The following is a 57,671-nucleotide window of genomic DNA, read 5'->3' as shown; positions in this document are numbered from 1 at the left end:
ATCGGAAAAAAGACTATACAAACAACAAATGACAGCTATCAATAAATAATAGCTGTCATTTTTATTTTAAATCAACCTATATAAGTAAGGTCTTCGGTGTTGAGTTCGCTTGTACGCATTGCAGGTTTGCAAAGCGGAATTTGTTTGCCTTTCTTAATAAAGAGAGGTACTTCGTTAAGTGCAACTTCAATGAAGTGTACGCCCTTTTCCATAGGCTTGGTTTCTGCATTTTCGCCGCTTAGTTTAACAAAAGTCATATCTTCAGGGAGATATACATATCTGCCGCTTACATTCTGCTCATAAACAGGGCAAATCATACATTCGTTACCGAGCATAACCTGTGTTTCACACTCTCTTGCCATTTTATCGTCGGGATAATCAAAAGCAAGCGGGCGGAAAATCATATCGTTGTTTTCGCTTGCCTTTTTAAATGTATAGTAAAGATAAGGGATAAGTCTGTAGCGAACGGTTACAACATCTCTGAAATCTTCGGAGTTTTCAAAGTTGTAACATTCCTGGTTTACTGTACCGAGAGCCGAATGGTTACGCATAAGAGGGGTAAATACTCCGAGAGCAAGGAAACGGAGAACGAGGTCACGAGTTGCGTTTTCGTTAAAGCCACCGAGGTCGGCGCCGCAATAGAGGAAACCGCACATATTTGCCGATGGGAGCATCTTAAGATTTAAGAGAATGTGTGACCACCATGAATGGTTGTCGCCAAACCAGATACCGCTTGAACGGTGTGCACCGATGTAAGAGGCTCTTGAGAACATAAGAATTTTGCCGTCGCCGAATTTCTTTGCAAAGTGTTCTCCTGCGGCTCTTGTCATATTTGCGCCGTAAATGTTATGAACTCTGTCATGGCAAACAGGCTTGCCGTCAATCATATGATAGATGCTTGAGTAATCCTCGGGGCTGTTGGAAAGTCCGAGGAAAGTATCTTTGAGGTTAAAGAATTTTGAAAGGTCGAGGTTTTCGCCCTCAAGTGATTTTGCTTTATTAAGCGCTTTTTCAAGTCCTTTTGTTGAATAGAAAATAGCCGGCTCGTTCATATCGTTCCAGAAACCGTCAATGCCTGCGTCTGTAAGTCTGTCGTATTTTGCGCCGAACCAGTCACGAACTTCTTTCTGCATAAAGTCAGGGAAACCTACAATACCCGGCCATACGCCGCCTTCAAAAATCTCGCCGTCCTCGGTTTTGCAGAAGTAATCGTTTTCAACGCCTTCTTCGTAAACATCGTAGCCTGCTTCTTTTTTTACACCTGCGTCAATGATAGGGATAAGATGAATACCTTGCTCCTTCTTTTCTTTTACATATTCTGCAAAATTCGGGAATTTGTCTTCGTCAACTGTGAAGTCCTTGTAGTCTTTCATATAGTCAATGTCAAGATATACGCAGTCGAGCGGAATCTTTGCATCATTATAACCTTTGATTACGCCGTCAACGGCAGCTTTGTCGGGATAACTCCAACGGCTCTGCTGATAACCGAATGCCCAGAACGGCGGAATGTAACTCTGACCGATTGCACTGCGGAACTCTTTTACAATGTCAATCGGCTTATTGCTCTCGTTTTCGATAATGTAGATGTCAAAATCTGTACCGTCAACAGTGATTTCTGTGCGGCTTGGTTTTGTGTAACCGATGTCCCAACGGATTTTTGCGGGGAAATCAATAAAAATACCGAAAGTCTTGCTGCCGTTTAACATAAGAAAGTTGTGTGCGGCGTAGAGTGAACTTTTTGTTTCTGTGTGGAATGGGTCATCGCTGCAAAAACTTTCGTAAATCCAGCCACGCTTGTTAATTCCTCTCGGCGCTTCGCCAAGACCGAAAACTATGTCGCTGTCCTGCATATCAAAGCTAAAAATGAATTTGCCGTCAATGATTTTGTAATCAACCGGGAATTTATTTATGTCGATTCCGGCAAAATCTTTTACAACAGCGTCTGTACGGATAGGGGTGCCGCTTGTGTACTTTGTAATCATTTAATATCGCTCCTTTGTAATGAAATTATTACCTCGGTATGACCGTCTGTGCCAAGGATTTGATACATTTTCATTATATAGGGAGAATTGTAAAAAATCAATCTAAATATTAAATATTCACTACAATATTAAAGAAAAAAACAAAAAAGAGCCATACTTAACAGTATGACTCCTAAAATTTCAGTAATTTTTAATTAGCAGAAGAATACATCCATTGAACTTTCTTCGCCGTCGGCAACAAAGTAAGCTTTGTTTTCGTCAGGCTTGAGGTAAATTGAAATTTCCTTTACATCTTTACCGTATGTAGCTTTAACATTATTAATAATGTCTTCTACCGAGTTCTGCTTGTTGTTAAACTCAACAAAAAAGTTTACCTTTGTTTCAGTTTTAACTTCTGCAGGGGCTTCAGCCTTTGTCTTAGCAGCCTTTGCTGCGGCAGCTACGGCAGCAGGTTTCTTTGGAGCAACCTTTTTAGGTGCGGTTTTCTTTACAGGAGCTTCCTTTACGGGAGCAGTTTCTTTTACAGCAGTTGCAGTAGCCTTTGTTTCTACCTTTGCATCCTTGGCAGCTGCCGATTTTGTAGCAGTTCTTCTTGTTGCCATTGTAAAATCCCTCTTTCTTAAAATATAAATAAATACATAAAATCACTGTGAAATAATAAAAACAACTATTTTTATTTATATATATTATACAATTCAAAGTACAAAAAGTCAATAAAAGCAAATAATTTCAGCGGATAATACATATTTGTAAAATTATTTGCTTTTCATTGGTTAGTTTGCACCATATGCTCGACATAATTTTGTACAAAATGATATTTTTCTATGATATTAATTTTTTATATACCTCCAAAATTCAGCTGTATTACTGCGTAAGCATTGAAAAAATGAGTTATTGTGCTATACTTAAATGTGTTTTATTTTTAGGGGGAAAAGGAAATGTTAGAAAACTTTATTGTAGTTGCACAACAGGTACTTGTGCTGTTTATTTTGATTTCGTTGGGCTTTGCTTGCGGTAAGAAAAAAATCATTACCGATGTATCCGCAAAGCATATAAACAACCTTGTTTTGTATTTTGTTACACCGTGCGTTATGGTGTCTGCTTTTCAGCGTGATTTTACACCTGAACTTTTGGGCGGACTCGGAATTATGACGATTTGCGCAACAGCCGTTATGGCTGCAACCATACTTTTGGTAAGCCTTATTTTTAAGGGTAAGGACAGCAAAAAAAGAGTGTTGAGATTTGCAACAGTTTTTTCAAACTGTGCGTTTATGTCGTTCCCGTTGCAGGAGGCTGTGCTCGGTGATGACGGTTTGTTTTACGGCGCAGTGTTTGTAGCTGTGTTCAACATTCTTGTATGGACATACGGACTTGTATGTATGAGCGGAGATATTAAAGAAATTTCTGCCAAAAAGCTGATTACCAACCCGGGTATTATCGGTGTTGTAATTGCGATAATTATTTTTGCGCTTAACATAAGGCTTCCGTATATGATAGGTCAGCCTGTTGAATATATGGCGGCTTTAAATACACCGTTGCCGATGATGATTATAGGATACTACCTCTCCGAGGCAGACCTTAAAAAAGCATTTTCAAATGTATCTGTTTATGTTGCAATGGGATTAAGACTTGTTTTGGTACCTGTTATAACCGCAATTGTGCTTTATCTGTGCAAGGTGGAAACAACTCTTGCGGTTGCCTGTGTAATCGCATCTGCCGCACCGACTGCCGCTACAACTACAATGTTTGCGGTAAAATACAATAAAGATACCGAACTTTCGGTAAGTATTGTGGCGGTTACTACGGTATTTTCAATCATAACTATGCCGCTTGTAATTGCGTTTGCGCAAACACTGACAGCATAAACGGAGGATATTATGCCAAAATCATCGGGACAAAAGCTTAAGCTTTTATATCTGCGTGACATTCTTCTGAAGAGAACCGACGATAACCACGGAATGACTGCGACTGAAATTATTGACGCATTAAGTGAATTTAATATAAAGTCCGAGCGAAAAAGTCTTTACGATGATATCAGCTCTCTCCAAATGTACGGACTTGACATTGAAAAAATCAAATCAAATACCACAAGGTATTATGTCGCTTCAAGAGATTTTGAGCTTGCGGAGCTTAAACTGCTTGTCGATGCAATTCAAAGTTCAAAATTTATTACACGCAAAAAAAGTATGGAGCTTATCGAAAAAATTGAGGGACTTGTAAGTAACTTTCAGGGAAAAGAACTTAAGCGTGATGTCTTTATTACAAACAGGGTAAAAGGTCTTAACGAAAAAATATATTATGTTGTCGATACACTGCAAACTGCGATTTCCAATGACCGAAAGGTCAGCTTTTTGTATATGAAGTGGGACATAGGGCAGGGTGCAAATATTGTAAAAACCGCAAGGCGTGACGGCAAGAGATATGTAATTTCACCGATATGGCTTTGCTGGGACGACGAAAATTATTATATGATAGGTTACGACAGCGAGGCGGATAAGATAAAGAATTACCGAGTAGATAAGATTGAAAGCGTTGAAGTACTTGAAGACAAGCGTGAACCTAATGACGAAATACAGAAATTTGACGGCGCCGAATATACAAGAAAGATTTTCTCGATGTACGGCGGAGAGGAATTTGAAGTTACAATGCTTGTTAATAACGAACTTGTAGGCGTAATTGCAGACAGGTTTGGTGACGATATTTTTATTGTAAAAGAAAACGATAATCAGTTCAGGTTCAGTGCGAAAATTTCAATAAGCAGTCAGTTTTATGCCTGGGTATTCGGACTGGGCGGAGGTGTTAAAATCTTGTCACCGCAAAGGGTGGTGGACGGAGTTAAAGAACATCTTAATTCTGTAAATAATAATTATTCGGAAGATAATAATGACAACTGACAATGTCTGATTTTTAAGCTTTATATATACAAAGTTGTTTTTATGGCAGTGATTTTTGTTTTATTGAAAATCACTGCCGCTTTTTGATATAATAATAATCATACGCACAAAATATAAAATTTTATTATAGTAAAATTTTATTGTAATAAAGATATTGAGTATAATTAATTAAAAATTATGATAATAAAAGATAACAAAAAGTAAAATTTTACATTCGGATGAATAATTTGTATAATTTTGCTTTATTTTGTTCTGTATTGTATTGACAATAAAACATTTTTGTATTATTATATTTGTAAAACAAAATAATATTATTAAAGGGGTAATATCAGTGGCAATAAGATTTTTGAACTCTGTAACATCTACAAGTTCAAGCTTTCGAGTTTCGTGCGGAGAGCTTGTTGTAGATGATTTATGGAGCGTTCATCACGAAGTAGAGATGGGTGTTGTCAGGAGCGGTTCAATTACAATTGAAACCGCAATCGGTGTTGAACAGCTCAACAAAGGCGATATTTTCTTTATCGCACCAAACCAGAAGCACAGATTTGACAACAACAACAATGTGTATATTGAGATTATGCTTTTAAATCTTAATGACGGCGCAAATCTTACACAGCAGTTTATTCCGAATGCAATTATAAAGAGCATAGTAGGCGGAAACTGTACTAAGTTTTTCTCTTTTAAGCCGGGGGAGGATTACTACAATAATGTTTACGAGTGCCTTGAATCTGCTTTTAGGGCAGAGGTTGACAAGCCGAGAGGATTTTATCTTCTGGCAACAGGTAAATTTTATGAACTTTACTATTATTTGTTTGCGTCAGAAAAGTTAGAAATTTACGATATTGAAACACAAGGCAAAAAGGATAGGGCTTTGCGCAGAGTTACAGAGTATATCAACGAGAATTTCTGCAATCTGCTTACTCTCGACATTATTGCAGAGCACACAAACTTGAGCAGATATTACATTTCACATCTGTTTAAAGAGCTTTTGAACACAACTTTCATTAATTATCTTAATGAACTTCGTTTGTCAAGAGCGGCACTTTTGCTTACAACAACCGATACTCCTGTTATTGAAATCGCAGGAAAATCAGGTTTTAATAATATTTCTAACTTTAACAGAGCGTTCAAGATGTACTACGGCATTACACCGTCAAAGTACAGAAAATCAGAGCGCAGTAAAGCTAAGGTTTAAAATTTTAATTTAACAGGCAGTCAGTCTTATGGGGTTATAGAAACTGACTGCCTGATTTTTTATGTTTTTTATTAAAAATTGGGGTAATTTATGGTTTAGCGGAATATTCGTAAAACAATTATAAAAGTTTGGTCAACCTTTAAAAAGGCTTGACCTAAAATTTTTAATTATTTCCCTGTCATTTAGAACATAACTGTTTATTATAAAAACAAAAAGCAAAAGCCCGACCGAAGTCGAGCTGATTGCTTATAAAAAAGAGAGAGGAAAATATCTATGAAAAAAAGAGTTATTAGCTTTGTAATGTAAGTTTTATCAGTAGTTATCTTACACATATATAATACCATACGAACAGTGACAACAGTGTGACAAAATATTGGTAGTTTTCCGAAATTTAAACATTTTTTTAGAAATTAATCAAAAATATCGTTTGTCGGGTTAGATTTGACCTTTTTGTGTACTTTCAGAGTGTTGTTATTGTCGCAAAAAGCAATGAAAACTTCGCTTGTTTTTATATTTTGCTTTTTGAGTTCTTTTTTTAACCACTCAATATTATTTCCCGTGGCTTTAAGATTTCTTTCCAAAACCTTGCCGTCCTGTATCACTACCGCCTCTACACCGGATTGAAGAACCGTAATTTTCATATCATCGGGAGTGAGCGGTCGATTTTTGTCTTTAGGTAAAATTGAAAGCTGACCGTTGCTTTCAAGGATAACGGTTTGTATCTCATCAAAATTAAAATATCCCTTTGAACGGCACATTACCAAAATTTCATTTATATCTATCTTTGCGGTACTTAAGTTTTTGTTGTAAAATTTGCCGTTATCGTAAATTATAATAGATTTGCCCGTAATGAATCTTCTTAGAAGAAGCGACTTTTGCGATAGGAAAGTCAACATAATTGCTATAAGCGAGTAAATAACCATAGCCATTACACCGTCGTAAATATCGGTAAATTCGCCTGTCGCCAGTTCGGCGGCGATTGAACCTATTGTAATACCGTTGATGTAGTCAAACATATTAAGCTCTGACATCTGCTTATTTCCCATCAGCTTTGCAAGCAAAAACAGGACTGTAAGCGAGATCGGTGCGGTTATAAATACTCTGAAAAAATCCATAATAACCTCCTGTGCTATGGTTATTATGGATTTCTTTTTTTATTTTATTCGTTTTTGAATTTTATGTTAGGCGATTTATGATTTAGCTGAGGAATTTCGTTTAAATGATTTAAAAATTCAGGTCAAGGTTGACCAAACTTTTATAAAACCTTACCGATTACCAAGGCTTGATTGTGCCTGTGAGTTCTGTAACGCTCTTCATACCGTTTTTATCAAGGTATTCGTTAATTCCCTCGGCAATTTTAATCGGTGCGTATGGGTCAGAGAAGAATACTGTGCCAATCTGTAATGCGCTTGCACCTGCAATCATCATTTCAACTGCGTCTTGCCATGTGCTGATGCCGCCCATACCGATAATCGGAATTTTAACGGCATTAGAAACCTGCCAAACCATTCTTACTGCAACGGGGAACACTGCAGGGCCGCTCATTCCGCCTGTATTGTTGCGGATAATCGGGCGCTTTGTGTTTATGTCTATTCTCATACCTGTTAGTGTGTTAATCATTGAAATTGCGTCTGCGCCGTTTGCCTCTGCCGACTTAGCAATCTCGGCAATATCTGTAACATTCGGACTTAGCTTTACAATAAGCGGTTTTGTGCAGTGCTTTCTTACCGCACTTGTAATTGAACCTACCGATTCACAGCTTGTACCGAACTGAACGCCGCCGCTCTTTACATTAGGGCAGGAAATATTCATTTCTATCATATCAACATCAGTTGAAGAAAGTTTTTCTGCCATTTCGCAGTATTCTTCCGGTGTGTTGCCTGCAATATTTGCGATAACTCTTGTGTTTTGCTGTTTAAGCCAAGGAAGATCATCGTTTATAAATACATCTACGCCCGGATTTTGAAGTCCGACGGCATTTAAAATACCCGACGGAGTTTCTGCGATTCGTGGCGGTGGGTTGCCGTCACGCCTTTTTAAGGTAATTCCCTTGCACGAAATACCGCCAAGTTTTGAAAGCGGATAAAATTCGCCGTACTCCTTACCAAATCCAAATGTGCCCGAAGCGGCGATAAGCGGATTTGAAAACTCTACTCCGGCAATTTTTACAGATAAATCAGCCATTAAAATACAACCTCCTCTGCGTTGAATACAGGTCCGTTTTTGCAGACATGCTGCATAATTTCTTCACCGTTCTTGCGTACCTTAACGGCGCAGACAAGACAAGCGCCGATTCCGCAAGCCATTCTTTCTTCAAGTGAAATCTGACAAGGCTTGTTAAATTCTTTGCAAACTTGAGCAATTGCCTTAAGCATCGGGGTAGGACCGCAGGCGCAAACCTCGTCAACTTCATTTATCTTTTCTTTAAGTACATCTGTAACAAATCCGTGTACGCCTGCACTGCCGTCGTCTGTTGTAAGTACAAGCTCGGCACCTGCATTTTTAAAATCATCTTGTAATATAATAAGGTCTTTGTTACGGAAACCCGTGATAACAAGCGGATTTTCGGTTTGCTTTGCTGTATAGAGCATAGGAGGAACACCAATGCCGCCGCCGATAAGGCAGTAGCGCTTGCTTTTTTCAATATTAAAGCCGTTGCCAAGCGGAGCAAGAATATCTACAGCTTCACCCTTTTTCATTTCGGACATAATCTTTGTGCCCTCGCCCTTAACCTGGTAAACAAGGCGGAGTACGCCGTTTTCGCTGTCGCACACCGAAATAGGTCTGCGCAGAGTTTTTGACGGAACATATACATGGGCAAACTGACCGCATTTTGCAAGCGGTGCAAGTTCATCATTTTTTACACGCATATCAAAAATTCCGTCTGCAATTTCTTCATTTGACAAAAGCTCAAAGGCTTTAACATCATATTTCATATATTTCTCTCCTTTTGCAACAGAATGATTTATTTAATTAATATAGTTTAACACTATGGTAATAACACGCAGGGTATCGTTTTTATATGCATAGCTTGAGGTGTCAAGCTCGACTTCTCCCCAAAGTATATTGTTGGCGCTTTCAATGTAGTTTACTACATAACCGTCTTGTACAAGTGTTGAATAAGCGTCTTCAAAGTCAAGACTGTCATCAACAATTATGTTGAAATAATTGTCACCGTTTACGGCGGAATTTGCAAGTGCATTTGAAATTGTATTGTCATTTTCTTCATCAAACGCATAGAGGATAGGTGCAGTTTGATTATAATAATTGTACTCGGTAGAATTACATTCGGGCACATAGAGGTTGCCGATAAGGTTTTCGTCGTTATTATAATTATCGGGTTCTATTTCATCAAAAAGGTCATCTGCCCTGTGAGAGGAATACATTTGCTCGTCTGTAAGATTAAAGTAGTAGTAGTTGGAAAACTCATCTTCCGAGTCGTTCCATGTTACATCGACCTGATACCAATTACCGTCAATTTTTGCGCAGTTCCATTCGTGTCCGACATCACCGGTCATTCCTGCAATACTTACACATTCAATGCCGAGTTTGTTGCACAAAAGCTGAAATGCCCTGGCATATCCTTCACATATGGCTTTGCCGTCAACAAGAACTCCGTAGGCGTTACTGACATTTCCTTTTGTGTTATTGTTGTAGGCAGCCTCGTCATCATATACGCAATTTGCAATAATATAATCGTTGACATACTTTTCACGCTCATACTCCGAAGAATACATAGTTGCGTTGTTTACAAAGTCGTTGAGTGCCTCGTTAAATTTTTCTTTTTGTGTTTCAAGCGTTGTGCCTGAAGAAATAAAGGAAAGTTCTACATATGTTGAACCGTCGTAATCGTAGTAAGAAAATGTGTTTTTTATCCAGAATATATCGGGGTGGTCGTTTTTAAAAGCTATTATTGCCTCGTAAATATCTTTTTGCGTAAGCGTGCCCGTACATTGTATTTCTGCGGGAACGGGTTTTTGACATTCGTTTTCAATTTGTGCGTAAAGATTTTTAATGTGTTCGTTTGTTATTGCCGAATAGCTGTACGATGTTTGCTTCGGCTCCGGTATCTCTGACAAAAGCGCTTCACTTTCGCTTGTCGGCTTAAAATCAGAATTGTCGAAAATCTTAAATTTAAAAGAACAGCCGGCAATTGAAAAACATAGCGCCAAAGGCAAAGCAACCGCAAGTGCTTTCTTTGCAACAGTCTGTATTTTATGGATGTTCAAAAAATCATCTCATTACATATAATATATCATTTATAATTTTACTTTATTTTGGCTTTATAGTCAATTCAAAATTTATTTTTTGAAAAATTGTTGCAATTAGTGCAACTTTTAGGATTTTTTTATGCATAGTTGGAGGTGAATAATTTGATTATTTTTAACAAAGAAAAGTACGAGGGTATTGCCGCAGAAGATAATGCGGGGATTGTGGGCGAAAACCTTGTGAGTAAAGTTGAATTTACGGTGAATGGTTTTGTCGGCAAAAATACGATTGCCGCAATTCATTTAAGATTTAAAGACGGCAGTGTAAACACGGTTGCACCGCAAACCGTAAAAACTGTTAACAACAGCACATATATAATGTGGAAAATCGGGAAAAACGATATTTTCTGTCACGGCTGGGTTGAGGTTCAGCTTGAATTAAGAGAGGAGGAAACCACTTTGCAGACCGATATTGTAAGATTGTTTGCGGGAGAATCCATACCGATTGAGGACAAGGGATTCACCAATCCCAACAGCGAAACGCTTGCATTGAGAGATGAGGCAAAAAAATGTTGGGATAAAATTGCAGAGCAAAATAAGCAGATTGAAAACAATATAAAAGTTATTGCCGACAGCGACATTACTCTTAAAGAAGAAAAAGCAAATAAGGTTACGGTTAAAGCTGATGTTACGGAAGAGAGCTATCCGAGTGTTGCATATCTTGAAAACTATTATTATGATTATGATGATGTTGATGATGAGATACAAAACCTTAAAAGCAGTATCGATACAAAGCTTAATTTAAAAGCGGATAAGGCGGATACTCTTGCCGGTTACGGAATTACAGATGCTTATGATAAAACATATATAAACAGATCATTAAACTATAAGCTTGACAAAAAGCCATTCGATGCCGTACCTACAGTGAATAGTCCTAATTATATTACAAGTGGTACGTTATATAACAGTGTTAATTCGCTTAGGCAGACCGTTGTGCAGAACAAAGCCGATATAGAAAAATCGCTTGCAAACAAATATGATGCGGCGAATAACGAAATCGGTTCGGGAGAATTATCTCCGGCGCAGACAATTTATGAGGGCAGTGAGGGAAACTTCGTTTACGCAAAGAACGGCGACGCAGTTACTGTGTCTGTAAATATTACAAGTATGTTGGCGGATAAAAACTATTTACAAATGTCGGGTTTGCCGTTCCCGTCAAAAGCAGAAAGTAGACTTGCAAGTATTGCCGTATATTCTACAAAGAATAACTTGCGTAATGTGAGAATAGACGGTTCGTGGATTTACATAAGTGCACCGTCCGATAAATTTGTTGAAGATGAAAAAATGAATTTTGTTGTTACATATATTATTCGCAGATAGGAGGATTAAAATGGAGGTTACAGAAAAAATTACGCTTGATATGCTTACAAAAGAGGGAGTGAGCGTGTTAAGACAGAAATTTATAAACATTAACGATGTTGAGGTACAGGTTGGTGAAAATGTCCGCAATGCTTTTACAAACTGTGAAGATGACAGAAAAATTTTAAAAGAACAGCTTTCGGAAGATTACTACAACGCAGTTATGGCAGTCTGGGGACTTTAAACATCACAAAAGCGCAATCGTGTTGCAGACGATTGCGCTTGCTTTTTTTGTTTGAGTGATTTTGTTTAGCAGGTATGCATAGTATAATTTTACAAACATTTTCCAATAACGGCAATTGCGTTTGAACGACAGATTTCTTGTGCATTTTCCCGCAGATTTGCGGCAAAAATATTATCGCCGCACCGTACACCGTATTCGTGCAAAATACGCTTAAATCTTTTTGGTACTGCCGGATAATCAAAAATAAGGTAGTAAACTCCGTCTTTTTCATAGGCAGAATTTTTGTTGCAGCACACATTCTGTTTGTAAAGCAACTGGATTACATCAAGAAAATTCTTGCTGTTGCCCACATCGTAGCAGCTGCATTTTTTACCGTTTTGCAGTCTGTATTTTTTCCTGTTTTTATCCTCAACCGTCAGCAGCAGCATACAACCGTCAACAGTCGGAAGCGCCTCCACAATCATTCGTTTATCTTTTATTTCTATATCTGTTTTAAAACAGGCTATCTGCAAAATTCGCATAAGTATCTTTCTGGAATGGCTGTCATACAGGCTTAAAGTATCATAATCAAGCGAAAAATCTCGCATATCTTCATCGCAGAGAGTTATCAGTATTTTATTGCTTTTTATTTTATCAATCGTCAAAAAATCTCCCTCCTCACATTGTGCTTTGCCGCAAAATTATTCTTATATATATTATGATGAAATGCCGTTTCCTGCAAGTAATTATTTTTGGAAATATACCAAGCAAATTATAGTAATATTTTTGTTAAAACGCATAATATGCTTGTCAAAAATCCTCAATAATGTTACTATGTTATTGTAATAATAAAAATTAACAAAAGAAAGGATGCTTTCTATGCCACAATGGCTCAACGATTCGGTTTTCTATGAAATTTACCCGCAAAGCTTTTATGACACCAACGGTGACGGTATCGGTGATATTAACGGTATCATCGAAAAACTCGACTATGTAAAAGGGCTCGGCTGTAACGCAATCTGGCTCAACCCCGTTTACGATTCACCGTTTATGGACGCAGGTTATGATGTTCGTGACTACAAAAAGGTTGCTCCCCGCTACGGCACAAACGATGACCTCGTAAGACTTTTTGACGAGGCTCACAAAAAAGGAATGAAAATTCTCCTTGACCTCGTTCCCGGCCACACATCGGACACTCACCCTTGGTTTTTAGAGTCTAAAAAAGCTCAAAAGAGTGAGTATACAAACCGTTATATCTTTACAAAATCAGTATGGGACGCACCGCCGCAGTACAGAATGATGTGCGGTATCTGCGAGCGTGACGGTAACTATTTGGTAAACTATTTCAGCTCACAGCCTGCTCTCAACTACGGTTTTCACGAAATCACACATCCGGAGTGGCAGCTGCCGTGCGACCATCCGGACTGCCTTGCTACAGTAGAAGCAATCAAGGACATTATGCGTTTCTGGCTTGATAAGGGCGCAGACGGTTTCAGAGTTGATATGGCAGACTCGCTCGTAAAGAACGATGATGAAAAGGTTGCGACAGCAAAAATCTGGCGTGGTATCCGTGAAATGCTCGACAAAGATTATCCTGAGGCTGCAATGGTAGCCGAATGGTGCAATCCCGAAAGAGCAATCAACAACGCAGGTTTCCATATGGACTTCTATCTTGACCACCACGGCAACGGTTACAGCAGACTTTTCCGTTACGGTGACGATGAGGGCAATAAGGGTATTTTTAATCCAAACGGCAAGGGCGATATTAAGAACTTTACAGACGAATATCTCCCTGCTTATGAGCTTTCAAAGAATAACGGCTACATCAGTTTTATGACAAATAACCATGATATGCCGAGAATGACACACTACTTCGGTATGGATGCAATTAAACTTGCATATGCAATGATTTTCACTATGCCGGGTGTTCCGTTCCTTTACTACGGTGACGAAATCGGTATGAAATATCAGGAAAACCTTGTAAGCAAAGAGGGCGGTTTCAGCCGTACAGGTTCGCGTACACCAATGCAGTGGAACAGCGGCAAAAACCTCGGCTTTTCTGCAAGCGATACACCTTACCTCCCTGTTGATACAGACGAAAACGCACCTACAGTTGAAAATCAGCAGAACAACCCTGACAGTATTTATAAGGTTGTTACAGACATTATTGCCATTCGTCACGCAAACGATGACCTTCACGGCAACGGTGATTTTGAAATGATTTTCGAGCCGGGTAAATTCCCTTTCGGATATAAGAGAGGCAAGTTTGTAATGCTCTTTAACCCACTCGGCAAAGACAGCGAAATCGAAATCAATGCTAAGGGCGCTAAAAAAGTATATGAAATCGGAACAACAGAGGTTGCTGACAATAAGGTAAAAATGTCGGCACAGAGTTTTGCTATGCTTGAATTTTAATAGATTTATTTAAAAGTTACGGCGGCAATCCTATTTGGATTACCGCCGTTTTTGTTGATGATTATTTGTCAAAGTTGGAGTAAATTATAGTTTAGCAAATTGCTTAAAGTTATCCCAATATTTAGAATAGAACATTGTTAATTAGGCTGTCCGGCTTGAATTAAAATTTATGCATTAACATCTACATATTTTAATGTCATATTAACGCAAAACTTATTATCGACATCAACAGCTTCAAAATATCCGCCATAAACCTCTGCCATATTTCTCATTGAACGCAGTCCAATTCCTCCGCCTTTATGTTTTGTGGACTCATAGCCTCGGTCACTTTTCTTTAAATCTCCGCAAAAATTATTCGTTGCAGCAATATAAATATAGTCGCCCTTATAGTCGATTGACAAATCAAAATATTTTCTGCCCTCGCTTATTGTTTTGCATGCGGAAATTGCATTTTCACTTAAGTTTCCTAAAATACCGCAGAAGTCAACTTCTGGTATTTCGGATTTAGGAGGCATATTTATTTTCCAAGTAATATCTATTTCATTGTCAATTGCGCTTTGGCGATAATAATTCAGCACTGCGTTTATAGCGTTACTGCTGCATAATCTTACGGGAGCAGTAATATTAAGTGCCTGATAGTACTTGCAAAGGTATTTTCTCAATGAGTCCAAATCGCCCTCGTCAAGCAAACACTGCGCAAGATGTACCGAGTGTTTTAAATCGTGTCTGGCTTTTGCGGTTTGATTAATATATGTTTGCAGAGATTCGTTATAGCTTGTCTGTATTTCAAGCATAAAGTTCTGTTCTTCAAGCTTGGTCTTTTCAATTGTAGTTTTACTGAATATGTAAAACAGCGCAAATACCAATATATACAGCAAAAATATAATACTGTTAATCATTAACGCCTTTATGCCAATCATTCCCACACGCAAATTCAAATATGTGATCGGTATGGAGTAAATATTTAACAGAGTTACAATAATCGGTAAAACCATAAATGAATACCAAAGCTTTTTATATTCAATGTTATCTATCATCCAGGAATAATATTTCAGCATAGGATACGCAAGTATTGCCATAAAGAACAAACTTATTCCCATAAACAGCAAATCAAACGAAAAACTTATTCCGTAATCCATTTCCGGCTTATAAAACGATTCAATTTCATAAGTAAACAGTGAGAAAGTCGAAAACAGACATATAACGCTCAAAAATACAAACAGAGTTTTGGCAAAATCTGTTTTTACCGTATACCGAAACAGTAAAAAGCAGATTATCATATCGGGCATAAGCACCGTGTTTATCGTACGAATGTTAAAAAGTACCGTTATTATAGAAGATACCGTTGCAATAATTACAAAAGCCCCCGCCAAAATCAAAGCAATTTTTTTAACCGAAAATTTAAGCTGATTTTTCATCGGCAAATAACACATTATACTTGCGGGAATGATTATAGAAAAAGAAAAAAGTCCCTTTAAAAATTCTACCCTATCCATATTATCCTCAAATCCCCTGATTTTCCCTTAATTTTTTAAACATATGATCTCTTACCCGTTTTTCTATGATACTTTTTTCACGCACTTTTATCGAAAATCTTGTACCGTTGCCCATTATACAAAGAGCACCGTCAATGCGCTCAATATAATCCGCATTAAGAACAACGCCACGGTTTACGGGTATAAATCTTTCGTCATTATCGGTAAGTTTTAAAAATTCATTCATAGTCATTCTTGTGCGGTATGTCATACCGGACACAACAGAAATATTCAGATAATGTGCATCGGATTCAATAGACATAATCTCTTTGACAGAAATCATTACGGATTTTCTGTCGCAAACAATCTGAATAAATTTTGCTTTATCTTTTATGTAAAAAGCCGCTTCGTCAAGAACTTTGTAAATTTGTTCGGGCATATACGGTTTTATTATATAGTGAAACGCATGAACAGAAAAAGCCTGCATCATAAAGTCGGAACTTGTAGTAACAAAAACAATTAGAATATCTTTGCTGATTTTTCTAAGCTCCTCGGCAAGCTCAATTCCGTTAATAGGGCTCATATAAATATCTATAAATGCCGCATCATATAGATTTTCACTGCATTTATTTAAAAAATCTTGTCCGTTTAAAAAACAATCTACCGAGCCTTGTTCACTTCTGATTGTAAAATATCCGTTGCACACACGGGCAAGAATATCCATATATCTTTGTTCATCGTCAATTACGGCGATTTTCATTATCACACCACCAAAAATAAATAACCTTTTTATAATTATAACACAAAACTTAAGAAATGTGCATTATTATAAAAAGGTTTGCTAAAAATGTATTATATGCCAAAAACAGTCGCCTAAGCGACTGCCTCTGGATTTAGAAGTTTTGAAATTAACGTGAAAACGTGAATAGCTGTTTAATTATTAATCTCTGCATCTGCAGTGTCGCCAAAGAAGTTAAAACGGAAGAGTTTGCTCTCGTCGTTTTTATTCTCGCAAATAATGCTTGCTTCGGCAATCTTACCGCCCTCAATGAGTTTTGTAAGACCGACGATCTGGCAGAGTTTGCTTTTAAGATTTAATCTGTCGCCTTCGTTAGTAACGAGAAATACATTACCCTCGCAAGTATCAAGTACAGCGAGAAATTTGACTACATCAATATTGTGTAAACTAAGAATAGGTGTCATAAAAAATTCCTCCAAAATGATAATATAAAATTGTTGTGCCATTTACCATTTGGCAAAATAATTATTTATGTTCGACCTAATTAAACCTTACTCGAGTAGTCTGACTGTATAATCAGTCGATAGTCAAGCGGACTGTTTACTTGACAATTATTATTATAATCACAATTCCATAAAAGTCAACAATTTTTTTTATAAAAATTTGTTGCAAAGTCAAATTAAATGTGAACAGCTTACAAAGTGTTGTATATAAATATATATATTATGCACAAAAATCATTTGATAAACAAATTTGTTTGCTTATTAAAATTATAATGCTGTTAGTGAAAATAACTACCAAAAGGGAAAGTTAAGCGTCAAAAAATCACTTTTTTTACAAAAATAAAATTATTATATATTGAGATTTTTGCGGCTATGGGTTATAATTAATGCAGTAATTTATAATAAGGGTATGCTTTTTTAGAATGAAATATCCGAAAATACAATAAAGGAATGGTACTTTAAATGTTAGACAAGTTTTATAAGCAGTTTAAAAGCGGTACAGACATCAGAGGCGTAGCAAGCGAGGGCGTTGAGGGTCAACCCGTAAACCTTACCGATGATGTTGTGGCAAGAATGGCAGACGGCTTTGTGCTTTGGCTTTCAAAAAAGGTCAGCAAAGCTCCTGAAACTCTTACAATTTCTATCGGTCGTGACAGCCGAATTTCCGGCCCGCATATAGTTTCAATTTGCAGTGAGCGTTTTAAACGCTGCGGAGCAACCGTGCTGGATTGTTCGCTTGCATCTACTCCGTCAATGTTTATGACAACCGTTGACCTCGGTTGTGACGGTGCTTTGCAGATTACTGCAAGCCATCACCCGTTTAACAGAAACGGTCTAAAATTCTTCACCCGTGAGGGCGGTCTTGAGGGCAGTGATATCGAAGAAATTCTTGAGTATGCACAAAACGGCGAATCACCTGCCGAAAATTCTTGCGGCGAAATCAAAAAAGTTGATTATATGACCGATTATGCAAAGGGCCTTTGCAAAAAAATTAAAGAAGAAGTAAATGCGGAGGATTACGATCATCCGCTTAAGGGCTTTAAGATTGTAGTTGATGCAGGTAACGGTGCAGGCGGTTTTTATGCCGATAAGGTACTTTCTGTACTCGGTGCGGATACAACAGGCAGTCGTTACCTTGAGCCTGACGGAATGTTCCCGAACCATATTCCGAACCCTGAAGACGCAACAGCTATGGCGTCAATCTGCGAGGCAGTAAAAGAGGCAAATGCCGACCTCGGTGTGATTTTTGACACTGATGTTGACCGTGGCGGCGCTGTAGACAACAAGGGCAATGAAATTAACCGTAACCGCCTTGTTGCTGTAGCGGCGGCTATCGCACTTGAGGGTAACGAGGGCGGTACTGTTGTAACCGACTCTATCACTTCTTCCGGTCTTAAGGAATTTATTGAAGACACACTCGGCGGTCAGCATTACCGCTACCGCAGAGGATACAAGAATGTTATTGACAAGGCGCTTGAGCTCAACGCACAAGGCATTAACTGTCCGCTTGCTATTGAAACCTCAGGTCATGCCGCAATGAAAGAAAATTATTTTCTTGATGACGGCGCATACCTTTGCACAAAGATAATTATTAAAGCGGCTCAAATGCGCAAAGAGGGCAAGGAGCTTGACGAGCTTACAGCGGAACTTAAAGAGCCTGTTGAGAGCAAGGAAGTCAGATTCAAAATTCTTGAGCCTGATTTTAAGGCTTGCGGCGAAAAAATCATTGGCGACCTCACTGCATACGCAATGGCGCAGAACGGTTGGAATGTAGCAAACGATAATCGTGAGGGCATAAGAGTATCTTTTGATAAGGATAACGGTGACGGTTGGTTCTTGTTAAGACTTTCAGTGCACGACCCGATTATGCCGCTGAATATTGAGAGTGATTCGGTAGGCGGCGTAGATATTATTTACAACAAACTTAATGAGTTTTTAAAGACTACAAGCGGTCTTGAGTTATGATTTTATAAAAACACAGCAGTTCCAAGGTGTATTCTTCGGAACTGCTGTGTTTTTTAATATTTAACTGTAATTTACCATATAATTTCCGTTTTCATTTATTGAAATATTTACATAAACAGTTTTTGTGGCATTGTTTTTATAATGCAATTCAAAGGTTAATGTATCTCCAAAATACTCATCAAAATTTTTGATACTGTCATACACTGTTTTTTCGGCATCGGAGTATGCTGTTCTATCCAGAATATTACTGTTATAATCGGGTTCTTCCTTACCGGTTATAGACAGAATTTCTGTTGAAAATTTTTCGCAGGTGGGTCGCCATGTTATGAAACCGTTGTCTGAAATTTTAATATTTTCAAATGATTTTTGACCTGAAAAAACGGTTGAATCACTTTGATAAGATATGCAATTATTTTTTACTGTTACATTATAATATTCAACAGCATCGCTTGCAATGGAAAATTCGATACTGTCGGGCGATATATCAAATAAATCTTGTTTAATGATATTTCCGCTATAAGAAGTATCTCTTTCATCGTAAGGTGAACCGTCTGATTTAAAATCAACGGTATAAGTAATTGCATGAATACCCGTGTTGCTGTCAAGTAAAGTCTTTACAGGACTTAATAAAACCTTTTGCTTTGAATTTTCACTGTTCTCTGATAAGACTTTAGGTAGGGAGTAAATGTGAAAGTCAGAACTGCTGTTAGTTGTACTTAAAACTTCAAAATTATTGACCGGCTTATTAAAATTATTTTTATATATGACTGCATAAGTAACGGAGACCGCACATAAACAGGCTGCAAGGCTTGCCCATATAATAATTTTTTTGCTTTTGGGTTTAAAAACCAAAGAAGATGCAATTATGTTTTCGTCAATATTGCTGATTGAATTATATAAGATTTCATCATTGTTTTTTTCATAGAAATATGCCCTCCTTTTCGAGTGCCTGTTTTAAATTGTTTCTTAATCTGAAAAGTTTGCCTGAAAGTTTGTTTGAAGATGTGTTCCATTGCTTTGCAATGCTTTTTACAGATTCTCCTTGCCAATACCTCAATATAAATAAAGCCTGTTCTTTTTTACTCAGAGTTAATAACCATTTATTAATTATTGGTGTAATTTCTTCAAGTTCATATTCGGTGTCTGTCTGTGGTACTGATAATATATTTTCCATTTCGCTGAAAAGAATTTCAATACCTGCGTTTCTTTTTTGAGTATGGTTTTTCTTCCATATATCAAGTGCAATATTCCTTGTGATTTTGCCTATGTATGCCTTAAAATTTTCAGGGTTATTAGGCGGAATTGAATTCCATATTTTAAGGTAAGTATCATTTTCAAATTCATCGGTATCTTCATTATTTGATAGAATGTTATATGCTATTTTTCGACAAAAAGAACTGTACTTGATTTTTGTTTCTTTTATAGATTGTTCCGATCTTGAAAAGTACAAATCAATTATTTGTTTGTCATTCAATTAAATCCCTCCTTTTTAGCTTTCATATATATAGACGATATAATTATAAAAATATTCGTGAGCAATTTATATTTTAACATTATTATATCAAAATATTAAAAGTTACACAAAAAACAACAGCTTGACTTTGGCCGAGCTGTCAGCATTTTTAAAGGCTTGCGCCGTTGTGTTCAAGCCGCTTAATATTGAGAGTGATTCGGTAGGCGGCGTAGATATTATTTACAACAAACTTAATGAGTTTTTAAAGACTACAAACGGTCTTGAGTTATGATTTAATATTATTGTAAATTCAGCAGTTTCAAAGACAATGCTTTGAAACTGCTTTTGTTTTTTATTGTTTTGCGGCTTGAACATAACGGTGAGAGATTTTAATAGGCTGTTCAAAATTTTTATTATATAATCTGAAAAAAGTCCTTGACATATAATACTATGTGATGTATAGTATTGTGCAAAGGGAGGTATAATATGGATGTTCAGCTGAAACGAGGACTTTTGGACATATGCGTGCTTGCCGCTATAAAAAACAAAGATTCTTACGGTTATCAGATTATAAAAGATATGAAACCGTATGTGGAAATATCCGAATCAACTTTGTATCCGATTTTAAGAAGATTGGAAACCGCTCAAATGCTTACCGTCAATAAGGTAGAGTATAACGGACGGTTACGCAAGTATTATCATATTACACAACAGGGATTAAACAGAATAGAAGATTTTAAAAATGAGTGGCACGAGATAGTATCAATTTATCGGTTTATCATAAAGGAGGAAAATGATGATGAGTAAACAGGAATTTCTTGGGGCATTGTATAACGGTTTATCGGGATTGCCGAAAGAAGATATAGAAAATTCGGTTCAGTTTTACAGTGAAATGATTGACGACAGAATGGACGAGGGTATGACCGAAAATGAGGCTGTTGAAGATATAGGCTCGGTAAACGAAATTATACAGCAAATTTTATCGGAATCTTCATTGCCAAAATTGGTTAAAAGAACAGTCAGCAAAAAACACGATTGGAAGGTGTGGGAAATAGTATTGCTCGCAGTAGGCTCTCCCATTTGGTTTCCTCTGCTTTTAACCGCAATAGTTATTGTTCTGACGGTTTACATAGTTATATGGTCTGTGGTTTTGTCTTTTTATGCGGCTGATTTCAGTTTGGCGGTAAGCGGAATTTTTACATTGGTAAGTACAGTGGCATATGCTTTTACCTCAAATGCCAATATATTTGCGATGCTCGTGCTGATTGGCGGAGCTTTTGTATGTGCGGGTTTGTCAATACTGTCGTTTTTCGGAATTAATCAAATTACAAAAGGAATGGTATTTGTCAGTAAAAAAATATGGATTTGGATAAAATCCTTGTTTATAAGAAAAGAGGAAGTATAATGAAGAAATCAAAAAAGATACTGATAACGGTAGCTGTAATTCTTGTAGCGGTTGGAATGATTTGCGGATTTTGCGGTATATACAGTCTTGGATTTAATTTTAATGAAATCAGCACATCAGATTTTGTAACGCATACTTATACTGTTGAAGACGATTTTACAAATATTATAATAGAGGACGCGGCAAGCAATATAAATTTTTATAAATCAAATGATGATAAATGTCGGGTATTGTGTGATGAACGGGAAAAAGTTACTCACACTGTTGTAAACGAAAACAATACATTAACAGTCCGTGTGAAAGATGAACGCAACTGGTTTGAGCGTATTAATATCGGATTTTTCGTTTCGGATATGAGGGTTTCGGTTTATTTGCCGAAAAACAAATATGATTCTTTGAATGCAGCTTCAATGAGCGGAGATATTGATGTTGCAAACGAATTTACTTTTGATAATGCAAAGGTCGGCAGTATCAGCGGTGATGTAAGTGTAAAAGCCGATGTAAAACAAGAACTTAATATTTCATCGACAAGTGGAGATGTTTATGCGGAGAATTTAAATCTGGAAAAATTAAATGCCGAGTCTACAAGCGGAGATGTAATTATAAATAATATTTCGGCAACCGAGTGTATTAATGCAAGTTCTGTAAGCGGTGAGATTGACTTGTCAAATGTAAAAGGCAAAGAAATTTTTGCAAAAACAATCAGCGGCGGAGTTATGCTTACCGATACGGTTGCAAGCCAAAAGCTTAAAGCAAACAGCACAAGCGGAGAGATAGATTTGAAAAGATGTGACGCAAAAAATATTGTACTTGATACCGTAAGCGGCGAAATATCGGGAACATTGCTAAGTAATAAACAATTTATTACCGAAACAACAAGCGGCACGGTAAATGTACCGCAAGGCGTTTCAAACGAAGAGTGCCGAATAACTACGGTAAGCGGAGATATTTATATCGAAATTGCAGATCAGTAAAAAACAACAGCTTGACTTTGGTCGAGCTGTCAGCATTTTTAGAGGCTTGCGCCGTTGTGTTCAAGCCGCCAAACAGCAGGCTGTTCGGCTATCGTTAGATTGTGCAAACAAAAGTATTTGTGGGCTTTGCCCACACCCACAACCTTTGAAAAGGTTGACCAAACTTTTATAATTACCTGACGAAGTATTTACCTAAGCTATAATTTACCCCAACACAAAACCAACATAACAACTAAAACACCGTCATTGTCGGACAGAACCGATAATGACGGTGTTTTGTTTTTAAATATTATAAAATAATTATTTTTCGGCAATAGCTTTAAGCTCGGCAATGGCTTTTGCGCTGTCTTCGGCTTTGAAAACAGCTGTGCCGGCAACACATACATCAACGCCTGCATCGGCTGCCTGTTTGATTGTCGATGTGCTGATTCCGCCGTCTGCCTCAATAAGAACATCAAGACCACGCTTTGCGCACTCGGCTTTTATTTCCTGTACCTTTGGCAGCATATCTGCCATAAAGCTCTGACCGCCAAATCCCGGTTCAACAGTCATAACGAGCACCATAAACAATTTGTCGAGATATGGGAAAACTGCGCTTGCAGGTGTGTTCGGTTTGATTACAAGTCCGGGTTTTATGCCGTTTTCTGTGATTTTATCAATAGTTTTGCTGATGTCGGAGTCGCTTTCTGCATGAAAAGTAATAATATCTGCGCCGGCTTTTGCAAAATCATCTATATACTTAAGCGGTTCTGAAATCATAAGATGTACATCAAATGGTTTTTCGGTGTAACTTCTTACCGCTTTTATTACAGGTGCGCCGAATGTGAGGTTCGGCACAAAGTGGGCGTCCATAACATCAAGGTGCATATAGTCGGCACCGCATTTATCCATTTTTTCAATTTCTTCTCCCATTTTTGCAAAGTCACAGGAGAGGAGTGAAGGAGCAATTTTCATTTTGCAAACTTCCTTTCATCAGGTTTTATGTATAAGCGGTGCAACAAGTGTGGCAACGCCCCAGAACATTGAATATATAAGTACCTCAAGTGTGCCGAGCACGCCTACTCCCGCATAAAGTGCAAGGGTGGCTGTGAGCAGTACGCCGAGTACAATCGAGATAAGCTGAATTACGATTGAAAGTGAAATATTACGCTTTATTTGTACACTTCCCGATACAGCCTTTAAGAAAGCCGATGTTTTACCGTTTGTGATGAGGTAAGCTCTTGAAGTTTCTTCAAATGTAGACTTACATTCCTTAAGTACCGTGCCAAGTCCTGTGGGAAGTACCTTTACCGTACGGTAAAATACATTGTAAAGACTGCATATAAGGTCATTTGTAATATTGCAGTCGGTTGAGTGAACAAGTATGCTGATTCCGTTTGCCTCGGCTCTGTGAAGTTCCGGCATAAGGATTGAATCGGCGATATAGTGAGTTACAAACATTGCAATCAGTCTGCCTGCACGGGCAACATATGTTACCTGTTTGCCGCTCTGAATGTACTTGTCCTCATACTCAATACTCGGAGTTTCTACGCTGTATTTTGTCATAAGCTCACGGTTGCCGACAAGGATTCGTTCACCGTTTACCCAGCCTACAAGTCCAAGCTCATCTTCGTAGAGAACGCTCTCAACCTCCGGCAAATCGCCCTCGGTTTCATCGACTACCTTTTCAAATACTTTGGCAATCGGGTTTTTAGCCTCTTTAAGAATTGCAATTCCGCACAAAAGCGATTCGTCTGTATTGTAATCCTCAAAAGTCTTTATGCCGTCAAGGAATACCGAGTCGGCAGGGAAAAGCTCGTTTGCGTCAATCATTACCGCCGTACTGTCGCAGAACTGTTTTACCGACGGATAACCCGAAAGCATTGCGCCTGTAGGCAAAAGTTTTTTGCAGAGGTTATACATAGGAATGTTTACCGCAAGTAATGTTGAAACAGGAACGCATACCGCACATACAAGCGCAAATGCATTTACCGCACCCGAAAACGAACCGAAGAATATGCCGTAAAGGAGCGCAACCACTACCGCAATTATTGAGGTTGCAGGTGCAAGCTTGGAGGCGAGATCTTCACTGGGGTCGGGTGCATAGGAGATCTTAAGAAAGTTTGACGGAAAACCCGTGCGGTGCTGATAAGCAATGATTGGCTGCTCAACAGCCGTACCGCTCATCATCTGTGTTGCCACAGATTCGTTATTGTAAATTTTAGCGGCATATCGCTGACCGTCGGCAGCGGTAAACTTAAAGTTTTCTTTAACTCTCAGTACCATAAGCAATTTGCCTAAGTTGTTGGCAAAGAAAGCAACCAGAACTATTACCGTATAGTAGTTGATGTCAAAGCCGGTAACTCCGTACAGACAGAAGAAAGATACCACTGTCTGTATTACGGACGCAACCGCCGCAAGTGCAACCGCCGTATCGGAATTTCCTTTAAAATGCGTAAGCGGTGTAAGTCCGCTCATTATTGATACTCTGTTTACAAAGGTTGAAAAACCGATTAGCAAAAAGTTGATTACCGCATAGGCAACAGGAGCAAAAAATACTGCGCTGCATATTGCCTGTGGGAACAGTCTTACAAGCACCGTAATTATTATTGATACAAGTGCAAGTCCGCCTGTGAGCATTGTTCTGCCAAAGAGCTTTTTTATGTTCAGGTTGATTTCCTGCATTATGCTCTTTTCGTCATCTTCGCCCATATAGTCATCGACCACTTCGGTTTCCTTAACGGGAGTGTCGTTATCGTCCGACGCATCTTTTGAAAAAAATCCCACAAGGCTCGACATTATCTTTTCTGATGCCGAATGAAAATCAAGCGGCTCAACTTCGTCATCGTCCTCTTCAACAATGACTGTACGCTTGGTTTCGGGCTTTATTACATGAGCGATTACCGACGGATTTTTTGATTTTATATATTCCTCGTACTCATATCCGACAACCTCGGAAAATTTGCCCGCTTTTACATTCAGTGCGTTCTGCTCGCCCTCTTTGCGGTAAACAGGCACTTTGGCTATAACCTTTTTGTGCTGTTTTACATCGGGCTCGGGAGTTTTGAACAGTTCGTCAAACTTGCCCTGCGGCTCGTTCGGAGCTTTGGGCGGTTTGGTATCGTCGTCCGTAATATCTATATCAATAGTATGTATACTTTTTATGTGAGTTTCGTTGTCGTTGAACTGGTCGACATCGTCTAAAATATCTTGAGAAAAAGTTGTGCCCTCGGAATATTCGGGAGTAAGGGTGACAATTTCTTCGTCGTCTTCGTTTTCCGAGTCAGTATCTGTTTTTTCGTCGGAGTTTGTTTGCTCTGTTGACTTGTTTTCTTCAAGAGCGGTTTCTTGCTTTTCCTCCGATTTTTCGTCTTTATCCTGCTTCGTATTTTTTTCGGTTTCTTTTAAAATTTCGTTTTGCGGTGACGGGTAGTCATCGTCCGTACCCTCAAGAACAAGCTCGGCTTGCAGGGTAGTGGCTGTTTTGTCGCCTGAAATTTCATTTTCGTTTACAGTCTGTTCTTTATCCACATCAAGAGGATTGCTGTTTTCAAGCCTCGGCTTTTTATCTGCATTGCTGAAAATTTCGGCAACAGGCTGTTTTGCTCTGTATTTTTGAGCAGTAAGCTCCATTTTTTCCTGATCTAAGAGGTATTTTGATTCCTCTAAGATTTCGTCAACCTCTCTGTCACGGTCAATAAGCTTGCTGTCCTCATTGGTTTGGTTATTCGGCAAATTTATCACTCCTTTAACAAAAAGCGTTTATCTGTCTTTCATTGCGCTGTACATTATAATGCCTGCCGCAACAGATGCATTAAGAGAATTTATTTGTCCTTTCATCGGCAAAGATACTATAACATCGCATTTCTCACGCACAAGTCGGGAAATTCCCTTACCCTCGTTGCCTATTACAATTGCGCACGCACCCGAAAAATTGCATTTTTGGTAGTCTGTACCGTTCATATCTGCACCGTACACCCATACGCCCTTGCTCTTAAGGTCATCAATCAGGGCGGCAATGTTTGTTACTCTTGCCACACGCATATATTCTATTGCACCGGCAGACGCCTTGCCTACTGTGTAGGAAAGTCCCACACTGCGTCTTTTCGGAATAATTACACCGTGAACTCCGGCACATTCTGCGGTACGGATGATAGCGCCGAGGTTGTGCGGGTCTTCGATTTCGTCAAGAATTACAATAAAAGGAGGCTCGTCCTTTTCTGCCGCATACGCAAGAATATCATCTACGGTTGAGTATTCTCTGACAGCGGCAAAAGCGACAATGCCCTGGTGGTTTTCGTTGCCGCTTACATAGTCAAGTTTTGTGCGGTCAACTTCTTTTACAAGTATGCCCTTGTCCTTGGCTTTGGCAAGAATTCCCACAACAGCGCCGCTCTTTTCGCCCCTTGCGACAAGAATTTTATCAATAGGTCTGCCGCTGCGGATAGCCTCGCTTACAGGATTTCTGCCTGCTATAACATCAGGCTTTACTTCTGTATCGTTGTTTCTGTTATTCATATAAAGCTTTCCTCGCTTTGTCGATAATCTGTTTTTTGAGTATCTGAAAGTCATAATTTTGTCTGTATGCTTTCAGATACTCTTTAAATTATAACACATATTAAATTGATTAGGAATAGTTTAGCGAAAAAAAGCTGTCGAGATATACTGCTCCTTTGTCAAAATTTTCGGGAATTATGCCGTACAGCCCTGTGGTTCTGTCCATAAAAAGATAATTGTGCATAGGGAACGGAGTGAGCGAGCAGTACAAAACCACAAACAGCAGCAACATAAAAAATGCGGGGTAAAACAGTACCTCACACTTTTTGCTGCCGACCGTCAAGCGGAAAGATATGAAAAAAGCTAAAGTACAGCAAATGAGTGCGGCGGTAAATTCGGGCAGAAAGTGGGTTTGCGCACCTGTAAGAGAATACAGCAGGCAAATTGCCGAATATGAAAGGCAGAAAAACCAAAGGGAAACCGCCTTTGCGACAATAAATTTGCGAAACGGAATTTTTATACATAAAAGTTCGATTCCCGCCCATAAAAGATACGGAAAGAGCAAGGTTTTTTCTATTTCCCATATACTGTCGTTTACCGAACCGAACATTACGCCGATAAGTGTGTGTCCGCTCAAATCAAGCAGATTTTGCATAAAGACAGACATTATAACTATAAATAAAATTCCCGCTATTTCAAGATACATCAGTTTTTTCTGCATATAATCACCTCGTTTGTAAAATATATGCAGAAATTACCTTGGTAATGATTTAGCGTGGGTTGCGTATTCGCAGAATTTTGCGCAGAAATTCTTTGCCGTTAAACGGAACAAGCGGATATAAATAGCTTTTGCTTGAGAGCGTACGATTGGTGCAAAGTAAAACGAGATTTATTATAAACGCAATTATAAATCCCCATACATTAAATATATAGGTCAGTACAAGTAGGAGTACACGGCAGAATTTAAACGAGTAGCCGAGTTCAAAATTCGGTTGTGTGAAGTTTGCAACGGTGACAAGCGCCATATAAAGGATTGCCTCCATTGATACCCAGCCCGACTCAACGGCAAACTCAGAAAGAGCTATAGCGCCGATAATACTAAGCGGTGTGGTAAGACTGTTCGGAGTGTTGAGAGCGGCAAGCCGCAGTCCGTCAATTCCGACCTCCATAAGAATAAGCTGCCAGAATACGGGAATGTTCTGCGGTTCGTCAAGCAGTACAAAGCGAAAAAACTCGGGGCAGTAGTCGGGATTTTGCAGTGCAAGCAGCCACAACGGGGTTATAAGCACGGTTACTATTGTTATAAAATACCGTGCAAGTTTTAGGTATGTGCCTGTGACAGGCGGAAAGTAATAATCGTCAGCTTCTTCAAGCACATCAAAGATAGAAGTCGGCAAAAGCAGGGCAGAGGGAGCATTGTCTACAAGAATAACAATGTTGCCGTCAAGAATGGCAGAGGCTGTGGTGTCGGGCCGTTCAGTATGCTTAACCTTTGGAAAAGGGTTGTACCACAAATTTTTGTAGAGCGCCTCGACAAGGCTTTGCTGATTCATTGTAAGCGATGGAACATCAATGGCTTTTAAGCGTTTGTCGAGATTTGCAAGGAGCTTTTTGTCAACCTTGTTTTCCATATATATAACTGCGATATCTGTGTGGGATTGAGTGCCTACCGAGTATGCTTTTACCGTGAGATTTGTATCACGGATTCGCCGACGGATAAGGGCGGTGTTGTTTATCAGCGTTTCCACAAAGCCGTCACGACTGCCACGCAAAACCTTGTCGTTGTCGGGTTCGCTTGTACTTCTCTGTGGGTATGTTCGTGTGTCGAGCAGGATAACTTCGGTAAAATCCTCTATTATAAGTGCGGAAATACCGCTTAAGACATCTGTACATATTTTTTTGAGGTCAGAAGTTACTTCTACTTCAACATAAGGGACTGCGGACTGTGCAAAATAGAGTGCGGATTTAAAATTTTCGGATTTTACATTTTTGTAAAAAAATTCAAGTATTTTTTCTGTAATGTCATCTTTTAAAAGCCCGTCAATAAAAAATAAAGCAGCTTTACGGTCGGCAATTATAAGGTCACGCTTGACAAGGTCAAAACTTTGTTCACTGCGCAGAGCGTCTGAAATTATTTGAAGATTTGTGTTGTAATCGGTAGTAAACATATTTCCTCCGTGTTGTATTAAATGATTGTTCAAGGCTTAGTTTTTAACATTTTATTGAAAATATGTTAAAAGATTGAAATTGATTAAAATCGGGTACTGAATTTTGAAAAAACTTAGAAAAAACCGATTTTAAAAATTTTTTTAAATTATTTTTTGAAAAATTAGCCTAATTAATGCAATTTTTGAAGTTTTTGTATGTATAGTTGAAAGGCAGTTTTAAATTTGCTTTTCAAACGGAGGTGTTTATGGAAAGAAAATCAAAAGGACTTACCGCCAAGGAAAAAACTTTTTGCAATTGTTTTGTAAGCTGCGGAAGTGCTGACGAGGCGGCTTATAACGCAGGCTTTGTCAGAAATCCAAAGAGGAGCGGAGAAGAGCTTTTGTGCAGAGAAGATATTGCCGATGAAATTAAAAGGCTCGGCAAATGCCGCACAAGTTCGCTTTCGGAGATTGCCACCGTGGGTTACAGAAGGCTTGCTTTCGGCAAAATTTCTGACGCCGTGTCGCTTTTATATATGGAAAATCCGTCAAGGGAACAGCTTGAGCATATGGATTTGTTTTTGGTTTCAGAAATAAAAAGACCAAAGGACGGTTCTATGGAAATCAAATTTTTTGACAGGCTCAAAGCACTTGAAAAGCTGACAGACGACAGCGAAAAAGAGGACAGGGCAACTCCTTTTTATGACGCTATTGCCAGGGGAGCGGAGGCATTGAGAAGTGAAACCGATGAAAGTTGATACTTTTTCAAAACAACAGCTTAAGGTGCTTTCGTGGTGGTGCAAGGAAAGCCGATACAAAAATTACGACGCAATCATCTGTGACGGTGCAGTGCGTTCGGGCAAAACTTTCTGTATGAGCATTTCGTTTTTTGCGTGGAGCTTTTACAGCTTTGCAAATTCGGATTTTGCCCTCTGCGGAAAGACTATTCGCTCTCTGCGCAGAAATATGGTAACTCCGATAATTCCCGTGCTTAAAAGCCTCGGATTTGAGTGCAGTGAGCAAATTTCAAAAAATTTACTTATCGTGCGCTACGGCGATATTGAAAACAGGTTTTACCTTTTTGGAGGTAAGGACGAGTCCTCTGCCTCTCTCATTCAGGGTATGACACTTTGCGGTGTGCTTTTTGACGAAGTGGCGCTTATGCCCCGTTCTTTTGTGGAGCAGGCGCTTGCAAGATGTTCGGTAAACGGTTCAAAGTTTTGGTTTAACTGCAATCCCGAATATCCCCGTCACTGGTTCTACACCGAGTGGATTCGGAAAGCCGACAGCAAAAATGCGTTATACCTGCATTTTACAATGGAGGACAATCCGTCGCTTTCAAAAGAGGTGCGTCAAAGGTACGAGGGTTTGTATTCAGGTGTGTTTTATCAGCGATTTGTGCTCGGCAGATGGGTTGCGGTGCACGGTGCGGTGTATCCGTTTATGGACGATGAAAAAATGTACTGCGAAGTGCCCAATGTCGGTTTTGACGATTTTGCGGTTTCGTGCGATTACGGTACGGTAAACCCTGCGTCATTCGGTTTGTGGGGTGAAAAAAATTCCGTATGGTATCGAATTAAGGAGTATTATTTTGATTCACGCAGAGAGGGTTATCAACGCACCGATGAGGAGCATTACGCAAAACTCGAAGAGCTTATCGGCAACAGAAAAGTAAGTCGGGTAGTAGTTGACCCGTCAGCCGCAAGTTTTATTGAGGTAATACGCAGACATAAAAGATTTAATGCAGTGCCCGCCGAAAACAATGTTGTAAACGGTATTCGGCTTGTAAGTCAGGCACTCAAGGACGGCAGAATAAAAATCTGCTCAACCTGCAAAGACGCAAGGAGAGAATTTGCACTTTACAGGTGGGACACAAAAAACGGCGCAGATGTGCCGATTAAGGAGAATGACCATTCAATGGATGATATAAGGTATTTTACGGCGTCAATATCGACAGGCAAAAAGGGCTTTTCGGTATTTGCCCTTAGGCGATAGGAGGTGTTAGATTGAATTTGTTTTCACGCAAAAAGAAAGAGAGCAAGGGCACGGTTGTGCAGACCGCACAGAGGAAAATCAATTCCCCTCTTGCAATGCTTTCGGATGTGAGCAGTACGGCTGCGGAGCGTGAATTGTTCAGAAATCTGCGTAAATCAGTCCCGGTAATAGATGCGGCAATATGTAAGCTGATACGCTTGCTCGGTACTTTTACCGTTACGGCAAAAAACAGCCGCTGTCAGCAGATTATTGATGATTTTATGAGCAATGTATGCACAAACGGCACAGGCACTGGCATTAACGGCTTTGTGTATTCGTATATGGAGTCACTTTTGACTTACGGCGAGGCTGTGGGCGAAATGGTGCTTTCCCGTGATGGAAAAAGAGTTGTCGCACTTTACAATGCAAGTGTTGACGATGTTGAGATACAGGAGGGCAGTTCACCGCTTGACCTTGTGATTTGCACAAAAAACGACGGAATAATTACCCCGGTTAAGTATTCAAACCTTGTGTTTGCCACTCTGTTAAATCCCGAACCCGGCACTGTCAGAGGCAGTTCGCTTTTAAAAGGTTTGCCGTTTGTAAGTTCGGTGCTTTTAAAGATTTTTGAGTCAATCAAAACCAACTGGGAAAGGGTAGGCAATGTGCGTTTTGCGGTTACTTGCAAACCGTCAGACAACACTGTATTTACAGAGGACAGCGCAAGGATGATTGCCGATGAATGGAGCAAGGCTATGCGCAGTGAAAGCGTGTGCGACTTTGTTTCGGTGGGTGATGTATCGGTAAAAGTAATCGGTGCGGAAAATCAGATTCCCGATTGCGATGTGCCTATTAAGCATCTGCTTGAGCAGATTGTTGCAAAACTCGGTTTGCCGCCGTTTTTACTCGGCTTTTCGTGGTCAAGCACGGAGAGAATGAGTGAACAGCAGGCGGATATTCTTACAAGTGAGCTTGAATATTACAGAACATTGCTCAACCCGATTATCACAAAGATTATAAGAGCTGTGCTAAGGCTTGAGGGTTACACCGACAGTTTTGCGGTTGAATGGGACGACATTAATATGCAGGATGCGGTTCAGCTTTCAAACGCAAGACTTAACAATGCAAGGGCAGAACAGATTGAATTTGAAACAGGTAAGGTGAAAAATGACAGGAGAGATTAAAAAGGAAATTAATGCGGTGACAGACAGCACAACCGCCAAGGTTACCGATAAGGAATTGGAGCTTATCAATGCGTATTCACGCAGAAAGCTGACAAAGGACGAGGTATATGTTTTCGGTGTGGTTTTGTGCGACAACGATATTGACCGTGACAACGAGCGTTTTACCGTGGAGTCGCTTTTTGAACTTGAAAAACTTTTTGTAGGCAAGACGGGTATTTTTGACCACTCGCCGACAGCCAAAAACCAGACGGCAAGAATTTTTGCCTGTTCGGTTGAAAGCGTTGACGGCAGAAAAACGGCAACGGGTGATGATTATTTCAGACTTACCGCAAGGGCATATATTCCGAAAACCAAGGGTAACGATGAGATTATTCAGGCGATTGACAGCGGTATTTTAAAGGAAGTAAGCATAGGCTGTGCCGCAGGTGAAGTAAAATGCAGTGTTTGCGGCGAAAGCCTTAATCATTGCTCGCACATAAAGGGCGAAACCTACGGCGGCAGAAAGTGTTACGGAGAGCTTTGCGGTATTTATGACGCTTACGAATGGAGTTTTGTTGCCGTGCCTGCACAAAGAAGTGCGGGAGTTATTAAAAGTTTTAAGGGAAAGGAAATGAAGATGGAAGAAATTTTAAAGAGCATTTACACCGAAAAGGATATTAATTTAAGCGGTGAAGAGTGCAAAAAACTTTGCTCGTACATAGATGAGCTTAAGAAAAGTGCCGCCGACGGAGTATATTACCGTGACAGCCTTACTTCGGAAGTGCTTAGATTATCGGCTGTTGTTCAGCCTGATATTTCAAGAGAAACTATGGAGAGCGTTGCAAAGAGTATGAGCGTAGTTCAGCTTAAGGAATTTAAAAATGCTTTTGAAAAAAGGGCGGACAGCATTTTGCCGTCGGTTCCCCAGCTTTACAAACAGAAAAACAATATTACAGCCGAATCAAACGGCAATTTTAAAATATAACGGAGGATTAAATAATGAATGTAAATTTTAACGGTTATGACGAAAATGTGCTTACTTTTGAGGCAGGCACCAATCTTAAAACAGCGGGTGTTCCTGTAAAAATGACTGATGACGGCAAGGTAACGGCTTGCACAAGCGGAGAAGTATTCTGCGGTATTTGCCTTTCATTGAGAGACGGTTATGCAACGGTTCAGCTTAAGGGCTATGTTACAATGCCCGCCAAATCAAAAATCACAGTGGGTTACAAGAAGCTTGCTGCGGGCGAGGGTTCTGCAGTGGCATCATCAACAACAGGCAGAGAGTATCTTGTGTTAAATTCAACAGCCGACTCGGTTGGCTTTATTCTTTAAGGAGGTAAAATTTATGGCAAATTTTGAAAACATTACAATTGAAAAGGGAATGTATCAGCAGAAGGGCAAGACACTTACAGATGTACTTGAAACTCTTGACCCGTCGGAAAACTATAAGGGTACGGCGCTTTCAAATCTTGACGCTTTTTCAAGACAGCTCAAGCGCTTTGACATTAAGGTGAACGGCAGCGGCAGTGACTGCGTGGAAAAATTCTTCCAATCCTCGGACTCGGCGGCACTTTTCCCCGAATATGTCAGCCGTGCGGTAAGACAGGGTATGGAGAGAGCGGATATTCTCCCGCAGATTGTGGCTACCGTTACAAATATTGACGGTATGGATTACAGAAGCATTGAGTCCGATATGACAGACGATGACAAGACTTTAAAGCCTGTGGGCGAGGGCGCTGTAATTCCGCAGACAAAAATCAAGACAAGAGAAAACCTCGTAAAACTTCACAAGCGTGGCAGAATGCTTGTGGCATCATATGAGGCGGTAAGATTTCAGCGTATTGATTTGTTTACGGTTACATTAAGACGAATCGGCGAGTACATTGCAAGGGCACAGCTTAAAGACGCTATTGATGTGCTTGTAAACGGTGACGGCAACGCAAATCCTGCGGCAAATGTTGATGTTGCGGCGAGCGGTTCAATTACTTATGCCGACCTTTTAAAACTTTGGTCACAGCTTTCACCGTATGAACTCAATACAATTATTGCACCGACAGATGCTATGCAGAAGTTGCTTTCTATGAGCGAGATGCAGGATGCAAACGCAGGTCTTGATTTTCAGGCAAGCGGCAGAATGATTACACCGCTCGGAGCATCTCTCCTTCATGCTCCGGAAATGACAGGCAGCAAGATTATCGGTTTTGACAAGAACTGCGCACTCGAAATGGTACAGGCAGGCAATGTAAATACCGATTATGACAAACTTATTGACCGTCAGCTTGAAAGAGCGGCAATCACCTGTACCGCAGGTTTTTCAAAGATTTTTGCGGATTCCGTAAAGACTTTGTCTTACTGATGAGGTGAAGTTTTGAATACGGGCAACATTGTTGAAAAATTTGAACTGCTTTCCGGTATTGAGAGCAGTGAGTCGATTAAGTGGCGTAGTGTTGTGGACGATGCCTGTGCCTATGTGTATTCAAGAATTGCCGACAAACCGCTTTCCGCAAGCGATGAACGCAGGATTGAGTTTTTATGTGCCGTTTATGCGTACAAACTTTATGTTATGTGCGGTAAAAGCGAAGTTTCTTCATTTAAGGCGGGAGATGTTACCGTAACAGCTCCCGCCGATGAGGGCGACAAAGCCGAAAAGCTCTGGCAGGACCAGCTTGCAAAATGTTCTGATTTAATTAAGAAAGAGGGATTTTTGTTCGGGAGAGTGGTAACTTGAAAATCTACGGCACAGTAGGCAAACTTATTGACAGATACGGCACGGAAGTTACGGTCGATAACGAAAAAACAAAGGCTTTTATTCAGCCGATAAGGTATAACAGCAGATATTACGGTACAACAAAACGCAAAGTGTCGGGAACGGTTACTTCGGAAAGATTTTTGTATATAGGCAAGCCCGAAACAAAACTGACTTGCGACAAAAGCGTAATACAAATCGCAGACCGTAAATATATTGTTAGGAGATACGATATTTACCGTGTGGGCAGGTACGGAGTATATGCATATGGCGTACTTGCACCGTGCGGTGAGGTATTGGAGGATGAGTATGAATCAGATAACTACACAACTTGACAGAATTATTGCAAGGCTTAAGCAAAACGAAAAACTTGCAAAGGTAAAGTTTATCAGAGAGCACGGAAACCACGGTGCAGAGATAAATTTAACAAGTTTTCTTGCGGTAGTTGCGGTTACGGATACCGTACTTTCAAAAAAGTATGTGGGTGATTATCTTTCCGCATCTGTAAAGGGCGAGCAGTTTTTGGCAAAAGTGCAGATCTTTGTTTATGCTCCTGCCGATGAAAACGGCAACGGACTTTCTGAAATAACCTGCGAGATTATGCAGGGGTTGAAAAAAGCGGATACCGAAAAAATAATTTCGGAACTGTCGGTATCCGCAATTGATTTTGATACGGATATAAATGCTATTTTCAGAAAAGTTGAGTTTACTATGGAATTTTTTGTTTGCGAGGAGGTTTAAAGGTTGAGGGAATTTTTAAAGGGAGAGGATATTACCGTGCTTAAAAACGGCAATATCCTTGGAGGAATAATAAGTGTTGAAACGCAGAAAAACAGCACGGTTTATGGGGTGAAACAGTATATGAGCGACAGTGTGAGCTGTGCGCATACAAAGGACGAATACACTGTTACCATAGAGATGAATGTGCCGAGCAGAGAGGGCTTTTTAAAGGAAAGCAGAATGGACAGCATTGAACTGAAAACTGCCGACGGCAGTGAAACCTACAGAAATTGCACGGTGAAAAGTGCATGGTGCAGACACAAATCCGCCGATTTTTCAATACTGAAAATGGTGCTCGGCTGCGAGAAAAGAGAGGTTACATAATGAATTACAAAGAAAACGATTTTGCTCAAAACGAGGGACAGGCTGAAAAAATCAGCGAGGAACTTGAAAGAGAGAGCAGACGATACAGTCACGGATTTTCGGAGGAAGAAGAGGCAAGAGAAAGATGACGCTTGTTTCTATGAGATTTAAAAACTATGAATGGAGATATAATCCGGAAGAGATAAGTTTTGAGTGCGAAAAAAACATACAGGAGCTTAACTCACCGAAAAACACGGCATATATTCAGAACCTCGGCAGAAAAAACAGGCTTATAAAAGGAAAAGGTCAGCTTTGCGGAGAGGATTGCCACGAGCAGTTTGCAAATTTGTGGAAAGTTTTTGAGGAGGGCGGAGTAGGTGTGCTTGCTTTGCCGTTTATAAAACCGGTGTATGCGGTGTTTGAAAAACTTACGGTAATCGGCGAGCCTGTACCCGATATGCTTACATACAGCTTCGTTTTCAGAGAAGTTATGGAGAAAGAGAAGAAAACGGCGGTAAATACATACATCACAAAAGCAGGCGACTGTTTGTGGGATATTTCTTACGCTTTCAATGTTCGGATTGAAACGCTGTTAAAACTCAATCCGTGGGTTAAGCGGGCGGACGAGCTTATGCAAAAAGGAAAGGTGATAAAGCTGTGCTGAAATTTAAGATGACAACGCATAGCGGAATGCTTTTACTGCCGTCACCCGTTACCGTGGTGTATAACAGTGAGTTTTCTGTGCCTGCCGATGATGTAACCGTTGAATTTCCGTATATCAAAGGATGCGAGGACGGCGATTTTCTTTACGGCTTTGACGGCGAAAACTTAGTGTTTAAGGGGCAGATTGACGAAATTATCACCAAAAGCAGTGGTAAGAAAATTACCGTAAAAATTACGGCGAGGAGTATGGCAGGTATTTTGCTTGACAACGAGGCAGAACCTTGCATTTACTTTAATGCGTCATCATCCGTGATTTTTGAACGGCATTTACAGCCGTTTGGCTTTAACGGTTACATCGGCGACAACAATCCTTATTTTGGTTATATAAAAATCAGTAAGGGCATGAGCCAATGGCAGGTGCTTGAAAATTACTGCGTAAATAAATACGGAAAAAAGCCGAGAATTACAGGCGACGGCAGAGTTGTATTAAACGGCGGTATCAACGGTGAAGTGCTTTGCTTCGGCAACAATGAAAGTTACAGGTATATTTCGGCGGAAAGCAGAATAAAGCGTTACAAGGTGATTTCTGATGTCAGATTAAAGGTGAAGCAGGGCAACAGATACGGCAGTGTAATAAAAAACAGCCTTGCGGATACAAGGCTTGTGCGCAGAAGATATGTTGACGCATTGACAGGCGGTGGTTCTGTGGGAACAGCCGACAGAATTATAAGCACCAGCAACGGTAATGCTTTTGAAATTGAACTTGTATGTCCGTATATGCTTATGTGCGAGGTCGGCAACAAAGCAACGATTAACGATGAGGTTATCGGTTCTTATGACGGACTTTATGTGCACAAGATAAGATACACTGCCGACAGCAAGAGCGAAAAAACAGTTATTACACTGAAAAAGGAGATTTGATATGTGGATTGCAGAGAATTTAAGTAAAAATTCAATTAATAAACCAACGGCGGAGAGCGGTAATGTTGTGATGAGTGAAATCGGCAACAATGCGATTATCGCCTCGGGCGAACATATAGGACTTGATTTTGTTACACCGTACGGAATCGTGTCTATTCCACCCGTAAAGGAAAAAGCCGTTGTACTTCCGCTTGCCGACAAGGAGGTTTGCGTGGGCGTTATTTCGGAGGTTTCTTCCGTTCAGCCGGGTGAAATCCTGCTTAAGTCAAAGGGCGGTGCAGAAGTATATCTGAAAAATGACGGCTCGGTATATATAAACGGTGTAAAGGTTGGTGACTGATACGGATACGCTGATTAAAAATAAAGATATTGCGGTTGACAGCGGCGGCAGGTATATTCATATTTCGGGTGACGATGAAATTTTACAGCAGGCATTTTTTAAAATCAGCGCAAAATTTGCAGGCTTTGTGTATAACCGTGAACTCGGATGTGAACTAAACAAGGTGGATTTTGATGATGAGAATTTTCAAGAAAAAGTTAATCTTATAATGTCGCAGGCACTGGCGGATTTTCCGACAGTTACTGCGAAAGTTTTGGCTTTGAGAAAACCGAAATTCAGTATCAGACTGATTTGCAACGAAAGCGTAAGAGAGGAGATTATTAATACAGATGATTACCTATGATGAAATTTACAACAGAATGAAATCGGAGTTTTCGGCAAAAAGCAAATATGATTTTGACGAAGCGAGTGATGCGGCAATAAGAATGAGAGTGCTTGCAGGCGAAATTTTTAACGCAATGACAAATATTGAGTGGCTGAAAAATCAGATGTTTGTTGCTACCGCAAGCGGCGAGTATCTTGATTATTTTGCATCTCAAAGAGGACTTGAGCGTAAACAGGCGCAGAAAGCGCAGGGTGAAATTACATTCTTTATCAATGAACCTGTTGAAAACAGCATTTTTATTCCTAAAGGAAGTATGGTCGCCACGGCAGATACCGAGCCGCTAAGATATGTTACTGTTGAAGATGCGGAGATTGCGGCGGGAAATACACTTGTCAGCGTTTCGGCAGAGGCGGACAAGGCGGGTAAGATTTCAAATATTCCCATTAATACAGCAAAAATCATTGTATCCGCACCTGCGGAAATCAATTACGCATATAACAGAGAACCGTTTGAGGACGGTTGTGACAAAGAAAGCGACGATGAATTAAGGGAAAGAATTAAGGCAAGTTTTCTTGTGCCGTCAAACGGAACAAACAAAGCATATTACGAAAAACTTGCGCTAAGTGTACCCGGAATTACTAAAGCGGGAGTTATAGCAAAGGGCAGAGGTACAGGCACGGTAGATGTATATGTAAGCAACGGAGAAAATTCGCCGTCATCGGCGGCAGTGACACAAGCACAGGTGCTTATCGCCAAAAACAGAGAACTGAATGTTGATGTTAAAGTTATTTCGGCACAATTGAGAAAAATTAATTTGTCTGTCGCAGTGTATGCTAAAGACGGATATATCAGAAATGATATAGTGAACATTTGTACACAGGTGTTTAAAGATTACTTAAATGAAATTGAGATCGGCGGTACTATGTATGTGGCGGAGCTTGGAAAAAGGCTGATGAACAGCGGCTGTATTTGTTCATATAAATTTCCGACGAATTTTGTTGATGTGAATGCGACGGCGGCACAGGTATTTTCGGTCGGCACTGTAAAAATTGAGGTGAAATGATGGACAGTTATACTTCAATGGTTAAAAAGCTTACGGATACCAAACTTTATTCGGTTAGAACAGGCGGCGTAACTTATGCGGAGTTAAAAGCCTTTGCCGCAGGGCTTGATCTGCTTTTTAACGAGCTTGACGAAATGCTTAAAGAATATTTCATTGATACGGCGCAAAGTTACGGACTTACCGAACGGGAAAGATTTACAGGCGCAGTGAGAGATGATTTGAGTATTGAGAAAAGACGGGAACTTTTAAAGATAAGAGAGCAGACAAACGAGGAGTTTTGTACTCCCGAGGGTTTTGATAAGATTTTGGAGGGATACGGACTCGGTAATTTTAAAATCACCGAAAATCCGTCCCAAAACGCTTTGAGCTTAAAAATTTCCGATTCCTTGAGCGAATTAAATAAAGTATGGGTAAATAAGATGATTGAAAACGACTTCCCTGCTCATCTTGAGATTACGGTTGAATTTGCAAGTTGATTTCATTATTAAAAACAATAAATTATGTTTTAGCGGAGTGTCGGTCGGACATTGAAATTTAGCTAACGCTAAATTATCATCCCAAAAACAAAAAAGTTTACTCAATTTTTTCAAAAATTGCGGTTTTGGGCAGCGCCCATAAAATCTTCCGATACAACAATTTTTCGGGCGCAAACAGCCACGCTGTTTGCGTGCTTGCACCGAGTTTGAAAAAACAGGCGGTAGCCTTTTAGAAAAAATTTGCTTATTTATTGTTTATTGAATGCCTTTCTTGTTACTATCGCATTTAAGGGCATTCGCCGTTGCGCTCAAGCCGCCAAACAGCGAGCTGTTTGGCTATCGTCAGATTGCGTAAGCGGAAAGTATTTGTGGGCTTTGCCCACACCCACGACCTTTGAAAAGGTCGACCAAACTTTTATAATTGCTTGGCTAAACTGTGAGTTAAACCGTAATTTATCCCAACTTTTGATAAATAATCACATAAAAAATACCGACCTCCGATTGTTAGCTTTTTAGTCTAACTTTTGGAGGTCGGGTCATATTCTGTAGAAGTGTTAATTTAATCTTCATTTAATTTTCTGACCTTTTCCATGTGGCGGAAATGTTTATAGCGGTAAAGTACATTTTCTGCCCATTCTCGGTCAATTTTTATAAAGCCTTTAAGTTTTTTGTCTTTATAAGCAAATTTGTCAATGATTCCCTTTGACTTGCCGTATATTTCAAGTCGTGCGGTTTGTACATACGGTTCTTTGTCTTTGCCTGTAAAATATGTAAAGCCCATTGTGTTGGTTTCTCTGTCATACATTGACAGGTAACCCTCGTTTACTTCAATGTTTCCGAGCTTTTTCGATACCGTCTGGCTAATTGCGAGTTTTGTCAATTCTACAGCCATATCGTCAAGTCCCGATTCAAAAATAAACAGCTTTTCCTTGAATGCATTGAATGTTGGCACAATTCGCTTGTTGATGTTGCGCAGATTGCTGTATTTGTTTTCAAGCTCATTGTCGCAAAGCTGAAAACGGTCAATTTTAGGTATAAGGTAAACCATAAAACGGTTTTTCATATCGTTATATAAAAGCGGATAGTTAAGTTTAGCGGTGTAGCCGCAGGACGGACATCTGAAATCAAACAACTCTCCGTCAAGCACTCTTTTTCTTATAGTTTTATCTCGTGCAGGATTTATGCTTGTGTGGATTTCCGCTTTGCTAAGTTCTCCACAACCCGGACACACTATTGCTTTTATTACCTTGTCCGACATATTTCAACACCTCTTTCTAAAATATTATATCAAACAAGTACATTTTTAACAAGCAAATTCAAAAAAAATATTGATTTTATCTTTAATATCTGTCATAATAATAGTGTTATAAAAACGAACCCGCATTTATGCGTTAAAGGAGATATTGCTATGACTTTTTTTGATACTGTTAAAGGTACAGTCAACACTGCGGCAGATACTATTTCTAATGTTACTCAGAATATTGTTGAGAAAAACCGTACAAATGCAAAACTTAACCGTCTTCGCCTTATTATGAAATGTGAAAGTGAGCTTATGAACAGAGCATATATTGCTTTGGGTAAGTCTTTCTATGAGAATACAAAGAAAGGCGAGAGCGTTTCTGAAGAACAGCAGAAAAAGCTTTTTGAAGTAATTGAAAATTCCAAAGCTAAGATTGCCAAGGCAAGAGAGTGTTACCGTCAGATTGTTGACAGTTCAAACGATATTTTTTACGGTACACCCGAAACACAGCCGAAACCTGAATTTAAAAACGAAGAGGTTGTTGACATTACAGTTGCTTGCTCAAATGAAAACGAGTACAAAAGTTCTCCTTTCGAGGCACAGCCGGAGAAAAAGGAAGAGCCTGCAAAAGAAGTTCAGAACGACCCCGTAAAAGAAGAAGTTAAAACAGAAGAGAAAAAATCTGTTGATAGGGAGATGGAGGCTTTAAAGGCTTATGTAAATAGGCTCTCACAGAGAGATGCTAAGGACGAAAGCCTTGACGCCGACACCGAAACCGATGACAAAGAGTTATTTTGATTTTAACTAAAAAATAAATTCTTATCCGCTGTTCTTTGTGAATGGCGGATTTTTTTTGCCGTGAATTTAGGCGGTTATTTATCAAAAGTTGGGGTAAGTTATGGTTAACTAAACTTTTATAATTCTTATGCCAAAATTCACCTTAATTTCACACGGTCAATATAATATAATCATATACAGAGGCTATGATATTTACACAGTCAGAAAAAAGTATAGTATCATACGAAATCGCCGATTTTTGTATCATTTTTGCATCTAAAAAAAATTGTTGTTCTTTTTGGCTTGACAAAATCGCGGTATAGATATATAGTTATATGTATTAATGAGTGTAATACAAAGTGCGTATATAAAAGCTGATTTGTATAGAAAGGGAGCAACTTTTTAATGAAAAAGTTTGTGTTGATATTTGTTACTGCGGTTGCGGTGGCTAGTGTTTCTGTTTTTGCCGCATATAATTTACCGGAAAACACCGATGCATCTAAATACGAAAACACGCATACTATGGCGTCAACTGTTATTAACAAAAAGCCTGCAGAGTTTACTACATCGCCGAATGTTGATATGACGGGATTTGAACTTACCAAAAATTCGCCGTCAAAGTTGAACTTAAAATGCGTTGATGAGTATCAGGAAGAGTGCTTTCCAAACAATGCTTACCACCCAAAGGTGCTTGATTTAGGTAAAGACGGTTGGAACGGATACAGATACTGGGTGTCATACACTCCGTATCCGCAAGGCAATGATGAATACGAAAATCCGCATATTGTCGCATCGAACGATCTAATTAACTATTCCGAAATTAAATTTTCGCAACCTGTTCTCTCAAATTATAAAAATGGCAGATGCTTTAATTCGGACAGTGAGATCGTTTATAACAATGACTTGAATCGTCTTGAGATAATATGGAGATACACAGACTATGATATTGATTATGCCTCTCTTTTAATGAGTTATTCATATGACGGCAATACATGGAGCAAACCGGAAACTTTTTTTGAAACCTATGACAGAATAAAAGAAGATATGGTAAGTCCCGGTATTGTATATGATAGCGGTACATACAGAGTGTGGTATGTAAATGCTTATAAAGTAAAGTATCGTGAACTCAAGGATGGAAAATGGTCAAAAATAAGAATGTGTAAACTGCCTTATGAAAACGATGCATTTACATGGCATATAGATTTAATTAAGAATAATGATAAGTACGAAATTCTGACTTGTGCAACCGAAGATAAGCAAGATAGAAAACATATGAATCTTTACTACGCAAAGTCAGATGACGGATTGAAATTCGGCACTGCCAAAAAGGTTCTTGAGCCTACCGGTAACGATTTTGACTGGGACGGCAACGGACTTTACAGGTCGACATTTATGTATTCGGACGGAATGTATTATGTCCTTTACGGCGGAAGAAATGACGCCAAAAATTTTGGTGTGGGACTTTTATTCGGCAAAGATATGTATAATCTTTACGGTACAAACTGCGATTATATAAATGACGGAGTAAACAGCGCCGGGAAGTTTTGGAGATTTATAGATCAGTATAAAGATTTTTCAAGTGAATCCGAGATAAGCGAGGAAGGTTTTAAAGTTGACGGTTGACTTAGTAATGCTGATTTAGTTTAGAAAGGGTACATATGAAGAGAATACTTGCATTTTTGCTTGTGGCAGTTATGACTGCATCGGTATTTGCAGGCTGTGCAAATACAGGAAATGCTGTTTCAAACGGTGTGAGTGAAAGCAAAACATCAACATCAGAGACAAAGCCGCAGATACCATCAGCCGCTTTAAGCAAACAAACTAATTTAAAAAGTAAAAATACAGAAACTGACTCAAAAAAGGAATTTAAACAGGATTTTAATTTTTCTTCAAATTCAATAAGCAAACTTAATTTGATAAATTCCGACAGTACAATTGAAAGTTACTATCCGAACAATGCATATCATCCAAAGCTGATTGATATGGGTAAGGAATGGAACGGTTACAGATTTTGGCTGTCTTACACACCTTATCCAAGTGGTAATGACTACTACGAAAATCCGCAGATTGTCGGAACAAACGATCTTATAAATTATTCGGAGGTAAAATTTACAGAGCCGCCGCTTGCAAATTATAAAAAATCCGTACGCTATAATTCGGACAGTCATCTTGTATATAACAAAGAACTTGACCGCCTTGAGCTGTTTTGGAGATATACGGATTATGATACCGACTATATGGCATTGTATATGAGATATTCGTATGACGGTGATAATTGGAGCGACAAACTTGTCTATTTTGAAACCTACGAAAAAGAAAAGTATGATATGGTGAGTCCTGCCATAATCCGTGACGACGGTGCATATAAAGTATGGTATGTGTGTCATTATCAACTCTATTACAGAGAATTGAGAAACGGTGTATGGTCGCAGCCTCAACCGACAGACTTAACTTTTGAAGACGGTGCATATGTATGGCACCCTGATGTAATAAAAACAAACCGTGGATATGAATTGTTAGCCTGCGCTACAACCAATAAAAAAGACAGAAAGCATATGAATCTGTATTTTTCAGCTTCGGAGGACGGGTTCAATTGGGAAACAGCAATGAAAGTAGCTTCTCCGTCAGATGATTATACAGCGTGGGACGGCGGCGGACTTTACAGACCGTCATTCATATATGCGAATAATCACTATATAGTTATGTACAGTGCAAGAAACGATTACAACGACTTCGGTATCGGACTCCTTGTCGGCAGGAATATGTTTAACCTGCATGGTACCGATTTGGATTATATATATAATGGTCAGGCAGATGCCTCACACTTGTGGGATTATCTGAACAACGATTTATAAACCGTGCAATGCGACTTACGCACGGAAATGTTTGGAGGTGACAAAATGAATACTGAAAAGCGTGCTGTAGTGCTTGCTTGTGTAACACTGCAGTTTGATTGCGACCGAATTATTAAGATTGCAAAGCAGATTGCAGACGATACGGACTGCGACTTAAGAGTATTGTCTGTGCTTGAGCCTACGCACGATTACACCGAGGCAGCTTGGCAGATTGAATACCTTAATATGGTATCAAAACAGTTTGGTGCGGATATGACAGTGCTTTTTGATAAGAACGCAGATCGTGCAGCGGCTGAATTTGCCAAGAAAAATAATGTCGTAAGAATTGTAACGGGACTTCACGATGGCGGTAAAGAAAGCTTCCTTGTAGGCTTTAACATAATTTTGCCTGAAATGCCGCTTACAATGGTTGCAAAAGATAATATGGTCTATTCTATGGATGTATGTAAGGTATGTTCATAAGAATTTAAAATTATTTAATATGTTAATGTGATTTAAAAGTTTGCAAATTCTTTTTCTTCCTTAATATACTCTCCCTAAAAAGGCTGACTTCGGCAATTGATACCGAGTCAGCCTTTTATAATTATTTTGCTAAACTATAAATTATTTAGATTACCTTATAATTCAGCTGTGTTAAAATTCTATATTGTTTTCCAAAGTTGAATTAGCGTTAAAAAACATTATATAATAAATCGGAATATAAGTTATTTTGCCTTTTGTTTGAACTTTTCTTTCATTTGATACTACAAAGGCTTTTTTTATGTGGTAGTCTTCATTTTGTACAAATGTATTAAGAGCACTGTGAACTGTGTAATCTTTGCCCGATTTAACCTCAATAGGTACTGCCGAAAGGCTGTTATAGTCATCTATCAAATAATCAACTTCGCCCTTACTGCGGTTGTCATAGTAAAATAATTTATATCCGTGCGCAGTCAATTCGCTTGCCACTACAGTTTCATATACCGAGCCAAGATTTATACTGCTTTTATTATCCAAAATTGCTCTGATATTATTACCGTACAAAATACTTGTCAAAATACCCACATCATTAAGATATAGTTTCAGCAGATTTTTTCCTGTGGATTCAATTAACGGAAAAACAGGATTGGAAATTGCCTGTACATTAAGTGCTATGCCGGCGCTTATAAGATATTCAAATTCATCGCTGTAATCTGTAAAAGTTTTGCCTTTTTTATTTTCAATGTTTTTTGCTATTACTCGTTTCTTTTTATTTTCCATATTAGAAGGAATAAGATCATAAATTCTGCGTATTTTAAGCTTTTTTTCTTCATCATATTTTGATGCGTCTGCTGCATAATAATCGTGTGTTTCGTTTTGGATATTTCGCACGGACTGAATATTTTTTTCATTAAGATATGAGTTGACTGCATCCGGAAGACCGCCTATAAGCAGATATTTTTGAAAATAATCCATCATTTTATTGTGCATATTTTCATCAAGTGATTGTAATTCTTTGAATTTATTTTGCACTGCGGAGATTACAAATTCATTCATTCCGTTAGCATACAAAAATTCTTCAAAATCAAGCGGATACATTCGTATTTTACGAATACTTCCTATAGGAATTGATGTTGTTTGCGACAATGTTACACCCAAAAGCGAGCCGCTTGCTATATATGTGAACTTATTATCTTGAGATAAAAACTTAAGCAGTGTAAGTAAATGCGGATATGCCTGAATTTCATCTATAAATATTAATGTGTCGGATTTAGCTTTCATTTTATTGCCTGCAATCATACTTACTTGCAAATAAAAATCTTCAATAGTTTTTGTATTGGCAAAAAGACGGTCGCCTATGGAATCTTCAACCATATTTATTTCAATAAAATTTTCAAATAATCTTTGACCTACATAACGAATAATATATGTTTTTCCGACCTGCCTTGCGCCATCAATCAAAAGAATTTTTTGAGTGTCAGATTTTAAATGTTCTTCAATCAATTTTTCGATTTTTCTGTAGAGCATATCATTTCCTCCGTTCTGACTTTTCAAGTAAATTTTATCACAAATAATCTGACTTTTCAATAATATGATGTCGAATAAATTATGACTTTTCAAAGATTGTGGTGTGGGCAAAGCCCGCAAGACTTTAAAAAGCCTTGTTCTGATTTTTTATTATTTAAGCAATGCAAAAGGGCTGTCCCAAAACGGGACAGCCCAAAATATTACGCTATATAATCAGTACAAAAATGACTGAATTACATCTCAGCAATAGCAGCCTGAGCAGCAGCAAGTCTTGCGATCGGCACACGGAATGGTGAACATGATACATAGTCAAGACCAATCTTATGACAGAACTCAACTGATGATGGGTCACCGCCGTGCTCACCGCAGATACCTACGTGGAGCTTGTTGTTTACAGGCTTACCGAGCTTAATAGCTGTTTCCATAAGCTTGCCAACACCTGTCTGGTCGAGCTTAGCGAATGGATCGTTCTCGAAGATCTTAGCATCGTAGTAAGCGTTGAGGAACTTACCTGCGTCATCTCTTGAGAAGCCGAATGTCATCTGTGTAAGGTCGTTTGTACCGAAGCAGAAGAAGTCAGCCTCTGTAGCGATCTCGTCAGCTGTAAGAGCAGCTCTTGGAATCTCGATCATTGTACCAACTTCGTACTCAAGCTCGATGCCTGCAGCTGCGATTTCAGCGTCAGCTGTTTCAACAACCATCTTCTTAACATACTTAAGTTCCTTAACCTCGCATACGAGCGGAATCATAATTTCAGGCTTAACTGTCCAATCCGGATGAGCCTTCTTAACATTGATAGCTGCACGGATAACAGCCTTTGTCTGCATCTTAGCAATTTCAGGATATGTTACTGCAAGACGGCAGCCACGGTGACCCATCATTGGGTTGAACTCGTGGAGTGAAGCAATGATAGCCTTGATTGTGTCAACGCTCTTGCCCTGAGCAGCAGCAAGCTTCTCAATGTCAGCTTCCTCTGTAGGAACGAACTCGTGGAGTGGCGGATCAAGGAATCTGATTGTAACCGGGTTACCCTCAAGAGCCTCATAAAGAGCCTCGAAGTCGCCCTGCTGGTAAGGAAGAATCTTCTCAAGAGCAGCTTCTCTCTCTTCTACTGTATCAGAGCAGATCATCTCTCTGAATGCAGCGATTCTGTCCTCTTCAAAGAACATATGCTCTGTACGGCAAAGACCAATACCCTCGGCACCGAGCTCACGAGCCTTTTTAGCATCAGCAGGTGTATCAGCGTTTGTTCTAACCTTAAGCTTTCTGTACTTGTCAGCCCAGCTCATAATTCTGCCGAACTCGCCTGCGATTGTAGCGTCAACAGTTGGAATAACACCGTCATAGATGTTACCTGTTGAACCGTCGATTGAAATGTAGTCACCCTCGTGGAACTCTTTGCCTGCGAGTGTGAACTTCTTGTTAGCTTCGTCCATGTTGATGTCGCCACAACCTGATACGCAGCAAGTACCCATACCACGAGCAACAACAGCAGCGTGAGATGTCATACCACCACGAACTGTGAGGATACCCTGTGAAGCCTTCATACCTGTGATGTCCTCAGGTGAAGTCTCAAGACGAACGAGAACAACTTTCTCGCCCTTTGCGTTCCAAACCTCAGCATCTTCAGCTGTGAATACAACCTTACCGCAAGCAGCACCCGGTGAAGCACCAAGACCCTTGCCGATTGGTGTAGCAGCCTTAAGAGCAGCAGCATCAAACTGTGGGTGGAGAAGTGTGTCGAGGTTACGAGGGTCGATCATAGCAACTGCCTCTGCCTCTGTTCTCATGCCCTCGTCAACGAGGTCACAAGCAATCTTAAGAGCAGCCTGAGCTGTTCTCTTACCGTTTCTTGTCTGGAGCATATAGAGCTTCTTGTTCTCAACAGTGAACTCCATATCCTGCATATCTCTGTAGTGATCCTCAAGAGTTTTGCAAACAGTCTGGAACTGAGCAAATGCCTCCGGGAAAGTTTCTGCCATCTGAGCGATTGGCATTGGTGTACGAACACCTGCAACTACGTCTTCGCCCTGTGCGTTTGTAAGGAACTCACCCATGAGTTTCTTCTCACCTGTAGCAGGATCTCTTGTAAACGCAACACCTGTACCGCAATCGTCACCCATGTTACCGAATGCCATTGACTGTACGTTTACTGCAGTACCCCATGAATAAGGAATATCGTTATCACGACGATATACGTTAGCTCTTGGGTTATCCCATGAACGGAATACAGCCTTGATAGCGCCCATAAGCTGTTCCTTAGGATCGTCAGGGAAGTCAACGCCGATTTTAGCCTTGTACTCTGCCTTGAACTGTGAAGCGAGCTCCTTAAGATCGTCAGCGTCAAGCTCAACGTCCTGTGTAACGCCCTTTTTAGTCTTCATTTCGTCGATAAGCTCTTCAAAGTACTTCTTACCAACTTCCATAACTACATCAGAATACATCTGAATAAATCTTCTGTAGCAGTCCCAAGCCCAACGAGGGTTGTTAGACTTCTTTGCAATAACTTCAACAACTTCTTCGTTAAGACCGAGGTTGAGGATTGTATCCATCATACCTGGCATTGATGCTCTGGCACCTGAACGAACTGAAACGAGGAGCGGATTTTCTAAGTCACCGAACTTCTTGCCTGTGATCTCTTCCATCTTGCCGATGTACTCGTTGATCTGACCCTGAATTTCTTCGTTAATCTCTCTGCCGTCCTCATAGTACTGAGTACAAGCCTCTGTTGTAATTGTAAAGCCCTGTGGTACAGGAAGTCCTAAACTTGTCATTTCTGCAAGGTTAGCACCCTTACCGCCGAGAAGCTCACGCATGTTAGCATTACCTTCTGAGAAAAGGTATACCCATTTGTTTGCCATTTTGGTAATCCTCCTAAAATAATAAATTATACGGCTGTGGCGAAAATTGTGTCAAAATTCGCCCGCTTGTATAAGCCTACACATAATTATAACAAAGTTTGTTCAAAATAGCTATAGATTTTTTAAAATTTTTTCCTATAAAATTCAATTTTATACTTCATCAATATTGTATAAATCGTTTAAATTTACCCCTAATGTTGTTTTTTTGTAAAATACTCTTGAAATTTGTATTTTTTATGCGATAATATTAATATGTCTTGTTGTGTGTACATATTAAAGTAAACACACAAATTACAGAATACCAAGGAGATTACATATGAGTAATTGTGCGATTATTCTTGCGGGCGGCGAAGGCAAGCGTATGAAAAGCGACAAGCCGAAAACACTTTCGCTCGTACTTGGCAAGCCTATGCTTGAGTGGGTTATTTCTTCACTTAAAAAGGCAGGCGTTAATGACATCTGCATTGTAAAGGGCTTTAAAAAAGAATGTATAGATGAATTTGTGTCAACACTTGATTTTAAGGTTGAAACGGTTTATCAGGCAGAGCGACTCGGTACAGGCCACGCAGTAATGATGGCTAAAGACTTTCTTGAAAGTCACAAAGGCGACAGCGTGGTGATTTTAAACGGTGACGCACCTTTTATGGACAGCAAAACCATTGAAAAGTCACTTGAACAGCACATAAACACTCAATCAAGTGCAACTGTAATTTCCGCAATGGTTGACGACCCTACAGGCTACGGCAGAATTGTCCGTGACGAAAACGGCGATGTAAAGTCAATCGTAGAACAGAAAGACGGCAGTGAAGAAATCCTTAAGATTAAGGAAGTAAATTCGGGCGGTTTCTGGTTTGACGCAGAAAAGCTTTTGTCTGTGCTCGGCAGAATTTCATCCGATAATAATGCAAAGGAATATTATTTGCCCGACGCATTAAAACTTTTGCTTTCGGACGGCTGTAAGGTAGGCGCTTATACCGCAGAGTGCAGCGACACAGTGCTCGGCGCAAATGATCCCGCACAGCTTGAGGAGCTTAACAATATTGCAAAAGACAGGGGATATACCTGTTAAGATAATAGTAGAATACAAACTATAGAGTAAAAAGGAGCGATTACAATGAATTTTCACGGAAAAGACATTAAAATCTTTACCGGAAGCTCAAATGTAAATGTAGCCAAAGGAATTGCAGGCAGCCTTGGAGTTCCGCTTGGTAAGAGCGAATGTACTCAGTTTTCTGACGGTGAAATAGCGGTTTCTCTTCAGGAATCTGTAAGAGGCAGCGATTGCTTTATCGTTCAGTCAACTTGCACTCCGGTAAATGACAATTTAATGGAAATGCTTATTATGATTGATGCCATGAAGCGTGCTTCCGCTGCAAGAATTACAGCAGTTATGCCTTACTTCGGCTATGCAAGACAGGACAGAAAAGCTAAGGCAAGAGATCCGATTTCGGCAAAACTTTGTGCTGACATCATCACATCAGCAGGTGCCGATCGTGTGCTTACAATGGATCTTCACGCAAACCAGATTCAGGGCTTCTTTAATATCCCTGTTGACCACCTCTATGGTTCTCCTATCCTTGCTAACTATATGAGAGAGAAAATCGGCGGAAACTTTGATGAATACATCGTTGTTTCTCCTGACCTCGGTTCGGTTACCCGTTCAAGAAACTTTGCGTCTAAGATTGGCACAGGTCTTGCTATTATTGATAAGAGAAGACCAAAGGCTAATGTTTGTGAAGTTATGAACATCATCGGTGACGCAAGAGGCAAAAAGGTTATCCTTGTTGACGATATGATTGACACAGCAGGCACACTTTGCAACGCAGCAAACGCTATAGTTGAAAAGGGCGGTGCTACTGAAGTTTATGCTTGTGCTACACACGCAGTTCTTTCAGGTCCTGCTATCGAGAGAATTAAGAACAGCGCAATCAAAGAGGTTGTTCTTCTTGATACAATCCCTGTTCCGCAGGAGAAGATGATTGACAAGTTCACAATTCTTCCTGTTGCTCCTACATTTGCAGAGGCTATCGCAAGAATTTACAATGACAAGCCGTTTACACCTGCATTTGGTTAAATTTGGTTAATGAAATAAAAATTAAATAGCGATTATACAGGCGGGTTTCAAATAACCCGCCATTTCGCCGTTAAAAAAGTTTTGGGTTGTAACGACAAACAAACTAAATTTATATATAAACACAAACCATAGTTTATTAGCAGTTATTCAGACTGCACGAGGTATAATAAGAAAATGAGTTTTTTTAATTTAACATTTAACAATAACGAAAATACAGAAATCGTTGATAAATTTATTGACGAATACGCTCAGTGGCACAATACGGGAAAAACTCCCGATATGGGCTCTCTTGATGTAAACTACACTCTTGAACTTCAGAAAAAAAGACTTGATGAAAATAATGTCAGAAAAGAAGTTGTGTTTGATACAAAAGAAAGCTCGTTTAAGCAGGCACTCAAGTGCTTTACCGTCACCGACAGAGGCGACTACAAAAGTGATGTTGCCTGTAAAGACTATAAGGTGACAGAAACCTTTTTTGTAAATAATAAAAAGAAAAAGAAAAGAAAGAATAAACGCAACTTTTATGCTACCATCACAAGACTTTTAAATCAAAATGCAGGCGGTGCGGTTGCGTGCCCAAACTGCGGCGCTATCAGTGATGTGCAGGACTTACTTACAGGCTGTAAAAGCTGCGGAACAAGATTTATTATTGACGACTTATTTCCTAAGGTTACAAACTTTTATCACATTAAAGACGAGGCAGACCTAATCAGAAAAATACTAAAGCCGTCAATGCTTATATGCGTTCTTGGTATGATAGCCACCGTTATGAGCTATTCTTTGATTTCTAATATTAATAACGGAAACATAGTGCAGGGCAGCGATGACTTTGTATTTCAGATTGTGCAGTGCGTAATTGTAGGATTGATTTATGGCACTGTTTCGGGTTATATTTTGTGGGCGGCTTTTATACTCATATGGATGATGATTGGCGCAATAAAAAGCCTGTTTTTGCTCGGTCCTCATGTAAGGGCAAAAACTCAGCTGCCAAAGGTTATGCGACAGATTGACCCTAACTTTTCGTATGAGTTTTTCATAGGTAAGGTTATAAATCTTATGAAACTTATGATATTCAGCGATGACTACACCAACCTTGCGGCTTATGACGGCAAGCCTATGCAAAACACCTTTAAAGATATTGTGGACATTAGCTATGACGGTACGGTAAGGTATAATACGCTGAAAACAGACGGTAACTACTGCTATGTAGATATTACCGTATATACAACAGTAACAAAGGTTGACGGCGGTGCTCTCAAAAGTTCAAAGGAAAAATTCAGGGTTGTTGTTTGCAAAAATATACACGCAATAGCAAATGCAGGTTTTTCTATAAAGAATGTAAACTGTCGCAGTTGTGGCGGCAGTTTTGACGCTACAAGAGAGCATAATTGCCCTTATTGCGGTAATCCTTACCACCTCGGCAATGACGATTGGGTTGTAATTGAATTTAATAAAGAATAATTTATATAAAGGAAGGTATTTATGTTTGGTAATAAAAAGAGCTTTGGCGGCGGTGTCGAGCTTTTGGTAGTAGGACTCGGAAACCCCGATAAAAAGTACGAAAACACCCGTCATAACGCAGGCTGGCTTGCGATTGACGCAATAGCCGAGAGCCTTGACTGCAAGGTAGACAGAGTAAAATTTAAAAGCTATGTCGGCGAATGTAATATAGCAGGCAGAAAGGCAATGCTTATGAAACCTACCACATATATGAACAACAGCGGTCAGGCAGTGGTAGAGGCGATGAATTTCTACAAAATTTCACCTGAAAATGTGATAGTATTATTTGACGATATATCCCTCGATGTCGGTAAAATGCGTATTCGCTCAAAGGGCAGTGACGGCGGACAGAGAGGAATGAAGAGCATTATATATTTAAGCGGCAGTGATAAGTTCCCACGAGTTAAAATAGGAATCGGCGCAAAGCCTACACCCGAGTGGGATTTAGCAGATTGGGTGCTTTCAAGATTTTCCGACGATGAACAGAAGAAACTTGCGCAGGTATTTGAAAATGCCGCAAAAGCCGTTGAACTTATGGCAGACGGAAAAATCGACAGAGCAATGAATTTGTTTAATTAATATTTTTATAAAACAATGTTGAAAAAATCGGTAATCATCCCAATTTTTGATAAATGAAAAGTGAACAAAAAATTAAAGCAAGATGAATTATGAAATTTTTAGTTGATGTTTTTAAAAACAGTGAGGTTTTTAACTCACTCGAAAAAGCTGTTGTGCGTGGCGGCAGTGTTTGCGCTACGGGACTTTCCGCCGTTCACAAGGCACATATTATCTATTCGCTGTGTTGCCGCAAGAGCACCACAGCCTTTTGTGTTGCCTCCGACGAGCGAGAGGCGCAGACAATCTGCAATGACCTTGCAAGTATGGGTATGCGTGCTTATTTTTACCCCGAGCGTGATTTTAATTTCAGAGATATTCAGAGCGCCTCAAGAGAGTACGAACACGCAAGACTTAAGGTACTGCTCAAACTCATTGACGGCGAATGTGATGTAGTTGTCAGCTGTATTGATGCAGCGTCGCAGTTCACAGTGCCAAAGGAATTTTTGAGGGATTGTGTTCTGACTTTAAAAGAAGGTCTTGAAATCAGTATAGAAAAAGCCGTACGAACACTTACCCTGCTCGGATACGAGCGTTTTGATGCGGTAGAGGGCAGCGGTCAGTTTTCTGTAAGAGGCGGTATTCTCGATTTCTTTATGCCTGATGCCGAAAATCCTGTTCGTGCGGAATTTTGGGGTGATGAAATCACCGACCTTTCTTTCTTTGATATTGATACACAGCGAAGAGGGGAAAAGGCAGGCGAAATCCGTCTTTCGCCGTCTGCGGAGGTAATTATTGAGGACAGAACGGTGCTTGCCGACAAAATAGAAAATCTTGCAAAAGGCGTGCGAGGCAAAAAAGCTCCGCAGGTTAAGGAAACACTGCTTTCGGAGGCGGACAGCATCAGGTCGGGTGCAATGCTTTCAAATACCGACAAGTTTATTCCGCTTTTATATGATAAAGCCGAAACCTTATTTGATTATCTCGACAGAGATACTTTGATTTTCACTTCGGAGTTTAACAATATTTCAGAGCGTGGCAGAGCAATGGACTTCAGAAATGAAGAAACCGTAAAATCCGCCTTTGAGGACGGCATTCTTTGCAGAGGTCTTGACAAGTATTCACTCACTTTTGCGGAATGTGTTGATATTTTTACTTCTCACGGCATTGTTATGCTTGAGGGCTTTGTGCACGGTTCAACAACAATTCCGCTTAGAAAAATAGTATCGTTTTCCGCAAAACAGCTTTCTGTATGGAACGGTTCATACAAACAGCTTGAAGAGGACTTAAACGGTATGCTCACTGCAGAAAGCTGCGGTGTTGTGCTTGCGGGAACGGACAAGGCGGCAAAAAACCTTTGCGATTCGCTTAGAAATGACGGTATTCCCGCACAGTATGCCGATAAGTTGTCGGAAATAAAGAAAAACGCATTATTTGTATTGCCCGGTACTTTGAGCGCAGGCTTTGAATATCCGCTCGAAAAATTCTTTATTATCACACAGGGGCATATTTCGTATGTGCCGAAAAAGAAAGCAAGAAAGAAAATATCAAAGGACAGCCGGGAGGTTTACAGCCTTTCGGAGCTTTCGCAGGGCGATTATGTGGTACACAGCGTTCACGGTATAGGTATTTTCGGCGGTATCCGTAAAATTGATACCCACGGAATTGTAAAAGACTACATCAAGATTGAGTATGCAAAGGGCGATGTTCTTTATGTGCCCGTAACTCAACTTGATATGGTTGCAAAATATATCGGCCCGTCCGAAAACAGTCGTGTAAGGCTTAATAAGCTCGGCTCGCAGGATTGGCAGAAAGCAAAGTCAAGAGTAAAAGCATCTGTAAAGGACATTGCAAAGGAGCTTATTGCACTTTATTCCGCAAGAATGAAAGCAAAGGGCTATGCTTTTTCACAAGATAACGAATGGCAGCACGATTTTGAGGCTAAGTTTGAATACGAAGAAACTCCCGACCAGCTTAGGTGCTGTGATGAAATCAAGACGGATATGCAGAAAACCTCACCGATGGACAGACTTTTGTGCGGTGATGTAGGTTTTGGCAAAACAGAGGTGGCACTGCGAGCGGCATTTAAGTGCGTTGCGGATTCAAAACAATGCGCATTGCTTTGCCCGACAACAATTCTTGCGTGGCAGCATTACCAGACTGTGTGCAAGCGCTTTGAGGGCTATCCGATAAGAATTGAATTGCTGTCACGATTCAGAACGGCAAAACAACAGAAAGAAACTATAGAAAAGCTAAAGCGTGGAGAGGTAGATTTGGTGGTCGGCACGCACAGACTTGTGCAAAAAGATGTGGAGTTCCGTGACCTCGGACTTGCAATCATTGACGAGGAACAGCGCTTTGGCGTGGCACAAAAGGAACGCTTTAAGGAGCTTTGCAAAAATGTTGATGTTCTTACTCTTTCGGCTACACCTATTCCAAGAACTCTCAATATGGCAATGAGCGGTTTAAGAGATATGAGTGTAATCGAGGAAGCGCCACGAAACCGTCAGCCTGTACAGACTTATGTTCTTGAACATGACGATGCGGTAATTAACGAGGCTATCCGCAAGGAACTGAGAAGAGGCGGACAGGTTTTCTACCTGCATAACGATGTTGCGACTATTGAATCCTGTGCCTCAAGAATTCTTGAGGCTGTGCCCGAGGCAAAAATAGCCATAGGTCACGGCAAAATGAAAGAGCACGAACTTAGCGAAGTATGGCGAATGATGATTGAACAGGAAGTAAATGTATTAGTATGCACCACTATAATAGAAACGGGTGTTGACCTGCCGAACGCAAATACGCTAATTATAGAAAATGCGGACAGAATGGGACTTTCACAGCTACATCAGCTAAGAGGACGAGTAGGCAGAAGCAACCGCAGAGCCTATGCTTATCTTACATTCCGCAAAAACAAAGTGCTTACAGAAATTCAGCAAAAGCGCCTTGCCGCTATCAGAGAATTTACCGAATTTGGCAGCGGATTTAAAATCGCAATGCGAGATCTTGAATTAAGAGGCGCAGGAAACATTATGGGTGCTCAACAGCACGGACATATGGAATCTGTCGGATACGATATGTATCTTAAGCTGTTGGGCGAGGCAGTAAGCGAAGAAAAGGGCGAAGCCGCACAGTCTGCCGACCTTGATTGTCTTATTGATATTTCGGTAAATGCTCACATTCCGGAGAGCTATGTAGAAAGCCTTACTCTCCGACTTGATGTATATCGCAGAATCGCCGATATACGCAACAAAGAGGACAGCCTTGATGTTAAGGACGAACTCAAAGACCGTTTCGGCGAAATTCCCGAATCCGTGCTCGGACTTATTGATATTGCGCTTATAAGAAACTGTGCAAACGCAATGGGTATTTACGAAATCAGGCAGACGGATACCAATGTTTTACTGTTTGTCAAAGAGATAAAATCGCCGAAGGTTATAGAACTTCTTTCAAGGCTCAACGGCAGAGCAATGCTGTCTGCGGGTAACAAACCGTACATTACAATAAGATGCGGCGGCGGTTCATCGCTTGATATGCTCAAAAAAGTATTCAAAATCTGATAGTTGTCTGAAAACTTTGCCGAAAAAGCAATAAATTTTAGAAAATATATAGACAATGCAAATTTTTTTGTGTATAATCATAAAGTACGCACC

At 39.7% G+C, this 57,671-nt stretch carries 57 protein-coding genes; 37 read left to right on the top strand and 20 right to left on the bottom strand.

Annotated elements, in window-relative coordinates:
* Nucleotides 1–71: 71 nt before the first annotated feature.
* Nucleotides 72–1,982, bottom strand: coding sequence for a glycoside hydrolase family 31 protein (locus H8R91_RS10570; protein ID WP_186936120.1), 1,911 nt, complete (start codon nt 1,980–1,982; stop codon nt 72–74).
* Nucleotides 1,983–2,176: 194 nt separating this feature from the next.
* The gene (locus tag H8R91_RS10565) at nt 2,177–2,584 is read right to left on the bottom strand and encodes a DUF6465 family protein (protein ID WP_186936118.1); all 408 of its coding nucleotides are present in this window, start codon (nt 2,582–2,584) and stop codon (nt 2,177–2,179) included.
* Nucleotides 2,585–2,920: 336 nt separating this feature from the next.
* On the opposite strand from H8R91_RS10565, the gene H8R91_RS10560 reads away from it, so the two are divergent.
* From H8R91_RS10560 to H8R91_RS10550, 3 genes are all read left to right on the top strand, one after another.
* The gene (locus H8R91_RS10560; protein WP_186936116.1) at nt 2,921–3,847 is read left to right on the top strand and encodes an AEC family transporter; all 927 of its coding nucleotides are present in this window, start codon (nt 2,921–2,923) and stop codon (nt 3,845–3,847) included.
* A gap of 12 nt (nt 3,848–3,859) precedes the next feature.
* Nucleotides 3,860–4,876 carry a helix-turn-helix transcriptional regulator gene (locus tag H8R91_RS10555; RefSeq protein ID WP_186936115.1) on the top strand — a complete coding sequence of 339 codons (1,017 nt, stop codon included), beginning with the start codon at nt 3,860–3,862 and terminating at the stop codon, nt 4,874–4,876.
* A gap of 331 nt (nt 4,877–5,207) precedes the next feature.
* Nucleotides 5,208–6,071 carry a helix-turn-helix domain-containing protein gene (locus tag H8R91_RS10550; protein WP_186936113.1) on the top strand — a complete coding sequence of 288 codons (864 nt, stop codon included), beginning with the start codon at nt 5,208–5,210 and terminating at the stop codon, nt 6,069–6,071.
* A gap of 410 nt (nt 6,072–6,481) precedes the next feature.
* Here the strand turns inward: H8R91_RS10550 and H8R91_RS10545 are convergent, their stop codons facing one another.
* The 4 genes from H8R91_RS10545 to H8R91_RS10530 all read right to left on the bottom strand — a co-directional run bounded on the left by H8R91_RS10545 (nt 6,482) and on the right by H8R91_RS10530 (nt 10,300).
* A complete protein-coding gene (locus H8R91_RS10545) occupies nt 6,482–7,186 on the bottom strand; it encodes a DUF421 domain-containing protein (protein ID WP_186936111.1) in 705 nt (234 codons plus the stop codon).
* 157 nt (nt 7,187–7,343) lie between these two features.
* On the bottom strand, nt 7,344–8,255 hold the full coding sequence (locus H8R91_RS10540) for a dihydroorotate dehydrogenase (protein ID WP_022234561.1): 912 nt from the start codon (nt 8,253–8,255) through the stop codon (nt 7,344–7,346).
* A complete protein-coding gene (locus tag H8R91_RS10535; protein ID WP_186936108.1) occupies nt 8,255–9,007 on the bottom strand; it encodes a dihydroorotate dehydrogenase electron transfer subunit in 753 nt (250 codons plus the stop codon). The genes H8R91_RS10540 and H8R91_RS10535 overlap by 1 nt, the downstream gene beginning before the upstream one ends.
* A gap of 33 nt (nt 9,008–9,040) precedes the next feature.
* Complete coding sequence (locus tag H8R91_RS10530) at nt 9,041–10,300, bottom strand: transglutaminase domain-containing protein (RefSeq protein ID WP_186936107.1); 1,260 nt, start codon at nt 10,298–10,300, stop codon at nt 9,041–9,043.
* Between the two features lie 144 nt (nt 10,301–10,444).
* Between H8R91_RS10530 and H8R91_RS10525 the strand changes: the two genes are divergently transcribed.
* A complete protein-coding gene (locus tag H8R91_RS10525; protein WP_186936105.1) occupies nt 10,445–11,659 on the top strand; it encodes a hypothetical protein in 1,215 nt (404 codons plus the stop codon).
* Nucleotides 11,660–11,669: 10 nt separating this feature from the next.
* On the top strand, nt 11,670–11,882 hold the full coding sequence (locus H8R91_RS10520; RefSeq protein WP_022234557.1) for a hypothetical protein: 213 nt from the start codon (nt 11,670–11,672) through the stop codon (nt 11,880–11,882).
* Nucleotides 11,883–11,971: 89 nt separating this feature from the next.
* Here the strand turns inward: H8R91_RS10520 and H8R91_RS10515 are convergent, their stop codons facing one another.
* A complete protein-coding gene (locus tag H8R91_RS10515) occupies nt 11,972–12,526 on the bottom strand; it encodes an adaptor protein MecA (RefSeq protein ID WP_186936103.1) in 555 nt (184 codons plus the stop codon).
* A gap of 214 nt (nt 12,527–12,740) precedes the next feature.
* On the opposite strand from H8R91_RS10515, the gene H8R91_RS10510 reads away from it, so the two are divergent.
* A complete protein-coding gene (locus H8R91_RS10510) occupies nt 12,741–14,276 on the top strand; it encodes an alpha-amylase family glycosyl hydrolase (protein ID WP_186936101.1) in 1,536 nt (511 codons plus the stop codon).
* A 167-nt stretch (nt 14,277–14,443) separates the two neighbouring features.
* Here H8R91_RS10510 and H8R91_RS10505 read toward each other — a convergent pair whose 3' ends face one another.
* The 3 genes from H8R91_RS10505 to H8R91_RS10495 form a co-directional block, all read right to left on the bottom strand.
* Nucleotides 14,444–15,772, bottom strand: a complete 1,329-nt coding sequence (locus tag H8R91_RS10505; protein ID WP_186936099.1) for a sensor histidine kinase — start codon at nt 15,770–15,772, stop codon at nt 14,444–14,446.
* Between the two features lie 7 nt (nt 15,773–15,779).
* A complete protein-coding gene (locus H8R91_RS10500) occupies nt 15,780–16,511 on the bottom strand; it encodes a LytR/AlgR family response regulator transcription factor (RefSeq protein WP_186936097.1) in 732 nt (243 codons plus the stop codon).
* A gap of 173 nt (nt 16,512–16,684) precedes the next feature.
* Complete coding sequence (locus tag H8R91_RS10495; protein WP_186936095.1) at nt 16,685–16,954, bottom strand: hypothetical protein; 270 nt, start codon at nt 16,952–16,954, stop codon at nt 16,685–16,687.
* A 501-nt stretch (nt 16,955–17,455) separates the two neighbouring features.
* On the opposite strand from H8R91_RS10495, the gene H8R91_RS10490 reads away from it, so the two are divergent.
* Complete coding sequence (locus H8R91_RS10490; protein ID WP_186936093.1) at nt 17,456–18,958, top strand: phosphohexomutase domain-containing protein; 1,503 nt, start codon at nt 17,456–17,458, stop codon at nt 18,956–18,958.
* 60 nt (nt 18,959–19,018) lie between these two features.
* On the opposite strand, the gene H8R91_RS10485 is transcribed toward H8R91_RS10490, so the two are convergent.
* Together H8R91_RS10485 and H8R91_RS10480 are read right to left on the bottom strand one after the other, a co-directional pair.
* Nucleotides 19,019–19,810: a hypothetical protein gene (locus tag H8R91_RS10485; protein WP_186936091.1), complete on the bottom strand. Its 792-nt coding sequence runs from the start codon at nt 19,808–19,810 to the stop codon at nt 19,019–19,021.
* A gap of 67 nt (nt 19,811–19,877) precedes the next feature.
* Nucleotides 19,878–20,432 carry an RNA polymerase sigma factor gene (locus H8R91_RS10480; RefSeq protein ID WP_186936089.1) on the bottom strand — a complete coding sequence of 185 codons (555 nt, stop codon included), beginning with the start codon at nt 20,430–20,432 and terminating at the stop codon, nt 19,878–19,880.
* A 127-nt stretch (nt 20,433–20,559) separates the two neighbouring features.
* Between H8R91_RS10480 and H8R91_RS10475 the strand changes: the two genes are divergently transcribed.
* The 4 genes from H8R91_RS10475 to H8R91_RS10460 all read left to right on the top strand — a co-directional run bounded on the left by H8R91_RS10475 (nt 20,560) and on the right by H8R91_RS10460 (nt 22,790).
* Nucleotides 20,560–20,703 carry a hypothetical protein gene (locus H8R91_RS10475; protein ID WP_186936088.1) on the top strand — a complete coding sequence of 48 codons (144 nt, stop codon included), beginning with the start codon at nt 20,560–20,562 and terminating at the stop codon, nt 20,701–20,703.
* A gap of 194 nt (nt 20,704–20,897) precedes the next feature.
* Nucleotides 20,898–21,218 (top strand): PadR family transcriptional regulator, encoded by a 321-nt coding sequence (locus H8R91_RS10470; protein ID WP_022234027.1) that lies wholly within the window; start codon nt 20,898–20,900, stop codon nt 21,216–21,218.
* The gene (locus H8R91_RS10465; RefSeq protein ID WP_186936086.1) at nt 21,211–21,816 is read left to right on the top strand and encodes a DUF1700 domain-containing protein; all 606 of its coding nucleotides are present in this window, start codon (nt 21,211–21,213) and stop codon (nt 21,814–21,816) included. Before H8R91_RS10470 ends, H8R91_RS10465 begins: the two co-directional genes overlap by 8 nt.
* A complete protein-coding gene (locus H8R91_RS10460; protein ID WP_186936084.1) occupies nt 21,816–22,790 on the top strand; it encodes a DUF4097 family beta strand repeat-containing protein in 975 nt (324 codons plus the stop codon). The genes H8R91_RS10465 and H8R91_RS10460 overlap by 1 nt, the downstream gene beginning before the upstream one ends.
* A gap of 300 nt (nt 22,791–23,090) precedes the next feature.
* On the opposite strand, the gene rpe is transcribed toward H8R91_RS10460, so the two are convergent.
* From rpe to H8R91_RS10435, 5 genes are all read right to left on the bottom strand, one after another.
* On the bottom strand, nt 23,091–23,744 hold the full coding sequence (gene rpe, locus H8R91_RS10455; protein ID WP_186936082.1) for a ribulose-phosphate 3-epimerase: 654 nt from the start codon (nt 23,742–23,744) through the stop codon (nt 23,091–23,093).
* Nucleotides 23,745–23,762: 18 nt separating this feature from the next.
* Nucleotides 23,763–26,504: a hypothetical protein gene (locus tag H8R91_RS10450; protein WP_186936080.1), complete on the bottom strand. Its 2,742-nt coding sequence runs from the start codon at nt 26,502–26,504 to the stop codon at nt 23,763–23,765.
* A gap of 27 nt (nt 26,505–26,531) precedes the next feature.
* A complete protein-coding gene (gene rlmB, locus H8R91_RS10445) occupies nt 26,532–27,287 on the bottom strand; it encodes a 23S rRNA (guanosine(2251)-2'-O)-methyltransferase RlmB (protein ID WP_022235621.1) in 756 nt (251 codons plus the stop codon).
* Nucleotides 27,288–27,396: 109 nt separating this feature from the next.
* Nucleotides 27,397–27,987, bottom strand: a complete 591-nt coding sequence (locus H8R91_RS10440; RefSeq protein WP_186936079.1) for a DUF6512 family protein — start codon at nt 27,985–27,987, stop codon at nt 27,397–27,399.
* A 49-nt stretch (nt 27,988–28,036) separates the two neighbouring features.
* On the bottom strand, nt 28,037–29,434 hold the full coding sequence (locus H8R91_RS10435; RefSeq protein ID WP_186936077.1) for a spore germination protein: 1,398 nt from the start codon (nt 29,432–29,434) through the stop codon (nt 28,037–28,039).
* Nucleotides 29,435–29,679: 245 nt separating this feature from the next.
* Between H8R91_RS10435 and H8R91_RS10430 the strand changes: the two genes are divergently transcribed.
* The 17 genes from H8R91_RS10430 to H8R91_RS10355 are packed head-to-tail and all read left to right on the top strand — an operon-like array spanning nt 29,680 to nt 40,170.
* Nucleotides 29,680–30,171 (top strand): terminase small subunit, encoded by a 492-nt coding sequence (locus tag H8R91_RS10430; RefSeq protein ID WP_186936075.1) that lies wholly within the window; start codon nt 29,680–29,682, stop codon nt 30,169–30,171.
* Complete coding sequence (locus tag H8R91_RS10425) at nt 30,161–31,408, top strand: PBSX family phage terminase large subunit (RefSeq protein WP_186936175.1); 1,248 nt, start codon at nt 30,161–30,163, stop codon at nt 31,406–31,408. Before H8R91_RS10430 ends, H8R91_RS10425 begins: the two co-directional genes overlap by 11 nt.
* A gap of 11 nt (nt 31,409–31,419) precedes the next feature.
* Nucleotides 31,420–32,571 (top strand): serine/threonine protein phosphatase, encoded by a 1,152-nt coding sequence (locus tag H8R91_RS10420; RefSeq protein WP_186936073.1) that lies wholly within the window; start codon nt 31,420–31,422, stop codon nt 32,569–32,571.
* Nucleotides 32,555–33,535: a hypothetical protein gene (locus H8R91_RS10415; protein ID WP_186936071.1), complete on the top strand. Its 981-nt coding sequence runs from the start codon at nt 32,555–32,557 to the stop codon at nt 33,533–33,535. The genes H8R91_RS10420 and H8R91_RS10415 overlap by 17 nt, the downstream gene beginning before the upstream one ends.
* Nucleotides 33,536–33,549: 14 nt before the next feature.
* Complete coding sequence (locus tag H8R91_RS10410; protein ID WP_186936069.1) at nt 33,550–33,885, top strand: hypothetical protein; 336 nt, start codon at nt 33,550–33,552, stop codon at nt 33,883–33,885.
* A 13-nt stretch (nt 33,886–33,898) separates the two neighbouring features.
* Nucleotides 33,899–34,909 (top strand): phage major capsid protein, encoded by a 1,011-nt coding sequence (locus H8R91_RS10405; RefSeq protein WP_186936067.1) that lies wholly within the window; start codon nt 33,899–33,901, stop codon nt 34,907–34,909.
* 12 nt (nt 34,910–34,921) lie between these two features.
* Nucleotides 34,922–35,281, top strand: a complete 360-nt coding sequence (locus tag H8R91_RS10400) for a hypothetical protein (protein ID WP_186936065.1) — start codon at nt 34,922–34,924, stop codon at nt 35,279–35,281.
* Nucleotides 35,278–35,634, top strand: a complete 357-nt coding sequence (locus H8R91_RS10395) for a hypothetical protein (RefSeq protein WP_186936063.1) — start codon at nt 35,278–35,280, stop codon at nt 35,632–35,634. The genes H8R91_RS10400 and H8R91_RS10395 overlap by 4 nt, the downstream gene beginning before the upstream one ends.
* Nucleotides 35,609–36,040 carry a hypothetical protein gene (locus tag H8R91_RS10390; protein ID WP_022235610.1) on the top strand — a complete coding sequence of 144 codons (432 nt, stop codon included), beginning with the start codon at nt 35,609–35,611 and terminating at the stop codon, nt 36,038–36,040. The genes H8R91_RS10395 and H8R91_RS10390 overlap by 26 nt, the downstream gene beginning before the upstream one ends.
* 3 nt (nt 36,041–36,043) lie before the next feature.
* Complete coding sequence (locus tag H8R91_RS10385; protein WP_022235609.1) at nt 36,044–36,403, top strand: hypothetical protein; 360 nt, start codon at nt 36,044–36,046, stop codon at nt 36,401–36,403.
* Nucleotides 36,403–36,531 carry a hypothetical protein gene (locus tag H8R91_RS12320; RefSeq protein WP_022235608.1) on the top strand — a complete coding sequence of 43 codons (129 nt, stop codon included), beginning with the start codon at nt 36,403–36,405 and terminating at the stop codon, nt 36,529–36,531. The genes H8R91_RS10385 and H8R91_RS12320 overlap by 1 nt, the downstream gene beginning before the upstream one ends.
* Nucleotides 36,528–37,046 (top strand): LysM peptidoglycan-binding domain-containing protein, encoded by a 519-nt coding sequence (locus H8R91_RS10380; protein WP_186936061.1) that lies wholly within the window; start codon nt 36,528–36,530, stop codon nt 37,044–37,046. The genes H8R91_RS12320 and H8R91_RS10380 overlap by 4 nt, the downstream gene beginning before the upstream one ends.
* Nucleotides 37,040–37,966 carry a hypothetical protein gene (locus H8R91_RS10375; RefSeq protein ID WP_186936059.1) on the top strand — a complete coding sequence of 309 codons (927 nt, stop codon included), beginning with the start codon at nt 37,040–37,042 and terminating at the stop codon, nt 37,964–37,966. The genes H8R91_RS10380 and H8R91_RS10375 overlap by 7 nt, the downstream gene beginning before the upstream one ends.
* 1 nt (nt 37,967) lies before the next feature.
* Nucleotides 37,968–38,306, top strand: coding sequence for a hypothetical protein (locus H8R91_RS10370; protein ID WP_022235605.1), 339 nt, complete (start codon nt 37,968–37,970; stop codon nt 38,304–38,306).
* Complete coding sequence (locus H8R91_RS10365; RefSeq protein WP_022235604.1) at nt 38,299–38,649, top strand: hypothetical protein; 351 nt, start codon at nt 38,299–38,301, stop codon at nt 38,647–38,649. Before H8R91_RS10370 ends, H8R91_RS10365 begins: the two co-directional genes overlap by 8 nt.
* Nucleotides 38,636–39,694, top strand: a complete 1,059-nt coding sequence (locus H8R91_RS10360; RefSeq protein ID WP_186936058.1) for a baseplate J/gp47 family protein — start codon at nt 38,636–38,638, stop codon at nt 39,692–39,694. Before H8R91_RS10365 ends, H8R91_RS10360 begins: the two co-directional genes overlap by 14 nt.
* Nucleotides 39,691–40,170 (top strand): putative phage tail protein, encoded by a 480-nt coding sequence (locus H8R91_RS10355; RefSeq protein WP_186936056.1) that lies wholly within the window; start codon nt 39,691–39,693, stop codon nt 40,168–40,170. The genes H8R91_RS10360 and H8R91_RS10355 overlap by 4 nt, the downstream gene beginning before the upstream one ends.
* A 559-nt stretch (nt 40,171–40,729) precedes the next feature.
* Here the strand turns inward: H8R91_RS10355 and H8R91_RS10350 are convergent.
* The gene (locus H8R91_RS10350; RefSeq protein ID WP_022235601.1) at nt 40,730–41,428 is read right to left on the bottom strand and encodes a CpXC domain-containing protein; all 699 of its coding nucleotides are present in this window, start codon (nt 41,426–41,428) and stop codon (nt 40,730–40,732) included.
* Between the two features lie 150 nt (nt 41,429–41,578).
* Between H8R91_RS10350 and H8R91_RS10345 the strand changes: the two genes are divergently transcribed.
* From H8R91_RS10345 to H8R91_RS10330, 4 genes are all read left to right on the top strand, one after another.
* A complete protein-coding gene (locus tag H8R91_RS10345; protein WP_186936054.1) occupies nt 41,579–42,208 on the top strand; it encodes a hypothetical protein in 630 nt (209 codons plus the stop codon).
* A gap of 384 nt (nt 42,209–42,592) precedes the next feature.
* The gene (locus H8R91_RS10340) at nt 42,593–43,810 is read left to right on the top strand and encodes a hypothetical protein (RefSeq protein WP_186936052.1); all 1,218 of its coding nucleotides are present in this window, start codon (nt 42,593–42,595) and stop codon (nt 43,808–43,810) included.
* A gap of 35 nt (nt 43,811–43,845) precedes the next feature.
* Nucleotides 43,846–45,042, top strand: coding sequence for a glycoside hydrolase family protein (locus H8R91_RS10335; protein WP_186936050.1), 1,197 nt, complete (start codon nt 43,846–43,848; stop codon nt 45,040–45,042).
* Nucleotides 45,043–45,087: 45 nt separating this feature from the next.
* Nucleotides 45,088–45,504 (top strand): adenine nucleotide alpha hydrolase family protein, encoded by a 417-nt coding sequence (locus tag H8R91_RS10330; RefSeq protein ID WP_186936048.1) that lies wholly within the window; start codon nt 45,088–45,090, stop codon nt 45,502–45,504.
* 171 nt (nt 45,505–45,675) lie between these two features.
* Here the strand turns inward: H8R91_RS10330 and H8R91_RS10325 are convergent, their stop codons facing one another.
* Nucleotides 45,676–47,028, bottom strand: a complete 1,353-nt coding sequence (locus H8R91_RS10325; protein WP_186936046.1) for an ATP-binding protein — start codon at nt 47,026–47,028, stop codon at nt 45,676–45,678.
* A 233-nt stretch (nt 47,029–47,261) separates the two neighbouring features.
* Nucleotides 47,262–49,889 carry a pyruvate, phosphate dikinase gene (ppdK, locus tag H8R91_RS10320; protein ID WP_186936044.1) on the bottom strand — a complete coding sequence of 876 codons (2,628 nt, stop codon included), beginning with the start codon at nt 49,887–49,889 and terminating at the stop codon, nt 47,262–47,264.
* Nucleotides 49,890–50,205: 316 nt separating this feature from the next.
* Here ppdK and H8R91_RS10315 point away from each other — a divergent pair, with 316 nt between their 5' ends.
* The 5 genes from H8R91_RS10315 (at nt 50,206) to mfd (ending at nt 57,578) form a co-directional block, all read left to right on the top strand.
* On the top strand, nt 50,206–50,958 hold the full coding sequence (locus H8R91_RS10315) for a sugar phosphate nucleotidyltransferase (RefSeq protein WP_186936042.1): 753 nt from the start codon (nt 50,206–50,208) through the stop codon (nt 50,956–50,958).
* Between the two features lie 45 nt (nt 50,959–51,003).
* Nucleotides 51,004–51,963 carry a ribose-phosphate diphosphokinase gene (locus H8R91_RS10310; protein WP_022235593.1) on the top strand — a complete coding sequence of 320 codons (960 nt, stop codon included), beginning with the start codon at nt 51,004–51,006 and terminating at the stop codon, nt 51,961–51,963.
* A gap of 174 nt (nt 51,964–52,137) precedes the next feature.
* Nucleotides 52,138–53,424, top strand: a complete 1,287-nt coding sequence (locus H8R91_RS10305) for a hypothetical protein (RefSeq protein WP_186936041.1) — start codon at nt 52,138–52,140, stop codon at nt 53,422–53,424.
* Nucleotides 53,425–53,445: 21 nt separating this feature from the next.
* On the top strand, nt 53,446–54,042 hold the full coding sequence (pth, locus tag H8R91_RS10300) for an aminoacyl-tRNA hydrolase (protein ID WP_022235592.1): 597 nt from the start codon (nt 53,446–53,448) through the stop codon (nt 54,040–54,042).
* An 89-nt stretch (nt 54,043–54,131) separates the two neighbouring features.
* Nucleotides 54,132–57,578, top strand: a complete 3,447-nt coding sequence (gene mfd, locus H8R91_RS10295) for a transcription-repair coupling factor (protein ID WP_186936039.1) — start codon at nt 54,132–54,134, stop codon at nt 57,576–57,578.
* Nucleotides 57,579–57,671: the final 93 nt, after the last annotated feature.

Source organism: Ruminococcus intestinalis (assembly GCF_014288065.1).
GTDB classification, from domain to species: domain Bacteria; phylum Bacillota; class Clostridia; order Oscillospirales; family Acutalibacteraceae; genus Ruminococcoides; species Ruminococcoides intestinale_A.
Note: the sequence above shows the minus strand (reverse complement) of the source record. Positions and strands in the feature narration are given on the sequence as shown.

Excerpts from the sequence above, each read along its gene's own strand:
- rpe (WP_186936082.1), bottom strand. The coding sequence starts at position 23,744 with ATGAAAATTGCTCCTTCACTCCTCTCCTGTGACTTTGCAAAAATGGGA.
- H8R91_RS10440 (WP_186936079.1), bottom strand. The coding sequence starts at position 27,987 with ATGCAGAAAAAACTGATGTATCTTGAAATAGCGGGAATTTTATTTATA.
- mfd (WP_186936039.1), top strand. The coding sequence starts at position 54,132 with ATGAAATTTTTAGTTGATGTTTTTAAAAACAGTGAGGTTTTTAACTCA.
- H8R91_RS10340 (WP_186936052.1), top strand. The coding sequence starts at position 42,593 with ATGAAAAAGTTTGTGTTGATATTTGTTACTGCGGTTGCGGTGGCTAGT.
- H8R91_RS10465 (WP_186936086.1), top strand. The coding sequence starts at position 21,211 with ATGAGTAAACAGGAATTTCTTGGGGCATTGTATAACGGTTTATCGGGA.
- H8R91_RS10430 (WP_186936075.1), top strand. The coding sequence starts at position 29,680 with ATGGAAAGAAAATCAAAAGGACTTACCGCCAAGGAAAAAACTTTTTGC.
- H8R91_RS10380 (WP_186936061.1), top strand. The coding sequence starts at position 36,528 with ATGACGCTTGTTTCTATGAGATTTAAAAACTATGAATGGAGATATAAT.
- H8R91_RS10350 (WP_022235601.1), bottom strand. The coding sequence starts at position 41,428 with ATGTCGGACAAGGTAATAAAAGCAATAGTGTGTCCGGGTTGTGGAGAA.
- H8R91_RS10415 (WP_186936071.1), top strand. The coding sequence starts at position 32,555 with ATGACAGGAGAGATTAAAAAGGAAATTAATGCGGTGACAGACAGCACA.
- H8R91_RS10360 (WP_186936058.1), top strand. The coding sequence starts at position 38,636 with ATGATTACCTATGATGAAATTTACAACAGAATGAAATCGGAGTTTTCG.
- H8R91_RS10405 (WP_186936067.1), top strand. The coding sequence starts at position 33,899 with ATGGCAAATTTTGAAAACATTACAATTGAAAAGGGAATGTATCAGCAG.
- H8R91_RS10495 (WP_186936095.1), bottom strand. The coding sequence starts at position 16,954 with ATGACACCTATTCTTAGTTTACACAATATTGATGTAGTCAAATTTCTC.
- rlmB (WP_022235621.1), bottom strand. The coding sequence starts at position 27,287 with ATGAATAACAGAAACAACGATACAGAAGTAAAGCCTGATGTTATAGCA.
- H8R91_RS10330 (WP_186936048.1), top strand. The coding sequence starts at position 45,088 with ATGAATACTGAAAAGCGTGCTGTAGTGCTTGCTTGTGTAACACTGCAG.
- H8R91_RS10435 (WP_186936077.1), bottom strand. The coding sequence starts at position 29,434 with ATGTTTACTACCGATTACAACACAAATCTTCAAATAATTTCAGACGCT.
- H8R91_RS10500 (WP_186936097.1), bottom strand. The coding sequence starts at position 16,511 with ATGAAAATCGCCGTAATTGACGATGAACAAAGATATATGGATATTCTT.
- H8R91_RS10570 (WP_186936120.1), bottom strand. The coding sequence starts at position 1,982 with ATGATTACAAAGTACACAAGCGGCACCCCTATCCGTACAGACGCTGTT.
- H8R91_RS10460 (WP_186936084.1), top strand. The coding sequence starts at position 21,816 with ATGAAGAAATCAAAAAAGATACTGATAACGGTAGCTGTAATTCTTGTA.
- H8R91_RS10470 (WP_022234027.1), top strand. The coding sequence starts at position 20,898 with ATGGATGTTCAGCTGAAACGAGGACTTTTGGACATATGCGTGCTTGCC.
- H8R91_RS10545 (WP_186936111.1), bottom strand. The coding sequence starts at position 7,186 with ATGGATTTTTTCAGAGTATTTATAACCGCACCGATCTCGCTTACAGTC.
- H8R91_RS10505 (WP_186936099.1), bottom strand. The coding sequence starts at position 15,772 with ATGGATAGGGTAGAATTTTTAAAGGGACTTTTTTCTTTTTCTATAATC.
- H8R91_RS10520 (WP_022234557.1), top strand. The coding sequence starts at position 11,670 with ATGGAGGTTACAGAAAAAATTACGCTTGATATGCTTACAAAAGAGGGA.
- H8R91_RS10305 (WP_186936041.1), top strand. The coding sequence starts at position 52,138 with ATGAGTTTTTTTAATTTAACATTTAACAATAACGAAAATACAGAAATC.
- H8R91_RS10540 (WP_022234561.1), bottom strand. The coding sequence starts at position 8,255 with ATGGCTGATTTATCTGTAAAAATTGCCGGAGTAGAGTTTTCAAATCCG.
- H8R91_RS10370 (WP_022235605.1), top strand. The coding sequence starts at position 37,968 with ATGTGGATTGCAGAGAATTTAAGTAAAAATTCAATTAATAAACCAACG.
- H8R91_RS10510 (WP_186936101.1), top strand. The coding sequence starts at position 12,741 with ATGCCACAATGGCTCAACGATTCGGTTTTCTATGAAATTTACCCGCAA.
- H8R91_RS10565 (WP_186936118.1), bottom strand. The coding sequence starts at position 2,584 with ATGGCAACAAGAAGAACTGCTACAAAATCGGCAGCTGCCAAGGATGCA.
- H8R91_RS10535 (WP_186936108.1), bottom strand. The coding sequence starts at position 9,007 with ATGAAATATGATGTTAAAGCCTTTGAGCTTTTGTCAAATGAAGAAATT.
- H8R91_RS10335 (WP_186936050.1), top strand. The coding sequence starts at position 43,846 with ATGAAGAGAATACTTGCATTTTTGCTTGTGGCAGTTATGACTGCATCG.
- H8R91_RS10425 (WP_186936175.1), top strand. The coding sequence starts at position 30,161 with ATGAAAGTTGATACTTTTTCAAAACAACAGCTTAAGGTGCTTTCGTGG.
- H8R91_RS10345 (WP_186936054.1), top strand. The coding sequence starts at position 41,579 with ATGACTTTTTTTGATACTGTTAAAGGTACAGTCAACACTGCGGCAGAT.
- H8R91_RS10555 (WP_186936115.1), top strand. The coding sequence starts at position 3,860 with ATGCCAAAATCATCGGGACAAAAGCTTAAGCTTTTATATCTGCGTGAC.
- ppdK (WP_186936044.1), bottom strand. The coding sequence starts at position 49,889 with ATGGCAAACAAATGGGTATACCTTTTCTCAGAAGGTAATGCTAACATG.
- H8R91_RS10560 (WP_186936116.1), top strand. The coding sequence starts at position 2,921 with ATGTTAGAAAACTTTATTGTAGTTGCACAACAGGTACTTGTGCTGTTT.
- H8R91_RS10355 (WP_186936056.1), top strand. The coding sequence starts at position 39,691 with ATGATGGACAGTTATACTTCAATGGTTAAAAAGCTTACGGATACCAAA.
- H8R91_RS10410 (WP_186936069.1), top strand. The coding sequence starts at position 33,550 with ATGAATGTAAATTTTAACGGTTATGACGAAAATGTGCTTACTTTTGAG.
- H8R91_RS10490 (WP_186936093.1), top strand. The coding sequence starts at position 17,456 with ATGTTAGACAAGTTTTATAAGCAGTTTAAAAGCGGTACAGACATCAGA.
- H8R91_RS10315 (WP_186936042.1), top strand. The coding sequence starts at position 50,206 with ATGAGTAATTGTGCGATTATTCTTGCGGGCGGCGAAGGCAAGCGTATG.
- pth (WP_022235592.1), top strand. The coding sequence starts at position 53,446 with ATGTTTGGTAATAAAAAGAGCTTTGGCGGCGGTGTCGAGCTTTTGGTA.
- H8R91_RS10325 (WP_186936046.1), bottom strand. The coding sequence starts at position 47,028 with ATGCTCTACAGAAAAATCGAAAAATTGATTGAAGAACATTTAAAATCT.
- H8R91_RS12320 (WP_022235608.1), top strand. The coding sequence starts at position 36,403 with ATGAATTACAAAGAAAACGATTTTGCTCAAAACGAGGGACAGGCTGAA.
- H8R91_RS10310 (WP_022235593.1), top strand. The coding sequence starts at position 51,004 with ATGAATTTTCACGGAAAAGACATTAAAATCTTTACCGGAAGCTCAAAT.
- H8R91_RS10390 (WP_022235610.1), top strand. The coding sequence starts at position 35,609 with ATGAATCAGATAACTACACAACTTGACAGAATTATTGCAAGGCTTAAG.